The following is a 54,111-nucleotide window of genomic DNA, read 5'->3' on the forward strand; positions in this document are numbered from 1 at the left end:
CGACCGACGCATCGGCCTGCCGCAGCGCCAGCGCGAAGCGCTCGCGGTCGATCCGGAACAGCACGTCGCCGCGACGGACTTTCTGGTTATCCTTGACCAGCACCTCGGTGACGAAGCCGGAGACATCGGGCGCGACCTGGACCACATCGGCGCGCACGCGGCCGTCACGGGTCCAGGGCGATTCCATATAATAGACCCACAGCTCGCGCCCGACCGCGAGCGCGAGGACGACGGCAATGACGGTCAGCGCGAGGCGGCTGAGCCAGGCAAGATTGCCCTTCATGAGAGGTACTCCGAGAGATAGACGACGCCGCCGAGAAGGCAGACGAAAATCGCGAAATCGAACAGCGCGCGGTGCCAGACCAGCCGGTAGAGGTCGAAGCGCTGCATCAGCCGGCGCAAGATCGCGCTGAGCACGTAGGCGACGATGATCCACAGCAGCAGCGCCGGCACCAGCACGCCATAGATGTCGATCACATATCTCATGCCGCAACACTCTCTGCGCGCGGCCGATAGGCCGGCGCGTCGGGGAACAGGCCGCGGCGGATACCGACGAGGCCGATCAGGGCGTCCTCGCGCGCGCTGTCATTGGGGTCCTTCACCGCCTGGGCGAGCGCCCTGTCGACGCTGGTCAGCAGCTCCGCCGGCATGCCATGACCCGCATAGCCGCGGCAGGCCATGGCGAGCCGATCGAGCATGTCGTCGATGACGGCGATGGTGGATGCCGCCAGCCCATAGCGGGCGCGGCGGAGGTCGATGATGTTGATGCCGATGCGGAGCTGCACCAGGCTGTCGGCATCGCGGCGGTCGCTCTCCGAGAGGAAGGCGATGCGCTGCACCAGCAGCCCGAGCCTGTGCAGCATCAGCCCCGCGAACTCCGCGCGGTCGCGCTTGCCCCGCCGCTCCGCCGCGACCGCGATGGTCTTCCAGCCGGACAGCACCAGGCGATTGGCGATCCATTCCGCCCCCACCCCGCGTGCGATCCGCGTCACCAGCTCGGCGATGACGACGCCGACGAAGAAGGCGACGGCGGAATTGGCGTAGGAGGCGAAATCCGCGTTGTAGGTCGATTGCAGCGCCAGCAGCGTCGCGGTGTTGGCCGCCAGCGCCATGCCGGTGCCCGCCGTCGCCGGCCGGCTGATCAGGAAGCCATAGAGCAGGAAGGTCGGCGCCAGCGCCACCACCAGGACCTCGAGATGCGAGATCGCGGGCACGAGCGCGAACAGATAGATCGCAACCACCACGATGGCGACCAGCGACCACAGGCCGAAACTGCGGATGAAACGCGCGGGCTCGTCCTGCGCGGCGAAGAACGAACACGCCACCGCCGCCATCATCGGGGCCGATGCGCCATCCGGCCAGCCGGTGCCGATCCAGAATGCGCAGCAGATCAGGATGGCAATGGCGGCACCGGCCGCCGACCACAGCGCAAGGCCGCGATCCCGGTGGCGCACGGGCGCAGCACCCGCCTCGGAATGGAAGGCAAGCTCGACGGTCGCGACGTTGCGGCTGTCGGCGATCGCCTCGGCGAGCTCACGGCAATCGCGCGAGAGGTCGACGAGCTCACGCAGCCGCGACAGCAGGCTGGTGACGATGATCCGCTCCCAGTCGGCGCTGTCGTCGAGCAATGCCTGGCGCTCGGCGATCATGGTGCGGATACGCTCCGCCGGCTGCCGCTTCCTGACGTCGCTCACGATCCATTGCGAGAGGTCCTCCAGCAGCCGCATCAGCTCCGGCTGGCGGCGCAAGGCCTCCTCCCCCAGTGCCGCCAACCGGTCCTCGAGCGAGGCGATCACCGGCAGCAGCATCAGCATGCGCAGCCGGATTTCGCCGAGACCCTTGACGGCGTTGCGGTCGGTCAGCCGGTCATAGGCAAGGTGGGTGGAGAGCGTGTCGATCTCGACGATGTCGGTCGCGAGCTTGAGCCGCTTGCCGCGGCGAAATTCGCCGGTGCCCTCGCGCAGCAGCACCGCCTGGCTGAGACGGCGCGCGTCCAGCAGCCAGGCCTCGACGCGATGGGCGACCGCGGGCGCGACGCTGCGCGGAAAGACGATGGTGGAAACGAGGCTGGCGCAGATGATGCCGAGCGAAATCTCCTCGAGCCTTGCCACCGCGGTGTCGAAGATGGCGCCGGGCTCGGACACCGAGGGGAAGCCGATCAGCGCCACCGTGTAGCCGGCGAGCATGAAGACATAGCTGCGCGGCGTGCCGTCGAGCAGCGATAGATAAAGGCAAAGTCCGACCCACAGCGCGATGGCAAGACACAGCAGTTCCGGCGCGTCGACCAGGTTCGGCACCAGCACCACCGTCATGACGGCGCCGACCAGCGTGCCCATCACGCGGAAGAAGGCCTTCGAGCTGGTTGCGCCCGCAAGCGGCTGCGAGGTGATGTAGACGGTCGCCATCGCCCAATACGGCCGCGGCAGGTCCATCGCGAGCGCGATGACGAGCGCCAGCATCGACGCCGCGAACGTCTTCAACGCAAAAATGAGGTCCGCATGGCGGACCAGGAACGGCTCGTCTGCGCGCATGGCTATTTCGTCTCGGGACCAGTCTTGACGTCGTGCAGGCGACTGGCTCGCTGTTCGATGCGCTGAAGAGTCTCGAATGTTATCGCAAGTTCCTCGGGCCCGATATCCCTCAACAGGCTCGCCCGAACACGCCGCAAGATCCGGTTGGTCTCCTCGACCTTGGCCGCACCCGCCTTGGTCAGATGGAGCGTTTTGGCACGGCGATCGGTCGGGTCTTCCCGGCGTTCGACCAGGCCCTCGGCCTGAAGCAGGTCGATCAGGCGCACCAGCGACGGCCCCTCGATGCCGAGCTCGTCGGCGAGCACGCCCTGTCTGACATTCTCGCCCTGACGCGACAGCACCAGCAGCGGGATCGCGGTCGCGTAGGACAGGCCGTGGTCGGACAGCGCCTGATCCGACTCGCGCCGCCAGATCCGGCCGAGACGGGTGACGAGCCGGCCGATTTCGGCGTGGATATGGGCCTGCGACGGAGCCATGCAAATTAGATAGGACACGAACTATTAGTTTGCAACTATATATCCCGGCATCACGGCGGTGATCACGCAGAAGCGAACGAGGACGGGCGCGATGGGACCGGGTTCCCCGGCACATGCAGCGGAGAGGATGGCCGGCCACAGCGCGCTGACGCTGGTGCCGACCTTCGTCGTCGTGGCCGTGGACGCCACCGGGATGGGGATCATCCTGCCGTTGCTGCCGTTCTATTCGCAGCGGCTCGGCGCCACGCCGTTCCTGCTTGGCGCGCTGATCTCGGCCTATGCCGTCTGCCAGCTCATCGCCGGTCCCGTGGTCGGAATGCTCTCGGACCGCTACGGGCGGCGGAAAGTGCTGGTCGTCAGCCAGATCGGGACGTTCACCGGATTCGTCCTGCTCGCTCTCGCCGGCAATCTGACGCTCGTATTCGTGGCGCGGATCATCGACGGCCTGACCTCCGGCAACATCTCGGTCGCGCATGCCTATGCGGCCGAGCACAGCGCGCCCGCGACGCGCAAGCAGGCGCTCGGCATGACCAGCGGAGCGATCGGAACCGGGCTCCTGCTCGGCCCCGCGCTCTCGAGCTTCCTCGTGCATTACGGCCAGACCGCACCGGTGTGGGCCGCCGCCGCGCTGTCCCTGATCAGCATCCTCGCGACGATCGCCCTGCTCCCGCCGGATCATCCGGCGTCCGAGCCACGCTCCCGGCATCGCATCCCTGAGCCGACGCTGGCTCGAAGCCTGCTCGGCCGACACTACGCCTGGCGCCTGCTCGGCCTGCTCATCGTGTTCTTCTTCGTCAACGCGATGTTCCTGTCGCAGATCGGCCTGTTCCTGTCGGCCCGGTTCTCCTGGGCCGGCCATGCCTTCGGCGCGCGCGAGCTCGGCTGGGTGTTCGCCTATGCCGGCTTCATCAACATGGTGGTCCAGGGCCTGCTGATCACGCGCATCAGCCTGATCGCCTCCGACCGCAGTATCGTGATGGCGGCGTTCGCCTGCATGGGACTCGGATTTGCAGGTCTTGCGTCCCGCGACAATGTCGGCCTGCTCGCGGTCAATCTGACGCTGATCATCGCCGGCACCATGTTCGCGCGGAGCACGCTGACGGCTGAGTTGTCGCGAAGTACCGCGATCAACCGCCAGGGCATGATCATGGGCCTCAACCAGTCGCTGATGTCAGGCGCGAATATCGGCGCCCCGCTGGTGAGCGGCGCGCTGATCGGTCATCGGCTGTTCGTCCCTTGGGCGCTTGTCATGGCGGTGGTCGCGGCAATCGGCGCGGCGCTGGCCGGGCAGCTGCTGGACACGCCGCGGACGCGCTAGCGTCCCCTCGCCTCACTTCACCAGATAAACGTCCGGATCGGCGCTTGAGCTAGGATTCTTGAAGGCGGCGCGCAGGGCCGGCGACATCGGGACATTGTAGTTGATGCCGTTTGGCGGCGTCGGTGCTTCCAGCCACTTCCGGTAGAGCACCTCGATCTCCGGGCTTGCATAGAGCTCGGCCGTGGCGCGATCGGCCAGCGCCTTGAACGGTGCATCCTCCCGCCGCAGCATGATCCCGAAGGGCTCGGCCTTCGCGAAGGTCTCCTCGCTGATCATGAACAGGCCCGGCTCCTTCGAGCGCGCAATGGCGACCGCAAGCTGGACGTCGTCGAGCGCATAGGCCTGTGCACGGTCGGTCTCGAGCAGCAGGAACGCTTCGGCCTGGTCCACCGCCGGCATGATCCTGATGCCGAGGTTGCGCTCGGTATTGACCTTGGCGAGCTGGTTCAAATTGACCGAGCCTGCCACGGCCGTGACGGCCTTCCCCTTGAGGTCGTCGATGGTGTTGATCTTGGCGGCCTTCTTGGCGGCAAAGCGCGTCGCGCTGAGGAAGTGCGTGTTGGTGAAGGCGATCTGCTTCTGGCGGTCGGCATTGTTGGTGGTCGCCGAGCAATGCAGGTCGAGCGTGCCGTTGACCATCAGCGGGATGCGGTTCGACGAGGTCACGGCGACATAGTCCACGGCAATGTCGGGCATCGCGAGCTGCTTCTTCACGGCGTCGACGATCCTGAGGCAGATGTCCATGGCAAAGCCGACCGGCTTCTGGTTGCCGTCGAGATAGCTGAACGGGACCGAGGCTTCCTGATAGCCCAGCGCGATCTTTTTCGTCTCCTTCACCTTCTGGAGCGTACCCGTGAGGTCCTGGGCTGAGGCTGCGCCGGCAAGACATGTCACGGCCAGAAGAACGGTGGGAAGACGCATCGGGAGGCTCCTCTTGGGGTCATCGACTGCAGCCGAGACCTATGGCGGAGCTGATAGCCTACATAGGCGCCCGGCGCCAGACGAGGCAGAGTTTAGCAGCTATCGCCTTTTTCTATACTTCCCGGTCGCGGGCCGGCGCTTCATTGACAGGTGAGCTGCTGCTCGAACCAGCCGCCCAGCCGATCCGACAGGGACGGCCACATCCGCTGGAAGCTGCCGAGCCTGCCGACATTGCTGCGGTACATCGCCCGCAATTCGTCCTCGATGGCCGGCAGGTCGACGCCCACGCAGACCCCCTCCCGCGCGATCGTCCTGCCGGCGACAACGACCTCCTTCACAAGAGACGCATTGCCGCGCGCGAACAGCAGCGCCATGGGATCGACCGGCATGATCCGGTCCCGATCCAGCCGGTCGAGATCGATCACGACATAGTCGGCCGGATTGCCGGCGACGAGCTCGCCGGTGCCGGGCGCGCCGGTGGCGCGGCGCCCGTTGCGGACGGCGAGCGAAAACATCTCGGCCGGCGTCCATGTCGCCTTGAAACCAAGACCGCCATGGGCGAGTTGCACCAGCCGCATCTCGCGCAGGATGTCATCGTCCTCGTCCAGCGCCAGCCCGTCGACGCCCACAGTGATGGCGCAGCCGCATCCGTGCGCGGCGGCGATCGGCGCGAGCCCGGAGCGCAGATGCATGTTCGAGCTGAAATTGGTGACGATGCGTGCACCGGAGGCCGCGATCATCTCGAGCTCGTCCGGGCTGGCGTGGATGCAATGCGCCAGCGTCAGTCGCTCGGAGAGGAAGCCGATGTCGCGCAGCCATCGCACCATGTCGGGAAAGTTCCGGTCGGCCCAGGCGCGCTGGTACACCGTCTCCAGCAGATGCATGTGGATGCGGCGACCGGTCCGCGCCGAGTTCTCGGCCACCGCCTCCAGCAGCGGCTTCGAGCACCATTGCACGCCGGCGGGGCCGAGCTGCACATCGACCATCGGCCCGGCGATGGAAGCGGCAATCGCGTCGGTCAGCTCGATATAGGCCTTGGGCGGCATCGGCGCGCGGACGAAGAGGTCTTCGATGGTCTTGCGGTCATCGCCGGACAGCCCTGAAAGCGCCGGCTCGGCATCGCCGTAGACGATCGGATTCTGGTCGCGCACGGCCATCGCAAACGCGATGCGGATGCCGACGTCGGATGCCGCTCTCGCAACGGCCTTGGCTTCATCGAGAAGAGGCATTGTCCCACTCGGGCGGGTGTAGTGCACCATCATGGCGGCACAGCCTGCCTTGGCCGAACGCGCCAGTGCAGAGGCCGCGGTCAGATAGGGATCGACCGGCGTGCCGAGCGCGGTGCGCAGGATCCAGCTTTCCAGGGGCATGCCGACCGCGCCGAAGGACGACGCGGTGGCACGGGCGTGGTCATGGGCGTTGACGAAGGCTGGAATGACGAAGGAGCGAGGCCCCTGCCCCGCTCCTTCCGAGATATCGGTGATGACACCGCCGTCGTGCCGCAGCACGACGTTGTCGCTGGTGCCGCGATCAGGGCCACGGAACAGGCTGGTTGCCGAAATCTCCGTGGCCATGACCGTCTCTCCGAGATCAATTGGCAGTATACACCAACTCCCGCTCGGCGCGCGGCGGCAGGAACTCACGCGAGAACACTTCCGCTGGTGTCGGCGCGCGGGCGAGCTGATAGCCCTCGACCACGATACCGATGGCGCGCGTCATGCGGTCGTCCTTGACGTCGCCGATGCCGATCTCCTTCATCTCCGGCGAGACGATCAGCTTCTCGAAGGAATATTGCAGCCGGCGCTTCTCGACGCCGACGTCGATCAGATTGTCGTAGTTCAGCGCCGCCTTCATGCCGGCATTCTGGTCCTTGGCGACCGCGATCGCGCCCTTGTTGATGGCACGCACGAGGCCAGCGACGGCCTTCGGGTTCGACGCGATCAGCTTCTTGGAGACCATCACGCCGTTGGAATAGAGGTCGAGGCCGTACTCACCGAACGAGAACCATTTGAAGTCCTTGTCCGGGTCCTGGCGGTTGAGCACCAGGTTGAAATAGCTGGTGATGTTGAAGACGAGCGCGGCGTCGATGTCGCCCTTGATCAGCATTGGCTCCTGCAGGTTCGGCGCCATGTTGGAGATCTTGATCTTCTCGCCGTCGAGCCCGTTCTTGCGCGTGAACACCGGCAGCAGCCGCGTCGTCGGCGTGCCCTGCGCGCCGCCGAGGGTGTGGCCCTCGAAATCCTTGATTGTGTTGATGCCGCTGGTCTTCTTGGCGACGATCGCGAAGGGAGGCTGGTTCCACATCATGTAGACCATGACGGGTGCCTCCTGCGGCTTGGTCGAAGCGTTCTGGATGATGGCATTGACGTCGCCGAAGCCGGCGTCATAGGCGCCGGACATCACGCGCGTGACGGTGGCGCCGGAGCCCTCGCCCTGGTCGATGACGACGTTGAGGCCTTCCTCTTTGAAATAGCCGTTGTCCTTGGCATAGAAGAACGCGGCGTCGCTGCCTTGCGTCTTCCAGCCCAGCGTGAACTTGATCGTGGTTTCCTGGGCCATCGCGGCGCCCGTGGACAGGGCCAATCCCAGCAGCGCGGCAATTGCTTTTCTCAACATCGAGATCTCCTCAGCTTCGTTGCGTGACGGTTGGAAAAATCAGGTGGCGATCACGTCGTTCTTGCGCGTGGCCCAGCCGGTGACCTGCCCTTCGATCAGCGAGAACACGACGTAGAGGGCGACGCCGAGGCCGGCGAGCACGAACAGGCCGGCGAACACCAGCGGCACGTTGAAATTGGAGGACGCGGTCATCATGACGTTGCCGATGCCGCGGTTGGAGGCAACGGTCTCCGACAGCACCGCGCCGACGAAGGCGTAGGAGATCGCAACCTTCAGCGAGGCGAAGAAGAACGGCATGGTCCGGGGCAGACCGACGTTCCAGAGAATGTCGAACTTGCTGGCGCCGAGCGCCTTCAGCACGTCCTCGAGCTCTGGCTCGGTGGTCGCAAGGCCGGTGGCGATGTTGACGACGATCGGGAAGAAGCAGATCGACAGCGCAGTCAGCACCGCCGGCACCGTGCCCGAGCCGAACCACAGCACGAAGATCGGCACCACCGCGACCTTGGGGATCGAGGAGAAGCCGATCAGCAGCGGATAGCAGGTGTCATAAGCGGTCTTGGAGACCCCTATGATCGCGCCGAGGGCGACACCGAGCGCGACGCCGAGGACGAAGCCGAACATCGTGGTGGCGAGCGTCTGCACGATGTGCGGCCACAGCACCGGAAAGCGCTGCACCAGCGTCACGAACACCTGCGAGGGTCGCGGCAGCACCAGGTCGGACATGCCCGTCATCAGGCAGAACAATTCCCAGGCGACGAAGAACAGCACGATCAGGCCCGCCGACCACGCCTTCTGCCTGATATCGATCCCGAACATCAGCCTGCCCCCTGTTGGCTAGCGCTGCGCGCATCCTCGATGAAGGCGCGCAGCTTCTGGTTCAGCGCGACGAAATCCGGCTCGAACGTCATGGCCACGGTGCGCGGTCGCGCGAACTCGACACGGCTGTCGTCGAGGATGCGGCCGGGACGCGCGCTCATCACGCAGATGCGGCTGGCGAGGAAGCCGGCCTCGCGCAGATCGTGGGTGACCAGCAGCACCGTCGGTTTGTGCGTCATCCAGAGGTTCTGGAGGATCGCCCACAGCTCCTCGCGGGTGAACTGGTCGAGCGCGCCGAAGGGCTCGTCCAGCAGCAGCATGCGCGGCTCATGGATCAGCGCGCGGCAGAGATTGGCGCGCTGGAGCATGCCGCCGGAGAGCTGCCAGGGATAGCGGCTGCCAAACCCCTTGAGACCGACCTGCTCCAGCAGCGCGTTGGCCTTGTCGCGGAATTCGGTCTTGCGCAGCTTGCGGAAGTTCGAGCGGAACGGCTCGACGATCTTCAGCGGCAGCATGATGTTCCGCTCGATCGTCATCCACGGCAGCATGGTCGGATTCTGGAACGCCATCCCGACGCGCAGCGCCCGCGCCGCCACCTCGCGGCCGCCGACGATGACGACACCGCTGGTCGGCTGCACCAGGCCGCTGACGAGACGCAGGATGGTCGATTTGCCGCATCCGGACGGGCCGACCAGCGCGACAAACTCGCCGTCGGCGATCCGAAGGCTGGTCTTCGACAGAGCGGGCACCGCCCGGTCGCCGCGCCCGAAGGTCACGGACGCCTCGGACAGCTCGATGGCGGTGACGGCGGCGCCTTCCGGAACAGGCTGGCCGTCAAACTGGTCATTGGGTTGCATGCGCATCACAGCCAAAGTGCATGCAAGCTGGATGCCAGCCGCCGGCCCTAGCAAAATCAACGATCTGGCCGATCCCGGCGCCGGACGGTCGGATTCGATTTAGGCAATCCAGACGCCAAACTGCATGCAATTGGTGCGCTGAACTGGCGCGCGCCTGTGCTAAGGAGAGCCGTCACCCCCTACAGGATTCGCCGATGGCGGCGCGCGCAACCAGCAAGACTTCCGAATCGTCCGACAAGGTCAGCGTGATCTGCCGCGCGCTCAGGCGCGCCATCATCGAGCAGGCGCTCGAGCCCGGCGCAAAGCTGCCCGAGGACTCGCTCGGCGAGCGTTTCGGCGTCAGCCGGACCATTGCGCGTCACGCCTTGGGGCAGCTTGCCGCCGAGGGCCTCGTCGAGCTCCGCCGCAACCGGATCGCGGTGGTGGCGACGCCGAGCTGGCAGGAGGCGCGCGATGCCTTCGACATCCGCATCGAGCTGGAACGGCTCGTGGTAAGGCAGCTCGCGGGCAAGCTGACCAAGGCCCAGATCGCCGAGCTGAATGCCCATGTCGACGCCGAGGATCGGTCGCGCGGCGGCACGGATGCGGTCTCGATCCGGCTCGCCACCGAATTCCACATCCTGCTGGCGCAGATGACGAACAGCCCGATCCTGGTGCGCTATGTCAGCGAGGTCGCCTATCGCTGCTGCCTGACGTTGTCGCTCTACAGCCGGCCGCATTCCACCGAATGCGCCATCAACGAGCACCGCGCGATCATCTCGGCGCTTGCCAAGGGCGACGAGGCCAAGGTGATGGACTTGATGCACCATCACCTGGATTCCGTGGCCAATCGCGCGCTGGTGGCTCCCACCCCGCAACGCGGCCGCGATCTGCTTGATATCCTCGCGCCCTATGCGGACGAAGTGACCAGCGACCGCGTCGTCAAGCTGCCGAAGGTCGCGCGGAGAGGCTAGGCTTCGATCCCGCGCTGGACGAGAATGCGCTCGGCGCTGTCGTTCCAGACATCCATCTTCACGATCTGCCCGCCCTTCACGACGAAGCGGTCGACATAGCGGTTGCCCTCGAACGGCGTGCCGTCCATCCACTCGCCATAGAGCGTGCCGACGCTGTAGACGACGGTCTCGTCCGCGCCGGGGCAGACGTCGAACCGGTCCATCTTCTTCTTCACCCAGCGATAGCGCTTCGCATTGAAGCCGGTCGGCCCGCGCGGATGATCGAATTCGCGCCCGCCGGTGAAAGTGATCACCGTGCCCGGCTTCATGTAGGCTGCTGCGGCGTCGGGATCGGGTATCATCGACGCCGTGAGATAGGCCTCCACGATCTCGGCATCGGTCATCGGGCGTTCGGCTTTTGCAGGGGCGGACATGGCGGGTTCTCCGGAGTGCCGGCATTCTACAATTCAGGCCTCAAAGTGCATGCACATTTTTTGAACAGTTTGGCTATAGAATTGCACACAATCTGGAGCTGCCTGTTCCCCCGGCTTCCGCTAAGCTAGCACACCTGAATCTGACGCCATGACCACCCAAGCCGCCTTTGACCTGATCTTCCGCAACGCGCTGTTGCGGTCATCCGCCGCACCCGTCGATATCGGCGTGACGGGCGGCCGTATCGCCGCGATTGCTCCCAGGCTCGCCTGCGAGGGCGTCGAGATCGACCTCGGCGGGCACCTCGCCCTGCCCGGCTTCGTCGACACCCACATCCATCTCGACAAGGCCTGCCTGCTCGGCCGCTGCGGGCACAATCATGGCAGCGTCTCGGAAGCCATTCGGGCCGTGGCCGGGATGAAGAAGGATTTTACCGTCGAGGACGTCTACGCGCGCGGCGCCCGCGTGCTCGAACGCGCCATCGTGCACGGCACGACGCGGATGCGCACCCACGTCGAGATCGACCCGCGCATCGGCCTGCGCGGCTTCGAGGCGGTGAAGGCGCTCAAGCACGATCATGCCTGGGCGATCGACCTCGAGCTCTGCGTCTTCCCGCAGGAGGGCCTGACCAACGACCCCGGCGCCGAGCAGCTACTGATCCAGGCGCTGCACGACGGCGGCGAGGCCATCGGCGGCTGTCCCTATATGGACACCGACCCGAATGCGCATCTGGAACGCATCTTCGATCTCGCGCAGGAGTTCGACATCGACGTCGACCTGCATCTCGACTTCGACCTCGATCCGTCCTGGTGGCATCTCGACGAGGTCTGCCGCCAGACCGAGCGGCGCAACTACGGGGGCCGCGTCGCGATCGGCCATGCCACAAAGCTGTCGGCCCTGCCGCCGGAGCGGCTGAAAGCCGCGACGGCGCAGCTGGCGAGATCAGGCGTTGCCGTCACCGTGCTGCCCGCGACCGACCTTTACCTGATGGGACGCGAGGCCACCCACAATGCGCCGCGGGGGCTGACGCTCGCCCACAAGCTCGCGGGCGACGGCGTGCTGTGCTCGGTCGCGACCAACAACGTGCTCAATCCCTTCACGCCGTTCGGCGATGCCTCGCTGCTGCGGATGGCGAACTTCTACGCCAATGTCGCGCATGCCGCGGTCAGCGATTTCGACACCTGCCTCGATCTGGTGACCGAGTTGCCGGCGCGGTTGATGAACCTCGGTGACTACGGCATCACGGTCGGCAATCCCGCCGACCTGATCGTGCTCGACACCCAGGACAGCCGCTTTGCCATCGCCGAGCTGCCCGACGTGATGATGGGATTCAAGGGAGGCCGGCAGACGTTTGAACGGAAGCGGCCCACGCTGCTCCGCCCCGAACGCTGAACGCCCTTGACGTCCCGGCATCTTGCGCCTTGCGCGCAGGTCGCGCGACACTCATCCCGATCCATCACGGAGGAACCAAAATGGCCTTCGACACCACCTTCCTCAACGCGCGTTTCGACGGCGGCGCCCGCCATCATATCGCGGTCAAGGACGGCCGCATCGCCGCGATCGCTCCGATCGACCAGCCGCCGGCTGGGGCCGAGACCATCGACCTCGACAACGCCCTCGTCGTTCCCGGCTTCGTCGAAGGCCATATTCATCTCGACACCAGCTTCTATGGCGACGTCTGGCGGCCGCACAAGCCGTGCACCGACGGCTTCAACGTGCATGAGCGCGTCGCCTTCCAGGCCCAGAACATGGCCGAGGCGGCGCCGATGGACGTGCGCGCGCGCAACCAGCTCGATCTCTGCATCGGGCACGGCACCACGCAGATGCGCAGCCACGTCATGGTGGACGGCTCGGTCGGTCTGAAATCGCTCGAGACGATCCTGCGCGTGCGGGACGAATACAAGGGCTTGATCGACATCCAGCTCGTCGCCTTCCCCCAGAGCGGCATCCTGGCGAGCCCGGGCACGCCACAATTGCTGGACGAGGCCATCGGGCTCGGCGCCAATCTCGTCGGCGGGCTCGATCCGGCGAGCTTCGACCGCGACGTCGAAAAGCATCTCGACGTCGTGTTCGGCGTCGCCAGCAAGCACGGCGTCGACGTCGACATCCATCTGCACGACATGGGCACGCTCGGCGCCTTCGAGATCGAGCAGATCGCGGCACGCACCCGTGCGCTCGGCATGGAAGGCCATGTCGCCATCAGCCACGCCTACGGGCTCGGCGATATTCCGGCGGACTACCTCAAGAAGATCGCCGACAACCTGGCCCGGTCCGGCGTGGCGATCATGACCAACGCACCGGGCGCCCGGCCCTTCCCGCCGATCCTCGCGCTGCGCAAGGCCGGCGTCACCGTGTTCAGCGGCAACGACAACATCCGCGATTCCTGGTGGCCGTACGGCGACGGCGACATGCTGCGGCGGGCGACCATGCTCGGCTATCGCTCCGGCTTCAACATCGACGAGGAACTGCGTGCCGCGTTCGACGTCGTCACGGAGGCCGGCGCCAGGGCGCTGCGACTCGAAGGTTACGGCCTGCGCGTCGGCGCCAAGGCCGATTTCGTCACGCTGCAGGCGGCGCACGTTCCCGAAGCCGTGGTTGCGGTGCCGCAGGGCCGCGCCGTTTACAAGGCAGGTATGCTTGTCGCTTCTAACGGTACGATTGTCGGGAAACGCCGCTGATCGCAGGGCCTTCGAGGCGGTTTTTCCGCCGATTTCCCCCAAAATCCGAGTCCGGTAGAATCCCGGACCGTAACCCAACGCATTGTGAGAACGCCCGCGCTGACCGTACTTGGACATGCGCACTGATCATCTGCGTTCTTTTGGGGAAGTTATGGATATGTTCAGCGCATTCAGCAGCATTGATTACCGTTCGATCCGGGCCAGCACGCCCGCCGAAGCGGCCGTGAAGCGATTGAACGGCATCGGCGAAGTGCTCTCCAGCCTCGATCTCTCGGCGATCCACACGCAGGACGAGATGGCCCGCGCTTTGTGGACACTCGACACCGCCGACAAGTGCATTCGCATGATCCTGACCGAGTTCGGGACCGAGCGCACCAGGGACGTCGTCCGCGAGGCCGCGAGCCTGACCGATTTGATCGAGCAAGCCCGCGACGAAGTCTCCAGCCATCGCGACGGCGGCTAGCCTCTGAGCTGAGCAGCCGCGCGGGGTCTACCGCTTGATCTTCGCCAGGATGCGATCAGCCTCGGTGCGCCAGTCGGCGCTGCGAGCGAACGCCTGCGTTCCCTTTGTCCCGAACAGGCCCTCGTCGGCGAGATCGGCGACCCAGGCCTGACGCTCGGCCGTGCCCTGCGCGGACCAAGGCGTCAGCCCCGCCTCGCGCACGGTCTCTGCGACCTCGCGCACTTCCTCCGCGCGCCGGCGGCCGTGCTCGATCACGCGCTGGAAGCAATAGGCGCCCTGCTTCTCCCAATCGATGGCGGGGAATGTCTCGGCGAGTGACGCCAGCACGGCGTCTTCGACACCATAGGCGCGCGCGGTCGTAAAACTCTCGATGACCATGGCCTCGAGGCCCTTGATCATGATGCTGCGGCACATCTTCACCGCCGAGGAGACGCCCAGCTTGTCGCTGGCGACCTTGGCCGCAAAACCAATCGCATTCAGGAGTGGCTCCAGCTCCCTTGCGCCGGCGCCTCCGAGCAACAGCGGCACCTTGATCCGATACGGCGGCACCGACGTCATCACCGCGCCCTCGACATAGCGCCCGGCCGCGCCGTCGATCAGCGCCGCGGCGCGCTGCTTGGCACCGGGTGAGGCCGAGTTGAAGTCGAGGAACCAGGTGCCCTGGTTGAGCGCGGCTGCGCAGGCCTTCGCGACCGGCACGGCCTGGCTCGCAGTCACCGCGGAGATGATGAAGTCGGATTTCGCCGTCAGCTCGGCGTGGGAGGCCGCAAGCGTCACGCCGTGCCTTGCGGCATGCTCCTGCAGCGGTGCGCCCTGCTCGCCACCGAGCTTGATGTCATAGGCTGCGACCTTGATGTCCTGCCGGCGCAGATCCTCGGCCAGGATCCGGCCGACCTCGCCATAGCCGACCAGCCCTATCTGCCATCGCTTCGGATCAGCCATCAGTTCAATCCTCGTGTCGTGGGGTCGAACAGCTCCTCGACCGCATAGCGGCGCGGGATCAGCGCCTGCTGGAAGGCGTAGTCGACGATCAGCTCGAGCGGCTTTCTGTTGGCTTCGATCCCGAACGGCAGGAGATCGGGTGTTGCCGCCGGCCCCACCTGCTCCTTGTTCCGCTTGAGCAGATCATAGACGCCGGCAACGACATCGGGACGCGATTTCGCGAGGCTCTCGGTCACGACCACGAGATGATTGACCGGGACGACGCCGCGCCGCGCATACCATTTTGCGGCCTCCGCGGCCGGATCGGGGAAGACCGGCTTCAGCTTGGGATTATCAGAGGTCTCGCCGAGAACGGCATCGAGCTCGCCATCGAGCAGCATCTGCAGCACCTTCTTGTCCTTCGGCGCGCGCTCGGTGGTGTCGACATATTCGGCGACGTGCGGGTCCTCGAACGTCACCCATTTGATCTTGCCGAGATTGACGCCGTAATCGTTGGCCAAAATGCCCCTGATCCAGGCGCCGGTCGTCGTCGTGAACGAGCGGATGCCGACGCGCTTGCCTTCGAGATCGGACGGGCCGAGCGTTCCGTGTGCGGGATTGTAGAGCGCGTAGGAATGCTGGAAGCGGCCGAGCATGGTCGCCGGCAGCAGCACCAGCGGCTTGCCATGGGCTTTCGCCATCAGATAGGTGACGATCGCCATCTCGCAGACGTCGAACGCCTGCTCGCGCACCATCGGCTTGAACGCCGTGTTGGTCGGCGTGTACTCGATGAAGTCGAGGTCGAAGAGGTCGGAGCGGAGCGCGCCGCTCTTCACCGCCTGGACATGGGGATGACTGCCGACAACGGCCTTCAGCTTCAGACGATCCATCGGTGCGCTCCGCGACTTGCTTCAGACGTCCTCGGGATTGTCGACATAAACGAGCCCGGCCTTCGCCAGGGCCTCGCGCATGCTGTACATGTCGAGGCCCAGCTCGCCCGAGGCTAGCCGCTTGCGCTTGCCGCCCTCGTCCGCGTTGCGCTTCTTCGCCTTCTCGGCGACCTCCGCGGCATAACGCTTCGGCACCACGACGACGCCGTCGTCATCGGCGACGATGATGTCGCCGGGATCGACGTTGACGCCGGCACACACCACGGGGATGTTGACCGAGCCGAGCGTAGCCTTCACCGTTCCCTTGGCTGAGACCGCGCGCGACCACACCGGGAAATTCATCTCGTGCAGCGCTTTGACGTCGCGGCAGCCGGCATCGATGATCAGCCCCTGCACGCCGCGCGCCTGCAGCGAGGTCGCGAGCAACTCGCCGAACATGCCGTCGGTGTTGTCGGTGGTGCAACCGACGACGAGGATGTCGCCCTTCTTGCACTGCTCGACAGCGACATGGATCATCCAGTTGTCGCCCGGCTGGGCCAACACGGTGACGGCGGGACCGGCAATCGACGCACCCGCCCAGACCGGACGCAGATATGGCTTCATCAGGCCGATGCGACCATAGGCCTCGTGCACGGTCGAGACGCCGTACTCCGCCATCCCCGCGGGATCGGCTCGCTTGATGTTGCGAACGACGACGGGCTTCATGCCAGTTCCTCCGCGACGGTCGGGAACAGGCGCTGATAGGCCTCGCCATAGGTCATGGGCACGCCGGTGTTGCGGCTGCCCTGGATGCCGCGGTTGAGCGCCACGCGCTCGTAATAACCCCAGAGATGCTTTTGCGCGGCGAGGATCTGGAACGCCTCGTACTTCTCCTTCCAGACCTCGTCGATCTTGAGCAACAGGTCCGGCTTGTAGTTGCACTGCTCGGGCTGGTGCGGCTCGAACAGGAACACCGGAGGTGCGGAATATTTATACTGCGCGCCGGGTTTGTGGCCCATCGCCTGCGCCACAACGCGGGTCTCCTGCGCGAAATGCGCCGCGTTCGGATGGTCGAAATTGTAGGGGTCTTCCAGCGCGTGGGTCAGCACGAAGCTCGGGTTGAGCTCGCGGTAGATGTCGACCATGCGGTCGAAATGCGCTTCCGTCAGCTTGAGCGGATAGTCGCCGCAATCGAAGAACTCGATCTCGGCACCGAGCAGCTTGGCCGCCCGCTCCGCCTCGTCCTTGCGGCCGGCCTTGACCGATTCCAGCGTTGCGCCCTTCTCTTTCCAGGCGAACTGGCTCTCGCCGCGCTCGCCGAAGGACATGCAGACGATCTTCATGCGATAGCCTTTCTTCGCATGCAGCGCGATGGCGCCGCCGGCGCGCCAGACGAAATCGCCGGGATGGGCGGTGACGACAAGACCTGTTTTCATGGGAGCACTCCCCTCTTTCGTTCGTAAACATCATAAGCCGCCCGCCTCACGCCGGCAGCAGGTTCATTTCAAGCGACGGCGGCCGCAGCTTCCTCGCCGTCAAGCACGCGCCTCAACCGCTCGCCGTCGAGCGCGCCTTCCCATTTGGCGATCGCGATGGTCGCGACCGTGTTCCCGATCAGATTGGTCGGCGTCAGCCCCTGCGACATCAGGCGATGGATGCCGAGCACCAGCGCGACGCTCGTCACCGGAATGGTGCCGGTGGCCGACAGCGTCGCCGCGAGCACGACGAAGGCGGCGCCTGCGATCCCCGCCGCGCCCTTGGAGGTCACCAGCAGGATCAGCAAAAGCTCGATCTGCTCGGCGAGCCCGAACGGCGTGTTGGTCGCCTGCGCCAGAAACACCGAGGCAGCGGCAAGGTAGAGGCAAGTACCGTCGAGATTGAAGGAGTAGCCGGTCGGGATCACCAGCCCGACCACGCTCTTTTCGCAGCCGGCCTTCTCCAACTTGGTCAGCATCCGCGGCAGCACCGTCTCCGACGAGGTCGTGGCGATGCAGATCAAGAGCTCTTCCCAGATGTAGCGGATCAGCTTGAGCAGCGAGAATCCGCAGAGCCGCGCGACGGGGCCGAGCGCAATGACAACGAAGACGACGCAGGTCAGATAGAAGCCGCCCAGGAGCTTGCCGAGCGAGGCCAGCGATCCCACGCCGAACTTGCCGACCGTAAAGGCAATCGCGCCGAACGCGCCGATCGGTGCCGCCCACATCACGAAGCCGACGACGGCAAACACCATCCTGGCGGCGATGTCGATCAGATGCACCAGTGGCGCGGCCCTCTCGCCGAGCTGCACCAGCGCAAAGCCGCACAGCACGGAGATGAACAGCACCTGGAGGATGTTGCCTTCCGCAAAGGCGCCGATGAACGTCGCGGGCACGATGTTCATCAGGAACGGCACGAAGCCGATGGCGCCGGTCTGCTTGACGTAAGGCTCGATCGCGCTGGCATTGATGCTGGCGGGATCGATGTTCATGCCGACGCCGGGCCGGAGCAGGTTCACCGCGATGAGACCGATGATCAGCGCGATCGTGGTCATGATCTCGAAATAGATGATCGCCTTCACCGCAACGCGCCCGACCCGCGCCATGTCGGCCATGTGCGCAATGCCGTGCACGACGGTGCAGAAGATGATCGGCGCGATCAGCATCCGGATCGCCCTGATGAAGGCATCCCCGAGCGGCTGCATCCTGGCGCCGGCCTCGGGATTGACGATCCCAAGCGCGATGCCGGCCGCCATGGCGATGAGCACCTGGATCCAGAGCTCCTTCCACCAGGCGCGGCCGCGCGGCTTGTCGATCGCCATCGCCGTCATCGGTCGAACTCGAACAGGCGCGCGGGATTGTCGACCAGGATCTTCTGCTGGAACTCCGGCTCCGGCGCGAACAGCGGGATCAGATCGACGAGGTCGCCGTCACTCGGCATCACCTTGACGTTGGGATGCGGCCAATCGGTGCCCCAGATGACGCGGTCGGGCGCGGTCTCCACGATCTTTCGCGCGAACGGCACGGCATCGGTGAACGGCGGGCCGGCAGAAGAGACGCGCTCGGAGCCGCAGATCTTGACCCAGCACTTCTCGTCGCGCTGCATCAGCTCGATCAGGATTTTGAACGGCAGCTGATCGAGCCCTTCGGACGCCTTTACGCGACCCATATGGTCGATGGTGTAGCTGAGTGGCAGCCTGGTCAGCATGTCCGCATATTCAGGCAAATCGATCGCGTCGAAATGCAGATCGATGTGCCAGCCGAGCGGTGTGACCATCGCGATGATGCGGTCGAACACGCGCTTGTCGGGAACGCCGCCGAGATGGCGGACGAAATTGAAGCGACAGCCGCGGAAGCCGCCCTCGTGCAGCACGCGGAGTTCCCGCTCGGTGATGCTGTCGTCGATGTTGGCGACCGCGCGATAGGCCCCGTTACTCTGCGCGATCGCATCGAGCGCCACTGTGTTGTCGGTGCCGTGCACGCTGGCATTGACGATGACGGCCCGCTCCACGCCGAGCTTGGCATGCAGCTTACGAAAATCCTCAAGCGGCGCATCGGGCGGCGTGTAGGAACGGTCAGGCGCATAAGGATATTTCGCGCCTGGCCCAAAGATATGGCAATGCGCGTCGCAGGACAGTCTTGGAAGCTTGAACTTCGGCGTGCGCGTGTTCGGATCGGGCGGCGGAATGGTCGGCGTGTACAACATCGTCATCACTTCAACCGCCGAACGAGAGTGCTTCTTCAGGCCTTGCTGGTGACAGCCGGCCGCCGGCGCGCTGGCGCGGCCTGGTCCAGCGCCGGCGCCTGGAACGCGGCGACGGTGGCCTGCACCAATTGCTCGATCGCGCCCGCGGCATCGCTGCCGTCAGCCTCGCCGCGCGACAGGCGCGAGACGCGGTCCGGCGTCACCAGTGAATAATAGAGTGCGCCGAGCAGGAAATGGCTGCGCCAGACGATATCGGTGCGCGGAATATGCGGCAGGCTCTCGTGGATCGCGTCGATGAAGGCGTGGCTGGTGTCGTCGAAGGTCTGCGCGATGATTTTTCGCGCGACCTCGTTGCCCTCGGCCGACATCACCGCGCGCAGCCGCGTGAAGCGCGCCCCGCCGCCGGCGAGATCGCTGCCCGAGGTGAAGGCCGGCACGACATAGGCGCGCACGATCGCCTCCAGCCGGTCCTGCAGATCGCGCACGCGTTTTGCGGCAGCCAGCAGCTCGGAGCGGCGCAGGTTCATGGGACCGCAGTGCCGCCGGTAGATTTCCAGCAGCAGGCCGTCCTTGGTCTTGAAATGATAGGTCACGCTGCCGGGATTGGCCCCGGCGGCCTGCGCGATGTCGCGCACCGACACGGCATTGAAGCCGTTGGTGGCGAACAGCTCCTCGGCCGCGGCGAGGATCGCCTCGCGCATGTTCGGCTTGCGGGCCGTTTCCTTGCTGGTGGGCTTGCGTACCATGTGATTTGTACTATCGTACAAAAGATCAGGTCTCGTCAACAAAAACCATGGGTATCGCCCCGGACGGCTTCGAGACCGCCATCCGCGCGCAAACGACCTCTAGGAGTGCTGGGAATGCTGGGTTTGAACAAGACAATCGCCGGCTTGATGCTGGGCGCCGGCCTGCTGCTGGCGGGTAGCCCCGCGCAGGCGGCCGACAATTATCCGAGCAAGCCGGTGCACATTCTGGTGCCCTACGCCGCCGGCGGCGCGGTCGACGTCCTCGCCCGCACGCTCGCCCAGGCGCTGGCCAAGACCTGGGGCCAGCAGCCCGTGGTCGACAACCGTCCGGGCGCCGGCGGCATCGTCGCCTCGCAGGCGCTGACCCAGGCCGCGCCCGACGGGTACACGCTGATCCTGGTCGCCAGCGGCCATCCGCTCAACCAGTTCATCTATCCGAGCGTGCCCTACGACACCTTCAAGGATTTCACCGCGATCACCGAGGTCGCCTCCTCGCCGCTCGCGATCGTGGTGGCCAAGGACAGCCCCTACAAGACGCTCGGCGATCTCCTGGCCGCCGCCAAGAAGGAGCCCGACAAGCTCTCCTATGGCATGTCCGGCAACGGCACGTCGGCGCATCTGGCCGGCGAGCTCTTGAAGCACATGTCCGGCACGAAGATCGTCGCGATCCCCTACAAGGGCGGCGCGCCGGCGCTCACGGCCGTGATCGCCGGTGAGATCCCGCTCAGCATCAATCCGCTGGCGGAGGCGATCGGCCAGCTCGAAGGCGGCCCGGTGCGCGCGCTCGCGGTGACCTCGGCCGAGCGCTCCAAGGCACTGCCGAATGTTCCGACGGTCGCCGAGTCCGGCGTGCCCGGCTACGACGTCTCGGTCTGGTGGGGTGTATTGGGCCCTGCAAGGATGCCGCCGGAGATCGTGGCGAAGCTCGAGACCGATCTGAAGGCGGCGCTCCAGGATCCGAACGTGCTGTCCACGCTCGGCAAGATCGGCGCAGCCCCGGTCGGCTCCTCCGCCAAGGAGTTTGACGCCTACATGCACGCCGAGGCGACCAAATGGGAGCCGGTGCTGAAGGCCGCCAACATCAAGGCGCAGTGAGGTCTCCGATGAGAACCGTTTCTGGACGCCTCGCGCGCACCGCCCTGCTCGGTGCTGCGATCATCGGCCTTCTCAGTGCGCCCGCGCGAGCCGACGGCGAAGCAAAGCTGCTGGCGCCGAGCGGCACCTTGCGCGTCGGCATCTATCCGGGCAGTCCGACCTCGATGGTGACGGATGCGAGCGGCAAGCCGCACGGCCTCGCCTACGATCTTGGCGGTGAGCTCGCCAAGCGGCTCGGCGTCGGCGTCGACTATGTCCGCTTCCAGCGCGTCGCCGACATCGTCACCGCGATCCACGACGGCCAGGTCGATTTCACCGTGACCAACGCCACACCGGCCCGCGCCAATGACGTCAGCTTCAGCCAGCCGGTGCTCTCGATCGAGCTCGGCTATCTCGTCCCCGCGAACTCGCCGCTCGCCAAAGTCGAGGACATCGACAGACCGGGCGTGAAGATCGGCGTCACCAAGGGCTCGACCTCGGAGCGGACGCTGCCGGCGAAATTCAAGAACGCGACCATCGTTCCCGCCGAGAGTGTCAAGGTCGCCATCGCCATGTTCGGCCGGGGCGAGATCGATCTCTACGCCACCAACAAGCCGACGTTGTTCGAGATGTCCGACCAGATGCCGGGCGCGAAAATCCTCGACGGCAATTGGGGGCTGGAGCACATGGCGATCGCGGTCCCCAAAGGACGCGAGGATGCGCTCCCCTTGCTCAACCGCTTCGTGACGGAGGAGCAGTCCTCCGGCGCGCTGGACACGATCCAGCAGCAGGCAGGCCTCCGCGGCGCGAGCAAGGCGACGCGCGAGTAGGCCCCGAAAACCTGCGAACGATTGGCGATCTCAGATCGCCAATCGCGCGGACTCCATTTGCTGCAAATCAACGCAACAATATGGACAAAGCGTCATTTGTCTTCGGCGCTGCGTTGGGCAACCAAAGCCTGGCATCGCCGGAGACAGAGAATGAGCAAACCTTTGTTGTTGACACTTCATCGCTGGATCACGCTGGTCTTTGCACTTCCCCTGTTCGCGGTCATCGCCACCGGACTGATCCTGTCTTTCGAGCCGCTGGTGCAAGTCAGTGGCACCAAGGGTCCTGCCATCGATCCCGGACGCATCATCGCGCTGGTGAAGACGTACGATCCGGACGGCAAGGCGCGCGGAGTTTCGATCAATGCGGCTGGTCAGCGGATGACGCTGCAGGGCTCCGGCACCCCGGCGATCGACCTCGTGACCGGCGCACCTGCCGCTACCGGCTCCGGCCTCAGCGATCTTTTCCTGTGGGCGCGCATCACGCACGAACGGCTGCTTGGCCAAGCGTGGCTGGTGACAAGCTCGACCGTCGCCATGGTCACGCTGATGGTGCTCGGCATCGTCATGGGACTGCCGCGGCTGCGCAACACGCTCTCCGGATGGCACAAGGGCACAGCCTGGTTCGCGCTGCCCCTGATCCTGCTCAGCCCGTTGACCGGCCTGTGCATGGCGTTCGGCCTGACGTTTCAGAACGGAGCCGCTCCGGCCGGCGCTGGGCGTCCGATTGCCCTTCTCGAAGCTGTTCGCATGGTCGCGGACCAGCACGATCTCACTCAAGTAATCTCGATCGGCACGCGCGGCGGCCGCATCATGGCGCGACTCTACGACGGCGGCGAGCTGCGCGCCTACGCCGTCAATTCGAGCGGTGTCACGCCGCTGCCCCGCAACTGGCCGCGCCTGATCCATGAAGGAAACTGGTCGGCCCGGATCGCGTCGCCCCTCAATGTGATCACCTCGCTCGCGCTTCTGACGCTGCTGACGACAGGCCTGCTGATCTGGGGGCGGCGGAAGCTGCGCAAGCCGCGCCCGCGCGCCGGCAGGCAAGCCGCCGTCGCCGGAGCTGCCTAGCCCCCTGCCCCGCTCAGTTGCGTGCGCTCGCCCGCATCTTCTCCGGCGGCACGATGCCCCGCACGAGATCGGCATCGTCATTGCCCGAAGGGATCAGGATCGCACGTTCGCGCGGCAGGGCTTCCGGCATCTCGTCGCGAATGAAGGCGACGAGCTTCTCCCGGATCTCGCAGCGCAAGTCCCAGGACTGCGGCGCATTCCGGGCGCTGACCAGTGCGCGGAGCTCGATGGTGCGTGAATCGGCGTCGATCACCTGGAGATTGACCACCGCGCCGTCCCATAGTTTCGACTGCTTCACCGCCTCCTCCAGCCAGCGCCGGATCCGCGGCACGTCAGCGCGATAGTCGACATGGAGCGCGATCACGCCGATCAGGGATGCCGTGTCGCGGGTCCAGTTCTGGAACGGCTTTTCGATGAAGTAGGACAGCGGGACCACCATGCGGCGCCAGTCCCACAGCCGGATCACCACATAGGTGGAGGCGATGTCCTCGACCCAGCCCCACTCGTTCTCGATGATCACGGCATCCTCGATCCGGATCGGTTGGGTGATTGCGATCTGCAGGCCCGCGATGAGGTTGCTGAGCAGCGGACGGGCGGCAAGACCGACGATGATACCGGCGGCACCTGCGGAGGCGAACAGGCTGACGCCGTATTGCCTCACCGAGTCGAACGTCATCAGCGCGGTCGAGACCGTGATGATGACGATGATGATGTCGGTGACGCGCTTGAACACGCGCACCTGCGTGACATGCTTGCGCGCGATGAGATTTTCGCTGACGTCGCGAAAGTTCTGCAAGTAGCGCGCCGCGCTCATGTCGACGACCCGGATCGAGATCCAGCCGATCAGGGCGATGAAGGCGACGACGAACAGGCTCGTCAGCGGCGTGCGGAAGGCATCGCTCAGCGGCGCAAGCGGCAGCACCAGCGCGACGGCGGCGAGACACAGCGCCAGTTGAGCCGGCCCGGACGTGCGCTCGATGAACACGCCCAGGAGAGGAAGCCGGGTTCCGAAGGCGCGATTGAGCAGCCAGACCGCGAGCCGATAGAAAGTCAGGGCGAGCAGGATCGCCGCTGCGACCAGGCCGAGACCAATGAACCATGTTGGAATCCACCCGAACATCCCGTCGATGTCGGCCATGAGGGCCTGCCAATTCATTCACGTTCCCGGATTGCATTTGCTGAAAGCGCTCAACGCCTCCCGGCCCGCTTCGCTCCCACACTCCGTGCAACGCAGCATTCCTCTGGTGCAACCGTGCCCGATTGCGCTATTCCTAGGCATCCATGACCAGACGAACCGGCAGCGCTGATCTTCCTCTCCACACCGGACGAGTTCCGCCGTGGCTGGCAAGCCGCATGGCTACGCTCGGTGCGATCGTCACGCAGGCGATCGTGCATCATTACGGCCGCGATGCGTTCATGCAGCGCCTGTCGCATCCGTTCTGGTTCCAGTCTTTCGGCGCGGTGATGGGGATGGACTGGCACTCCTCGGGAATCACCACCTCCGTGATCGGCGCGCTGAAGCGCGGGCTCGGCCCGCTCCAGGACGAGCTCGGCATCTATGTCTGCGGTGGCCGCGGCCAGCATTCGCGCAAGACGCCGGACGAGCTGCTGCAGCTCGGCGACCGCGTCGGCTTCGATGGCGTGAAGCTGACGCGTGCCAGCCGTCTCGTGGCCAAGGTCGACAGCGCAGCGGTGCAGGACGGCTTTGATCTCTATCTTCACGGCTTCTTCGTCACCACCGAGGGAAAATGGACGGTGGTGCAGCAGGGCATGAACGGCGACAAACGCCAGGCCCGTCGCTATCACTGGCATTCGGAAGCGCTGAAGAGCTTTGTCGATGCGCCGCACAGCGCGATCGACGGCCCGCAGCAAGGCGAGATCGTCAACCTCACCGACCATCGTGCCGACGTCTCGCGCACCGCGCAGCTCGAGCTCTTGAGCGATCTCGGTCCGGACCGCATCCTCACTGAATTCGAGCGGCTCACCGGCACCGCGTCCGAGCCTGCGCAGGCGATGCTGCCGCACCTGATCATGCCTGCCCATCACGATGTCAGGCCCAAGGATGTGTTCGCGCGGCGCCTTCACGGCACGCTGGCTGCGGCGGCCGAGCGCGGCCCGGTCGACTTTCCGGAATTGCTGCTGACGCCCGGCGTCGGCGCGCGCACCGTGCGCTCGCTGGCGATGGTGGCCGAGGTCGTGCACGGCGCGCCCTATCGCTTCACCGACCCCGCGCGCTTCTCGCTCGCCCATGGCGGCAAGGACCGGCATCCCTATCCCGTCCCGATCAAGGTCTACGACGAGACCATCCGCGTGCTGAAGGGCGCGATCCAGAACGCAAGGCTTGGCCGCGAGGAAGAGATGCAGGCGATCAGGCGTCTCGACGACCAGGCGCGGCGGCTCGAGCGCAGCGCGAGCGGTCCGTCCGTCGAAGCCTATATCGCCGGTGAACGCGCCGCTTCACCCGATCTCGACGGCCGCTCGGTGTTCGGCTGGGAGCGCGATCTGGTTTCTTCCAGGAAATCGACCGGCTCCTGAGCGCGTCGGCGCATCGCCTACTCTTCCGGCTCCTCGTCGTCCGTGAGCCGGTTGGCCGAGTGGTCCTGATATTGCTCGGTCTGGATGAACTTGCTGTCCATGCCTCTGATGTCGGAATGCTGCGCCTTGTCGCGGTTCGACAGGATCATGTTGTCGCCGATCTTGTCCTTGGGGATGTCCGTCAACGCTCCGTTACCCGCACCCTTGCCGTGCGCGCCTGAGCCGATATGCGTCTTGCCTCCGTGGGGCATGGATTGCTCCATCATCATTGTCCACATCGGGCCAACGCAGGCACCGCGGAGTTTGTTTCGCGGTTGCATCAGGGAACGATGAAGTTCCCGTTCAGCTTGCCAGCAGTTGCTCTTCCTCGCGCGGCTGCTGTCTTCCACCGGCATCGGCCACCACGGGCAGTTTCGCAATCATGCGAATCCCCGGCCGCTTGCGCCAGTGGATCTGCGAGGCATCAACGGCGAGGCCAAGCCGCGGCCAGCGCGTGAACAGGGCCTGCAGCGCGCTGGCAGCCTCGATGCGCGCGAGCTGGTGCCCGAGGCAGAAATGGATTCCCGTGCCAAACGACATGTGGCGGTTGGGCTTGCGCTCGAGATCGAGCCGCTCCGGCTGGTCGTGCACCGCCGGGTCCATGTTCGCCGCCGCGAGCATGACCATGACGCGGTCGCCCTTCTTCAGGCGCACGCCGTCCAACTCGACATCCCGCCGCACATAGCGCGGCTTCGAAAACTGAACCGGCGAGACGAACCGCAGGAACTCCTCGACGGCGAGCGAGGCGCGGCTCCAGTCCTCCTCCAGCCAGTCACGCAAGCCGGGGTTCTTTAGCAGCTCGTAGACCGACCCGCTGATCAGATGCGTCGTCGTCTCCGAGCCCGCCGCGAGCAGCAGAAACACCATCGCCACCATCTCGTCGGGCGTGATCTGGCCGCCCTCGCGCTCGACCTGCACCAGCTCCGCGATCAGCCCCTCGCCGCCCTGCTCGCGCGCGCGCTGCAACTGCCCCTGCAGATAGCGTCGCATCTTGCGCAGCGCGAACATCAGGCGGACGACGCTGACGATGCCGGTCAGCGAGGACATCGCGCTGGCCCAGGCAATGAACCGGGCGCGATCGGCCATGGGCAGGCCGAGCAGTTCGGAGATGACCGACAGCGGCAGGATGCGCGCATAGTGCTCGACGAGATCGGCCGGAGCTCCGCCCGCAAACAGCCCCGCGGCAAGGTCGTCGGCAATGGCGCGGATCCGCGGCTCCATCGCCACGATGGCACGGCGGCGGAAGGCCTCGTCCACGATGCCGCGCAGCCGCGTGTGGTCCGGCTCATCCATCGTCAGCATGTTGTTGGCGATGGTCGTGACGAGTTTGGGCATCCACCAGCGGATGCTCGCGACCTCGCCGCCTTCCTTGCGCAGCGTGAAGGTCGCACTGTCCTTCAGCACCTGCGCGGTGGCGTCGTGGGTCGTCGTGATCCAGACGTCGCCGACCAGCGGAAAGCGCGTCGCCACCACGGGGCCCTGCGCGCGCAGCGCCGCGATGGCCTTGGGTGGATCGCGGAAAAAAGCCTCGCTGGTGAAATCGAGGCGCGGGGTCATGGAATCACCGGCGGTTGTTGCGCCTCAACCAGATGGGATGCGGAGCAGCCGGCGCAAGGCCGGAACTCTCGTTCCGCCCCGGAGGACCTAGCCGCGTCCCGGCGAGCGGTGGCCGGTCTTGCGCTGCTGCTGGTTGGTATAGGAGTCCCAATGGCTCCAGCTGCCGTTGCTGAGGCTCTGCATGTCGGTGCCGAGTGGACGGCGCGTGCGCTTGTCGTGATCGGCGATGACGCGCTCGGATTGCGCGATCTTGCGCTTCAGTTCCGCGATCGTCTTCTGGGTCTGGCCGTTCCGCTTCGAGGACGCGATCTCGCCCATCGTGAAGCGCGCGGTCTCGAGCGCCTTCAGCTCGGCGCGGTTCTTCTTCAACTGAACCCGGTGCCAGGCGATGTTGCTGTCGCTGTCCGCAACCATGTGGGAACTCCCGCTGATTCGCTCCCACAAGTGTATCAAGCGCCGAATCGGCGCGGCAACGCCCGCCAGAGGGCGAAAATACGGTCTTATTGCGGGCTTACCGCTCGGCGAAGGCCTTCTCGACCACGAACTGGGCCGGTTCGCCGTGGTTGCCCTCGACGAAGCCGCGCTCGCCGAGCAGCACGCGGGTGTCCGCCACCAGCGCCGGGCTGCCGCAGATCATGACGCGGTCATGGGCGGCTTCCAGCATCGGAAGGCCGATATCGCTGAACAGCTTGCCCGAGGTGATGAGGTCGGTGATGCGGCCGCGGTTGCGGAAGGGATCGCGGGTCACCGTCGGGTAGTAGATCAGCTGGTTCTGGATGTACTCGCCGAGCAGCTCGTCCTTCGGCAGGTGCTCGGTGATCATCTCGCCATAGGCGAGCTCCTTCACGTGCCGGCAGCCGTGCAGCAGAACGACCTTCTCGAACCGCTCGTAGGTCTCGGGGTCCTTGATCACGCTCAGGAACGGGGCAAGGCCGGTGCCGGTGCCGATCAGGTAGAGGTTGCGGCCCTCTTCCAGATTGTCGATCACCAGCGTTCCGGTGGCCTTGCGGCTGACGATGATCTCGTCGCCTTCCTTCAGATGCTGGAGGCGCGAGGTCAGCGGACCGTCAGGCACCTTGATCGAGAAGAACTCCAGCGTCTCCTCGTAATTGGCGCTGGCGACGCTGTAGGCCCGCAGCAGCGGCTTCTCGCCGACCTTGAGCCCGATCATGGTGAACTCGCCGTTGCGGAAACGGAAGGTCGGGCTGCGGGTGGTCTTGAAGGAGAACAGCGTGTCGGTCCAGTGGTGGACGCTCAAAACGCTTTCCTGATTGAAATTGCTCATCTCACCTATCCGTGTCGCGTCAATGCGGTTCCGAGGCGGGCAGCTATGCGTCGTTTGTACACGATCATTCGTACACTAATGAATAATCCTGCTTGATCCCGCGGTCAAGGCTGCCCAAGATCGAAAGCGTTGCAGTTAGGAATAAGGAGCCCCTTCCATGGCGCATGACGCACCCCAGGCCACCGGACCCTCGAAGCTCGTGATCCGGAATATCGGCCTGATCCTGTCCGGCGCCCTGGAAAAGCCGATCCTGGACGGCGACACCATCGTCGCCGAGAACGGCAAGATCACCGCGATCGGCCGCTACAAGGACCTCAACACCGAAGGCGCGACCACCATCGTCGAGGCCAACGGCACCACGGTCGCGCCGGGCCTGATCGACAGCCACGTCCATCCCGTCGCGGGCGACTGGACGCCCCGCCAGAACCAGATCGGCTGGATCGACAGCAATCTGCATGGCGGCGTCACCACGATGATTTCCGCCGGCGAAGTGCACATGCCCGGCCGCCCGCGCGACGTCGTCGGGCTGAAGGCGATGGCCATCTTCGCCCAGCGCGCCTTCTGGAATTTGCGGCCCGGCGGCGTGAAGGTTCACGCCGGCGCGCCGGTGATCGAATGCGAGATGGTCGAGGAGGATTTCAAGGAGCTCGCGGCCGCCGGCGTCAAGCTGCTCGGCGAAGTGGGCCTCGGCGGCGTCAAGGACGGCCCCACCGCGCGCAAGATGGTCGGCTGGGCCCGCAAATACGGCATCCAGAGCACGATCCACACCGGCGGCCCCTCGATCCCCGGCTCCGGCCTGATCGACAAGGACGTCGTGCTGGAGGCCGACACCGACGTGGTCGGCCATATCAATGGCGGCCACACCGCGCTGCCCGACGATCAGATCCGCTGCATCTGTGAGGGGTGCAAGCGCGGGCTCGAGATCGTTCACAACGGCAATGAGCGTTCGGCCCTGTTCACGCTGCGCATCGCCCGGGAAATGGGTGACCTGCACCGGGTCATCCTCGGCACCGACGCGCCCGCCGGCTCGGGCGTGCAGCCGCTCGGCATTTTGCGCATGGTCTCGATGCTGTCCTCGCTCGGCGACCTGCCGGCCGAACTCGCCTTTTGCCTCGCCACGGGTAACACCGCGCGGATGCGGCAGCTCGACTGCGGTCTCATTGAAGTCGGCCGCTCCGCCGATTTCGTCGTCATGGACAAGGCCCAGCACTCGCCCGGCAAGAACATCCTGGAGAGCGTCCAGCTCGGCGACCTCCCCGGCATCGGCATGACCATCATCGACGGCATCGTGCGCACCCAGCGCAGCCGCAACACGCCGCCGGCCGGCCGCGTGCCGGAAATCGTGGCGAAGTGACGCAGCCTCCAAGGCTTTGAACAAGACTGCTGCCTGCTGCGTCTAACGCAGGCAGCCCTCGGCGGCGGCAGTTCATTGCTGGACCATCGAGGGCGACATGAAAAGCTCATCGCGAATAGCGGCCGGCGTTGCCGGCGCGGTGGTGGGTTATGTCGCGACCTTCGTGCTGTTCTCCCTGTTCGATTTCGGCAACCGGGCGGACCCGATCACGTCGGGTCTGCTGGGATTGTTCGTCTACGCCCCCACGGGTGCAATCGCAGGCGCGGTGCTCGTCAGCTGGCTGGTGACGCGTTCGGGGAAGGATCCGAGCAATGACGGCGTTGCGCGCAACACCCTGAAGTCGCTCGGCGTCGTCGGCCTGCTCTGCATCGCCGCTGTTGGCACCTACCTGGCCGTCGCGTACATGACGGCCACGCCCTGGCTCAACCGCAACGGCGCCAATCCCCTGCTCGTGTTCGAGGTGCGCTTTCCGGCCGGGGTTAAGGTGCCGGCGTCATCGCAAGGCATCACCATCGAATTGCAGACTGACCTCAACACCATGCCGGGTGAAGTGAACCCGGCCGGCTTCTATCGCGACGGCGACCAGGCCGTCATCGCCGGCGAGGTCGAGCTGGCGTTTCGCACCTCGCACCGGCAGCTGGCCGTCACCATCCAGGGCCAACCGGGTCGGATCTATCCGATCGATCTGACGGCCCGCGCGCCGCATACACCCGAGTTCGGAACGTGGCGGCGGCTCAACGACGGCAGCGAGATCCGTTACCGCGCCAAATGGCCGGGCAAGCCGTAAGGGATCAGCGCTTCCTGGCAATCTCACATCGCACATAGGTCTGGCGCTTGGCCTGCCCGACCGGGCCATTGTCCATCACCAGCCTGCCGTCCGCGGCGATGGACACGCGGGGATTGGAGTGAAACTTCTCGCCCTCGCCTTCGCAGGCGAGCTTCATCTTCCAGCCGAGCTTGCCGTCGGCCGTGATCTCGCCGGCGCGGCAGCGCGTCTCGTACCAGTACAGGCGGTTGCCGCCTTCGATGCTCATGCGATTGGGGCTGTCGTCGTTGCGGCAATCCTTCTTGGTCGAGGCCCAGAAGCCCTCGTAAGGCTGCGCGGCAAAGGCGGGAGCGCATGTGCCCGCCAGCAACGCACCAAGGCTCAAGACCACCGCAAACCGCGTCGCCGCTCTCATGACGAAAACCTCGATGAACCCTTCATCGAGGTTAGTCGCCGGTCCCCGCAGCTTGTTCAACTGCCGTAGGATGGGCAAAGGCGCGCAACGCCGTGCCCACGCGGTTTTCCTGATTGAGAAAGAACGGTGGGCAAAGCGACTTGTCCGCCGTAGCTCGAAGAGCAAAGGCGGAAGCGTGCCCATCATAGAGAAGTGGTGGGCACGGCGCTGCGCGCCTCTGCCCACCCTACAGCACCTTCTTCACCGCAGCTTGTTCAGCAGCGCCATCAGCGTCTCGCGCTCCCTGGCGTCGAGCGGCGCCAGCGTCTCGCGGGTGATCGCCAGCGCGTTGGGCGCGAGCTTTTCAGCGAGCTGTTGCCCCGCCCGGGTCAGGCTGACCAGCAGGCGGCGGCCGTCCTCGGGATCCTGGCTCGTCTCGGTCAGCCCGCGCGCCGTCAGGCGGTCGATCACGCCCTTGATGGTCGCGACATCCATCGCCGTCAGCCGGCCGAGCTGGTTCTGCGAGCATGGCCCGGTCTCGGCGAGCTTCGACAGCGCCGCCCATTGCGTCGGTGTCAGATTGGTGCCGATGTCACGGGAGAATATCGAGCTGTGACGCTGCCAGACCTGGCGCAGGATGAAGCCGACCTGCTCGTCGAGCACGTAAGGCGGTTTTGCCGGTTTGACGCTCTTCTTGACTGCTGAGCTTCTCGCCATCCGTCCGCTGCCTCTTCCCTTTGCCTTCACAACGACAGATGCGCGTCGCGGATGTCCGGACGCGCGTCGAGCTCGGCCATGGTCCCGCCGAAGCAGATGCGGCCGCGCTCGATGATGTAGGCGCGGTCGGAGATGAGCCGCGCAAAGTGCAGATTCTGCTCGGAGACGACGATGCTGACGCCTTCCGTCTTCATGGTCAGGATGGCGTCGACCATCTGCTCCACGATCTTCGGCGACAGGCCCTCCGAGGGCTCGTCCAGCAGCACCAGCGACGGATTGCCCATCAGCGTGCGCGCGATCGTCAGCATCTGCTGCTCGCCGCCGCTCATGCGACCGCCCGGCCGGTTCTTCATCTCCCCGAGATTTGGAAACAGCGCGAACAGCTTTTCACGCGTCCAGTACGGTGCGTTCGGACGCTTTGGCTGCTTGCCGACCTCGAGGTTTTCCTCGACGGTCAGGTCGGTGAAGATACGCCGCTCCTCCGGCACATAGCCGAGCCCTTCGCGCACGATCTCGTGCGTCGGCTTCGCCGAGACGTCCTTGCACTCGAACATGATACGGCCGGTTCGCTGCGCGACGAGGCCGACGATCGAGCGGAACGTCGTCGACTTGCCGGCGCCGTTGCGCCCGAGCAGCGCCACCACCTCGCCCTCGCCGACCTCGAAGCCGATGTCGAACAGGATATGCGCCGGGCCATAATGGCTGTTGAGGTCCTGCACCGTGAGCTTCATGCCGATGCTCCCTCGCGATGCCCGCCGTCGTAAAGCAGCCCCTCGCCCAGATAAATCGCCTGCACCTGCGGATTGCCGCGCACCTCGGCCGGCGAGCCCTCCGCGATCAGCGTGCCGCGGTTGAGCACGATGATGCGGTCGGCGTGCTCGAAGACCACATCCATGTCGTGCTCGGTGAAGAGCACGCCGATCGCCTTTTCCTTGGCGATCTGAGCCGTGAGCCGCATCAGCTCAACGCGTTCGCGCGGCGCCATGCCGGCGGTCGGCTCGTCCATCAGCAGCAGTTTCGGCTGGTTGGCGAGCGCCACCGCAAGCTCGAGCCGCTTGAGGTCGCCATAGGCAAGCTCGCCGCAGGGCCGATCCGCATAGCCACCCATGCCGACCAACTCGAGCAGACGGCCCGCCTCGCCACGATCGAAGTGCGGGGCCGAGCCGAACAGATTGAACAGCTTCTTTCCGTGCGAGATCAGCGCAACCTGCACATTCTCGCGCACGGTCATGGTCGCGAAGGTCGCGGTGATCTGGAAGGTCCGCCCGACGCCCATCCGCCAGATCTCGCGCGGCTTCTTGCCGGTGGTCTCCTCGCCGAGCAGGCGGACGTGGCCGCTGTCGGGCCTGTTCTGGCCGTTGAGCATGTCGAAGCAGGTGCTCTTGCCCGCGCCGTTTGGCCCGATCAGCGCCAGGATCTCGCCCGCGCGCAGCGAGAACGAGACGCCGCGCACGGCGTGGATGCCGCCATAGGATTTGGTCAGGCCTTCGACCGCGAGAAGTGTGGGTGCGACGCTCATTCGGCGGACTCGATCGGCTTGGCGAGCAAGGGGGATCCCGGCGGCGACGACTTCCTGCGGCGCTGCGCCAGCATCTCCAGCATGCCGACGATGCCCTTGGGGAAGACGACGACGATCAGCACGATGAAGCCGCCGAGCACGAGCTTTGACAGATCGGTCTGGCTGACCAGCCAGATGTTGAGCGCCTTGTAGACGATGGCACCGATCACAGCACCGGACACCGTCTCGACGCCGCCGAGCAGCACCATGACCAGCGCATCGACCGACAGCGAGATGCCGAGATTGTCGGGGAAGACGCTGCCCTTGAGGTACGCGAACAGCGCACCGCCGATGCCGGCGGTGGTGCCCGCTATCACGAAGGCGGTCCACTGGATGCGCTTGGCATCGATGCCGATCGCTTCGCTGCGCAGCAGCGAGTCGCGCGTGGCTCGCAGCGCGTAGCCGAACGGCGAGAACACCATGACGCGCAGCGCGACGGTGACGAGCGCGGCGACGCCGAGCGCCAGCCAGTAGAAGTTCGACGGGCTCGCCGCCCATTTTTCCGGCCAGACGCCGAGGATGCCGTTGTCGCCGCCGGTGACACTCACCCACTGGAACGCGATCGACCAGACGATCTGCGCAAAGGCGAGCGTCAGCATGGCGAAATAGACGCCCGAGAGCTGCACCGCGAAGAAGCCGAACACGGCGGCGCCCATGCAGCCGAGCAGCGGCCCCAGCAACAGGCACACGATCATCGGCAGCCCCGCCATCTTGGCGAGGAAGGCGACGCCGTAGGCCCCGAGGCCGAAATAGGCGGCGTGGCCGAAGGATGCGAGGCCGCCGACCGACATCAGGAAGTGCAGGGAGACCGCGAAGATCACGAAGATCGCGATTTCCGAGCCGACGGTCAGCGCGTAATTGCCCGCGAACAGCGGCAGCGTCGCCGCGAGGAGGAGCGCGGCCAGCGAGGCGAGCCGCTCGTTCGAGGTCAGCGGACGCCAGGGATTGACGGTGAGACCCGGCGTCTTGCGCGCCGCCGCCTCCGGCTTGCCGAACAGGCCCCAGGGGCGGACGATCAGCACCACCGCCATCACCAGGAAGACCAGGATGATCGAGATCTTCGGGAAGATCAGGATGCCGAAGGCGTTCAGCTCGGAGACCAGGACGGCCGCGACGAAGGCGCCGACGATGCTGCCGAGGCCGCCGATCACCACGACGACGAACACCTCCACGATGATGCGCAAATCCATCGCATGATGCACGGCATCGCGGGGGATCTGCAGCGCGCCGCCAAGGGCGGCGAGGAAGACGCCGACCGCGAACACCGACGTGAACAGCCATTTCTGGTTCACGCCGAGCGCCGCGACCATGTCGCGGTCCTGCGTCGCGGCGCGCACCAGCACGCCCCAGCGCGTGCGCTGGAACAAGAGCCAGAGAATGCCGAGCACGACCGGGCCCAGCACGATCAGGAACAGGTCGTAGCTCGGGATGTTCTGGCCGAAGAAATCGATCGCGCCCTTGAAGCCCGGGGCGCGGCGGCCGACGAGATCGTCCGGGCCCCAGATCAGCACGACGAGGTCCTCGACCATCAGCGTCAGGCCGAAGGTCGCGAGCAGCTGGAACAGCTCGGGCGCGTGATAGATGCGGCGGAGCAGCACCATCTCGACCAGCACGCCGATCAGCGCCACCGCGAGCGCAGCCAGCACGATGCTGCCCCAGAAGCCGAACGCCCCCGACAGGCGCTCCGTCAGCGTGAAGGCGATGTAGGCGCCGATCATGTAGAAGGCGCCATGCGCGAAATTCACGATCCGCGTCACGCCGAAGATGATCGACAGGCCCGACGCCACCAGGAACAGCGACGCTGCGCTGGCGAGACCGGTCAGAAACTGTACGACGTAAAAGGCCATCGGCGGTCCGGGTTGGTTGAAGACGTCGGGTGGGTTAGCCCTGCAGATGCGCAGAGCGCGTCTGCTCGGCGTAACCCACCTGTTCTCGTTCTGCGGATACTGAAAGTGGTGGGTTACGCCTTCGGCTAACCCACCCTACGGCAGCGGAGTTCAATCCTTCGGCCGCAGCTTCTCGACTTCGGCGTCGCTCGGCAGATAGTCCGAACCCTTCTTGTAAGAAGAGTCCACCATCACGCCCTTGCCGTCCTTCAGCGCGGTCTTGCCGACATAGGCGCCGAGCGTCGACTGGTGATCGATCTTGCGGAAGGTGATCTCGCCGAACGGCGACGGCATCGACAGCCCCTCCGCTGCGGCAATCAGCTTCTCCGGATCGGTCGAGCCGGCCTTGGCGAGAATGGCGGCGGCCGCCTTGATGGTCTGGTAGCCGACGATCGAGCCGAGGCGCGGATAGTCGTTGTACTTGGCCTGGTAGGCCTTCAGGAACGCATCATGCTCGGGCGTCTTGATCGAGTACCAGGGATAGCCGGTGACGATCCAGCCCTCGGGCGTCTCGTCCTTGAGCGGATCGAGATATTCGGGCTCGCCGGTCAGGAAGGAGACGACCTCGCGGCCCTTGAACAGGCCACGGGTGTTGCCTTCGCGCACGAGCTTGACGAGGTCGGCGCCGAAGGTGACGTTGAGGATCGCCTCGGGATTGGCGGCGGCAACCGCCTGCACCACGGGACCTGCGTCGATCTTGCCCTGCGGCGGCCACTGCTCGTCCACCCACTGGATGTCGGGACGCTTCTCCGACATCAGCTTCTTGAACACCTGCACCGCCGACTGGCCGTATTCATAGTTCGGCGCGATCGTCGCCCAGCGCTTGGCCGGGAGCTTGGCGGCCGCCTCGACCAGCATCGCCGCCTGCATGTAGTTGGAGGGGCGCAGGCGGAACGTATATTTGTTGCCCTTCGACCAGGTGACGGCGTCGGTCAGCGGCTCGGCCGCGAGGAAGAACACCTTCTTCTGGTTGGCGAAGTCGCTGACGGCGAGACCGATGTTCGACAGGAACGTGCCGGTGAGCATCGCCACGCCCTCGCTCGAGACGAGCTCGTTGGCCGCGGTCTGCGCATCCGCCGGCTTGCCGCCGTCGTCCTTGGAGACGACGACCAGCTTCTTGCCGTTGATGCCGCCGGCCGCGTTGATCTCCTCCACCGCGAGCTGCCAGCCCTTGCGATAGGGCTCCGTGAACGCCGGCAGCAGCGAATAGCTGTTGATCTCGCCGATCTTGATATCCTGCGCCATGGCCGAATGAGCCATGCCGCCCGCCAGGAGCGCGAAGGCCGCGCCGACGAAGTAATTTCTTGCTCGCATCCCAACCTCCAGTTTTGAACTCTTTGTCTCGACCACGACCTTGCCGGAGAGATTGTGCCCGCCCCTCCGACCCATTCCTTATTTCAAGCCGTCTTCACCCTTGATCTCCGCAACCGTCAATCCGCCGACGCGCGGAAGCGGACGGCCGCTGTCGGTGACGGCGACTGCGACCATGATCTCGTTGGCGCGCGGCGCGTCGTTGATCTGCACTTCCATGCCGTCGAAATGGCTGCGCACGAAGGCTGCGTCCTTATGCCCCAAGGGAATGTCGAGCGTCGTGCCCGGCCCGCTGCGCTTCTTGGACGATGGGATCAGCGCCGCGCCCTTGGTCAGAACCTTGCGCACCGGGGCGCCCATCTTGGGATGAAGGATCGCGGCGGCATGCTCCAGCTCACCGTTCTCGCCGACGGCCGCGGCCTTGCCGTAGCTGTGCGCCTTGGAACCGTCGATCCCGAGCGCCGCCACCGCGCGCTTTGCCAGCAAGTCACCGAGTTCCTCGCCGATCGCGATCAGCGGCGAGAGATCCTCGACGTATTTTCCGGCGAATGGATTTTCGATCACGGCGATCGCGGCGGCACGCCGGGTCGGCGGCGAGACCTGGCGGCCCATCTCCATCTGCGTCTCTTCGACGACGGTGACGATCTTGCGGATGATCGCGCTCATGCTTCGCTTCCCTGTTCAGGCACCGACCGCGTTCTCCAGCACGAGCGGGCGCGTTCGCTGCTCTTCCATATCCTTGGCTCCGATGACAAGCATATCACCACAAAGCCTGAGCACAGCACCCTCGATCAATCCGCGATCGAACAATTGCCGTGCACATTCCGCGCCAGATTCCAGCGCATCCGCGATCTCATTCCGCGACAATTCACCGACGCCGCGGGTGACCAGACGCGCGCCGAGATCGCTATCGGGCTGAATTTCGCTCGCAGCGGTTCGGATAATGGCGGGATGCCCGGGCAGATCGACGGCATTGGCGATCACGGTCGCGGCTGCATCGGCCTGCGACGCCGTCGCCGCGAGCACCGTCACTGCATCGGCAATGCCGAGCGAAAAGCTGCGGCCGTGCCGTCCGCTGGTCGCGATGCCGCGCACCGGATCCTCCGCATCGACCCGCATGGCTCGCATCACGCCGTCGCGATCGGGCCGATCCATCAGGCCGACCGAGAAATGCTCGCCTCTGCCGAGATGAAGCGCGATATCGCCGCCATTGTTGACATAGACCCGATCGAGCGTCGCGGCGCCGAGCATCGCGCCGAGAATTTCCTCGGCCACGCTCCCGGCCACAGCGGCCATCGGCGTGATGAAGCCATCAGCGGCATAGGGCGCGACAGCGGCGTGCATGCGCCGCGCCACCACGCCCTTCAGCGACGTCCGTGTGCCGGCAGCCGTCCGCAGCTCCGGCAATTCCGCGCAGAGCTCGTCGAGCAGCCCGGTGAAACGCTGCGCCGCGGCTTCATAGGCCGCACGCACCTCGCCTGCCGCTCCCCTCGCCTCGACGATCAGATCGATCGGTCCATCCTGCAAATGCAGCCGCCGGCCATCAGACAGCAATGCGATTTGCGGGAGCCGGGTCATGCCCGCGGTCCTGGAATCGGGTTCTGCCAGGGCAACTGGCGGACATCCTCACCGTTCTGCACCTCGGAGAGCGGCTTCACATAGTCCATGTGCCCGCCGAGCGCGGCATAGTCGGTCAGCTTCATCGTGAACTCGATCGGCGCGACCAGCGCGGGCGTCGGCACATAGCCGAACGCGCCCGCCGGCATCTGCGTGACGTCGACCATGTAGGTGATGCCGCCGCCCGGCCAGACATAGACCGGCGCTCCGCCGCTGGTGACGCGCGTCAGCGCGTCCTTCACCGAGCGCGTCAGCCGCACCGGATTGTCGGTGACGCCGGCGCGCAGCGATCCGCCGGCCCCGGCCATGAACAGCACCGTGCACAGCGCCGGCTCGCAGTTTTCCTGGATGCGCTCGACCGAGAATTTCAGATCGGCGGGCATCTCGGTCTCGACCGGATTCAGGGTCTCGTCGAGCACGTAATAGGACGAATGCTCGCCGGTGGTGGAGACCATCAGCATGGTCAGGCCGGCCTTCGCCTCCTTCTTGTCGAAGGGGCCGAGAATCGCCAGGGGATCGGAGATGTTGGTGCCGCCCCAGCCGGTGCCGGGATCGGCGACCTGGAAATAGCGGCCGGGCGTCGAGCGGCGCCCCTTCATCTTGATGCCGGTGTCGGCGATGTCGAGCAGCTTGCCGGCCTGGTGCTCCGAGAGCACGCCGGTGATGTGGTCGTCGACCACGACGACCTCGTCGACCTTGCCGTGCCATTGCTTGGCGAACATGCCGATCGTCGCCGAGCCGCAGCCGACGCGCATGCGCTCCTCCTTGACGCCGTTGACGATCGGCGGCTGGCCGGCCTGCACCACCACGGTCGCGCCACCGTCGATGGTCAGCTCCACCGCCTTGCAATTGGCGAGGTCCATCAACGTGTCGCAGGTGACGCGCCCCTCCTTCTTGGAGCCGCCGGTGAGGTGATGCACGCCGCCGAGCGACAGCATCTGCGAGCCGTATTCGCTGGTGGTGACGTGGCCGACCGCCTCGCCCTGCGCGCGCACGGTGGCGGTCTCGGGCCCCAGATAACGGTCGGTGTCGATCTTCACCTTGATGCCGCAATAGGAGAAGATGCCCTCGGTGACCACGGTCACCATGTCGATGCCGTCGACCTCCGCGGAAACGATGAACGGCGCCGGCTTGTAGTCGGGATAGGTCGTGCCCGCGCCGATCGCGGTGACGAAGGTCGAGGGCTCGTGGACGATCTTGCCGTCCCAGTCTTCGGTGCGGTTGAACGGAACGAGCTTGCCGCCGTGCGAGACGGTGCGCTCCAGAATCACATGCGGATCGACGCGGACGAGCTTGCCGTCGTGGTTGGCATAGCGGTCGCAGGCGCCCGCCGCGCCCGGCTTGATGTAGCACATCACCGGACAGGCATCGCAGCGGATCTTGTCGGTGGCAGCGCTTGTTGTTTCCATCACCATGTCGAAAGCCAGCGGAGACGTCGTTATCATTCGTATACGAACGATGTTGCGCGCGGTCCCCCGCGGCTGTCAAGCACCGGTGCAGCGCAAAAGAAGCCGCTGCCGCACAAATCCTCATTTGCCTATCGGACCTGTCCACAAACAAGGCAGGCGCGCTGCAGTGCGGCATGCACGGCTTGCACGTTTGTGTACAAACGGTATCGTCGCGACCGAGATTTTGCGACGGCATAGTCCAGCGCTTGAAACTAGGGACTTGGGAACAGGGATGACCCAAACACCGATCCGCCTCACCGTGAACGGCAGGATCCACGAGATCACCGCGGCGCGCGATACGCCGCTGCTCTACGTGCTGCGCAACGATCTCGCGCTCAACGGCCCCAAATACGGCTGCGGGCTCGGCGAATGCGGCACCTGCACTGTCCTGATCGACGGCGCGGCGGCGCGCGCCTGCGTGATTCCGGTCGGCGGCTGCGCCGGGCGCGACATCGTGACGCTCGAAGGGCTCGGCACCCGCGACAAGCCTGACGTGGTGCAGCAGGCCTTCATCGACGAGCAGGCCGCGCAATGCGGCTATTGCCTCAACGGCATGATCATGACCACCAAGGCGCTGCTCGCGATCAACCCGCGCCCGACCGAGCCCGAAGCGCTCGCCGCGCTGCGCTACAACCTCTGCCGCTGCGGCACCCATGTCGAGATCCTGCGCGCCGTGATGCGCGCCTCCGGCCAGCTCACCGAGGCCGCAGATTGATGGCCTCCCCTGTTTCGAACGGAGCTGAGCGCCCATCGGGTTGGCTCGTCGTCGCCCGCAGCGTGGACGAGGTCACGTCCGAAACCTTCGTCCGCATCACCGCGGACGGCTCGGTCACGGCCTATAACGGCCATGTCGATCTCGGCACCGGCATCCGCACCGCCCTCGGCCAGATCGTCGCCGAAGAGCTCGACGTCTCCTTTGCGCGCGTCGTCGTCGTGCTCGGCGACACCGCCGTGGTGCCGAACCAGGGTGCGACGATCGCGAGCGAGACGATCCAGATCACCGCCGTTCCCCTGCGCAAGGCCGCCGCGCAAGCGCGGCAGTTTTTGATCGCGCGCGCGGCCGAGCGGCTGGAGCTGCCGGTTGCCGATCTCAAGGTCGAGGACGGCCTCGTGCGCGGACACGACAACCGCAGCGTCAGCTATGGCGAGTTGATCGGCGGCGAGGAGATACGGCTCGAGCTTGCCGACGATGTCGCGGTCAAGCCCGTCGGCGACTACACCATCGTCGGCCAGTCGACGCCGCGCGTCGACCTGCCGGCCAAGGCCACGGGCGAACTGACCTTCGTGCACGATATCCGCGTGCCCGGCATGCTGCACGGCCGCGTGGTGCGGCCGCCCTATGCCGGCGTCGATGCCGGCCCGTTCGTCGGCACCAGCCTCATCGCCGTCGACGAATCCTCTGTGCGCGACATTCCCGGCATCATAGCCGTGGTGCGCCTCGGTGATTTCGTCGGCGTGGTCGCCGAGCGCGAGGAAAGTGCGATCCGCGCGGCGGAGCAGCTCAAGGTGAGCTGGAAGCCGACGCCCACCCTCACCGACCTCGCCGACGTCGAGGCCGCGCTGCGCGCCAACCCGTCGACGCCGCGCACGCTGATCGACAAGGGCGATGTCGATGCGGCGATATCGGGCGCGGCCAAGCCGATGCAGCGCACTTATGTGTGGCCGTACCAGATGCACGGCTCGATCGGCCCGTCCTGCGCGGTCGCCGATTTTCAGGACGGCAATATCCGCGTCTGGTCGGGCACGCAGAATCCCCACGTGCTGCGCAGCGATCTGGCGCTGCTGATCGAGCGTCCCGAGAGCGAGGTCGACGTCATCCGCCTCGAGGCCGCCGGCTGCTACGGCCGCAACTGCGCCGACGACGTCAGCGCGGACGCGCTGCTGCTCTCGCGCGCGGTCGGCCGGCCCGTGCGCGTGCAATTGACCCGCGAGCAGGAGCACGCCTGGGAGCCCAAGGGCACCGCGCAGCTCATCGACGTCAATGGTGGCCTCGACGCCGAAGGCGGCATCGCCGCTTACGATCTCGCAACGCGCTATCCCTCGAATGCCGCGCCGACGCTGGCGCTGCTGCTGACCGGCCGCATCGCGCCCGAGCCTGCCGTGCTGCAGATGGGTGATCGCACCGCGATCCCTCCTTACGACTACGACAACATGCGCGTCGTCGCCCACGACATGCCGCCGATCGTGCGCGCCTCCTGGTTCCGCGGCGTCTCGGCGCTGCCGAACACCTTTGCGCATGAATCCTATATCGACGAGGCCGCGACCGAGGCAGGTGTCGATCCGATCGAATATCGCCTGCGCTATCTCAAGGACCAGCGCGCCGTCGACCTCGTCAATGCGGTGGCCGAACGCGCCGGTTGGGCGCCGCGCCCGGTCCGCGAGGAGAAGGACGGCGATGTCGTGCACGGGCGCGGCTTTGCCTATGCGCTCTATGTCCACAGCAAGTTTCCCGGCTATGGCGCGGCGTGGTCGGCCTGGATCGCCGACGTCGCCGTGAACAAGGCGACCGGCGATGTCAGCGTCACCCGCGTCGTCGCTGGACAAGACTCCGGCCTGATGATCAATCCGGACGGCGTGCGCCACCAGATCCACGGCAACGTCATCCAGTCCACCAGCCGTGCGCTGATGGAGGAGGTCTCGTTCGAGCGCGGCACTGTGGCTGCGCGCGAATGGGGCGCCTATCCGATCATCCCCTTCCCCGACGTGCCCAAGATCGACGTGCTGATGCTGCCGCGGCCGGACCAGCCGCCGCTCGGCGTCGGCGAGTCCGCCTCGGTGCCGAGCGCGGCGGCGATCGCGAACGCGATCTTCGATGCCACCGGCGTTCGCTTTCGTGAGCCGCCGTTCACGCCGGAGCGCATCCTGAGGGGGCTGCACGGCGAGTCCTCTCCCGTGCCCCAAGCCCTGGCCGCGCCCGCCGCATCGCCTCCGTCCCGCATCTGGGAAAATCCCTTCGCCAAACGCGCCGGAGTCTTTGCGACAATCGCAGCCGTCTGCACTGCCGCGATCGGGATCGGCGCCGCACTGCTGCCGGGACGCGCCATCGCGCCGATCGCGCGGCCCGATGCGTCGGTCTATTCCGCGGCGACGATCGCCCGCGGCGCGCAGCTCGCCGCGCTCGGCAATTGCGCGGAGTGCCACACCAGCATCGGCGGCGTGCCCAATGCCGGCGGCCGCGCGCTGGAAACGCCGTTCGGCACGATCTACACGACCAACATCACGCCCGACGTCGAGACCGGGATCGGCGCCTGGTCCTATCCCGCCTTCGAGCGCGCGATGCGCGACGGCCTGCACCGCGACGGCCGCCAGCTCTACCCCGCCTTTCCCTACACGCACTTTGCCAAGACTGGCGATGCCGACATGCAGGCGCTCTACGCCTACCTGATGGCCCAGCCGGCGGTACGCGCGACGGCGCCCGCCAACACGCTCGCCTTCCCGTTCAATCTCCGCCCGCTGCTGGCGGGCTGGAATGCGCTGTTCCACCGGAGCAAAGAGTTCAAGCCCGATCCCGCAAAATCCGACGCGTGGAATCGCGGCGCCTATCTGGTCGAGAGCCTCGGCCATTGCAGCGGCTGCCACTCGCCGCGCAACGCGCTCGGCGCCGAGCAGCGCAATGCCTATCTCGCCGGCGGCTTTGCCGAAGGCTGGGAGGCGCCGCCGCTAAGCTCGCTCTCGCATGCGCCGATCCCCTGGAACGAGGACGAGCTGTTCGCGTACTTGCGCACAGGCCAGTCGCGCTATCACGGCGTCGCCACCGGCCCGATGGCACCTGTCGTCAGGGACCTCAAGGCGCTACCCGACCAGGACATCCGCGCGATGGCGGTCTATCTCAACTCGTTCAACGACGCCGCAGCCGATGCTCAGGCACAGGATGCGCTGGCCGCAAAGCTGGAAAGCGCAACGCAAGTCACCGTTGCCTCCTCGACCGGCGCGCGGCTCTATCAGGGCGCCTGCGCGGTCTGCCACGAGGTCGGCGGCCTGCCGTTGTTCGGCAGCCGGCCCTCGCTCGCGCTCAACAGCAATCTGCACAGCGCGACGTCGGACAATCTCGTGCAGGTGATATTGCACGGCATCACCGAGCCGGTGTCGAGCGACCTCGGCTACATGCCCGCGTTCAGAAACGGCATGAGCGATGCGCAGGTCGAAGAGCTCGTCAGCTTCCTGCGCCAGCAGTTCGCGCCGGACAAGCCGGCCTGGACCGGCATCCGCGAGACGATCGCGCGGGTGCGCAGCTCAAACCATTAGGTGTCATTCCGGGGCGACGCGAAGCGGCGAGCCCGGAATGACGCTGAATGGAACGCCAGAGCCGCAACGCTACCCGTGCTTCTTCACTTCCACCGGCGGCGTGCCATGGGTGTGGAAGGACTCGATCGTCTTGAGGCCCCAGGCCTGGCCCTTCTTGCGCTCTTCCTCGGTCCACACGATCGGCTTCCAGTCCGGCGCGAGGATGAGCCGCGCGCCGGCATTGGCGACCTCGACGCGGTTGCCGCCGGGCTCGTAGACGTAGAGGAAGAAGGTCTGCTGGATCGCGTGCTTGTGCGGGCCGGTCTCGATGTGCACCCCGTTCTCCAGGAAGATGTCGGCGGCGCGAAGGATCTCCTCGCGGCTGTCGAGCGCGTAGGTGACGTGATGGAAACGGCCGGGCGTGCCGGAATGGTCGAGCGAATAGGCGAAGTCGTAGCTCTTGTTCGACATGGTCAGCCACATCGCAGCTTCCCGGCCGTCGTTGAGCACGATCTGCTCGGTGAGGCGGCAGCCGAGATAATTCTCGAAGAACTCGCGGTTGGCCTTGATGTCGACGGCGAGGCAGTTGAGGTGATCGAGCCGGCGCACGTTGACGCCGCGCGCGGGAAAGCGCTGCGCCTGGTTCTTCAGCGCAGGCTTCAGCTCCGGCGGCGCCTGATACCATTCGGTCTCGTAATAGAGCTCGACGATGTGGCCGTCGGGGTCGCGGCAGCGGAAGGTCGGCCCCTGCCCCATGTCGCCGTCGATCCAGCCGATGTCGAAGCCGGAGCCCTTCAACGCGGCAACACGTCGCTCGAGCGCCTGCTGGCTGCGCGCGCGCAGCGCCATGTGCTCCATGCCTGAGGTCTTCGAGGCCGTGAGCTTGAGCGAATAGCGCTCGTAATCATCCCAGCCGCGCAAATAGACCGACTCGCCCTTTTGCCCGCTGACGGTCATGCCCATCACGTCGACGAAGAATTTCAGGCTCTCGTCGGGCTTCGGCGTCAGCAGTTCCATATGGCCGAGATGGGCGAGATCGAGGATCGGTTCGGGCTGCATGATGTCCTCCAGGGCGTGGCCGCGTTCCGCCTGACGGCGCGGCACAGACGCAGGGCAACGCCGCGCGCCTCCGCGCGGCCGGCGATTTCATTTGTACTAATGTACAAATGATTAGGTCCCGTCAACAAATCAACCACCATCTGTGACTTCTTGTGACGTCCGGCCGGACCGAGGGCACTGCTGCAGACGGATGGCAGCCTCCCCGAATGGTAAAATCTTCCTTAAGCCACCTCGCCCCAATCAGCCTTGAAATGCAGCATTTCCCGGCCGCTTCCCTCCAAAAGTATACATTGTCGACAAGGCTCCGGACCGAATTACCGCGGATTTAACGGAGCAGGCGCGTCCAGCGTTTAACCGTTTGTGCAGCGACCGCCGCATAGGGTGGAACAAATTCCTCGCTCTTGCCGGGTTCATTCATCGTGACATCTTTTGGACGCGTGATTTCGGTTCGCGGATCGCTCGCCCGGGTCGGGCTTCTGGCAGCCAGCCAGCTGTCGATCTCGGAAGTTCGGGCCACCGTCGGCCGTTTCGTCAGCATTCGCTGCGCCAGCTCGGTCATCGTTGCGATGATCACCGAGGTCTCCTGCGAGAACCTCGCGGGCACGGACAACTACATCGCCATCGCCTCGGTCGACCTGCTCGGCGAGATCCTCAACGCCGCCGACAAGGCCAAATTCCAGCGCGGCGTCACCAACTATCCGACGATCGGCGACGCGGTCGAGTTGATCACCAGCCAGGAGCTGCGCACGATCTACGCGCCGACCGGGTCGGACCAGATCAATGTCGGCTTCCTCCAGCAGGACCGCTCCGTCATCGCCTATGTCGACGTCGAGGAAATGCTGTCCAAGCATTTCGCCGTGCTCGGCTCGACCGGCGTCGGCAAATCGACCGGCGTGTCGCTGCTGCTCAACGAAATCCTGAAGGCGCGGCCGAACCTGCGCATCTTCCTGCTCGACGTCCACAACGAATATGGCCGCTGCTTCGGCGACCGCGCGCTGGTGCTGAACCCGCGGAACCTGAAGCTGCCGTTCTGGCTGTTCAACTTCGAGGAAATCGTCGACGTGCTGTTCGGCGGCCGCGCCGGCGTGCCCGAGGAGCTCGACGTCCTTGCGGAAGTGATCCCGCTCGCCAAGGGCATCTACACCCAATATCAGAACTCCGATCGCCTCGGCCTGAAGCGCATCGATCCCAAGCAGATCGGCTTCACCGTCGACACGCCGGTGCCGTACCGCCTGGTCGACCTGATCTCGCTGATCGACGAGCGCATGGGCAAGCTGGAAAACCGCTCCTCGCGCATCATCTACCACAAGCTGATCTCGCGCATCGACGCCGTGCGCAACGATCCGCGCTACGCCTTCATGTTCGACAACGCCAATGTCGGCGGCGACACCATGGCCGAGGTCATCAGCCATCTGTTCCGCCTGCCCGCCAACGGCAAGCCGATGACGGTGATGCAGCTCGCCGGCTTCCCGGCCGAGGTCATCGACTCCGTCGTGTCCGTTCTTTGCCGCATGGCGTTCGATTTCGGCCTGTGGAGCGACGGCGTCTCCCCGATGCTGTTCGTCTGCGAGGAAGCGCACCGTTACGCCTCCGCCGACCGCAATGTCGGCTTCGGCCCGACCCGCAAGGCGGTGTCGCGCATCGCCAAGGAAGGCCGCAAATACGGCGTCTATCTCGGCCTCATCACGCAGCGCCCCGCGGAGCTCGACGCCACCATCATCTCCCAGTGCAACACGCTGTTCACGATGCGTCTTGCCAACGACCGCGACCAGGCGCTGCTGCGCGCCGCGGTGTCGGATGCGGCCGCGAACCTGTTGTCCTTCGTGCCCTCGCTCGGCACCCGTGAGGTGCTGGCGTTCGGCGAAGGCGTCGCTCTGCCGACGCGCCTGCGCTTCAAGGAGGTGCCGCCGCACCAATTGCCGCGCGGCGAAGCCACCATCAGCAGCGTGCCGTCCCTGACCTCCGGCCACGACATGCATTTCGTCGGCGCGGTGCTCGAGCGCTGGCGCGGCGCCACCTCGCAGCGCGACGTGCCGAACGACCCGGTGTTCGCGGCACCCGCCGCAAAGACGATGTCCAGCCTCGAAGCCCCGATGCTGCAGCCGTCGATGGGCCTCGATCCCGACCGCTTCTCGCTGTTGAAGAAGCCGCTGCGGTAGCACAGCTCTCGTGTCCCGGACGCGCTGCAGCGCATAGCGCTGCTGCGCAGAGCCGGGACCCAGGCCGCACATACCGCCCCCTCGGAAACATGGGCCCCGGCTCAGCAGCGCACCGCACCGGACGATGCTTCGCATCGCCGGGAGCGCCTGCGCAGCGCCCGGGGCACGGCACGTCATGACGCCTCTGGAGCGTCTTGCCCGCATCGACTATGGTTGCCGGCCTGAAAGCCGGAACCCATGCACATGACAAAAACCGCCGCGCAACGCTTCCCCGCTCCCGCCCTCGATTCGCTCCCCGACGACATCCGCACGCGCCTTCTCGGCGTGCAGGAGAAGAGCGGCTTCGTGCCCAACGTGTTCCTCACGCTGGCCTACCGCCCGGACGAATTCCGCGCCTTCTTCGCCTACCACGACGCGCTGATGGAGAAGGACGGCGGCCTGACCAAGGCCGAGCGCGAGATGATCGTGGTGGCGACCTCGGCCGCCAACCAGTGCCAGTATTGCGTGATCGCGCATGGCGCGATCCTGCGCATCCGTGCCAAGAACCCGCTGATCGCCGACCAGATCGCGGTGAACTACCGCAAGGCCGACATCACGCCGCGCCAGAAGGCGATGCTCGACTTCGCGATGAAGGTCTCGGCCGACGCGCAGCGCGTCTCGGAAGAGGATTTCGCCGCGCTCCAGCCCCACGGCTTCAGCGACGACGACATCTGGGACATCGCCGCCATCTCCGCTTTCTTCGCCCTGTCGAACCGCCTCGCGAACTTCACGGGGATGCGGCCGAACGAGGAATTCTATCTGATGGGACGCCTGCCGAAGAAATGAGCGACACGGTGGCTGACGAGCGATGACCGCGCTGGACTGGCCCGAGATCATTCTGCGCCTCGGCGTCGCCACGCTCGCCGGCTGCGCCATCGGCCTCAATCGTGACCTGCACGGCAAGCCGATCGGGCTGAAGACGCTCGGCATTGTCGGGCTCTCGACCGCGACCGTCGTGCTGCTGGCCGTGCAGTTCGCCGAGGCCGGCAAGATCACCGATGCGGCGAGCCGCGTCATCCAGGGCATCCTCACCGGCATCGGCTTCCTCGGTGCCGGCGTCATCGTCCACGAGAGCGACAGGTTTCGCGTGCGCGGCCTGACCAGCGCCGCCTGCACCTTTCTCGCCGCCTGCCTCGGCATCGCCTGCGGCGTCGGCCAGTGGCCAATCGTCGCCACGGCGCTGACACTGGCCTTCCTGATCCTCACCGTCGGCAACCGCACCGAGCACTGGCTGCACCGGATGCTCGGTGGCAGGCATGGGACGCACGAAGCCGATGCGCCCCCGCAGCGCGGCCCTCCGGACTGAGCTAGAACCGGAGCCGGCGCGCCCACAGCGGCTTCAGCGCTTCGAGCACGATCAGCACCAGCAGCCCCGCGCCGAGCGTGACCAAGAGATCATCGGCATGCAGCGGACCGAAGCGGAACAGGCTGGACGCCGGCGGCCAGAGCAACGTGGTGGCCAGCACGGCGGCAACGACCGCAAAGATCCAGGCCAACGCAGGGTTCGGGCGGAAGAAGGCCGATGCGAACGAGGTGCTGAAGGACCGGTTGACCAGCACCAGCGCGACGAAGCAGATCACAAGGCTCACGAAGGTGAGTGCCCTCGCCTCGTCGGCGGCAAGGCCGGAGCGAAGCGCGCCGGCGAATATGGCTGCGGTCAGCGCAAATGTGAGCGCACCCTGGAGAACGCTCCAGCCGACCAGAGCGAACGAGAACAGTTCGGCATCGGCGCGCCGCGGCGGGCGCTTCATCGCGTCGCGCTCCTCCCGCTCCGCCTCGAACACCAGCGAGCACACGGGATCGATGATCAGCTCCAGAAACGCGATGTGCACCGGGCTGAAGATCAGCGGCAGGCCGAACACCAGCGGCAGCAGCGCAAGCCCCGCGATCGGGACATGAACGGCGAAGATGAAGGCCATCGCTTTCCGCAGATTGTCGTAGATGCGGCGCCCGAGGCGAATGGCCGCCACGATCGAGCCGAAATCGTCGTCGAGCAGCACGATCGACGACGCCTCGCGCGCGACGTCGGTGCCGCGCCCTCCCATCGCAATGCCGATGTGCGCGGCCTTGAGCGAAGGCGCGTCGTTGACGCCGTCGCCGGTCATCGCGACGATTTCACCGTCGGCCTTCATCGCCTGGACGATGCGCAGCTTCTGTTCCGGCAGGACGCGCGCGAACACATTCACGTGCCGGGCACGTGCCGCGAGCGCCGTATCGTCCGCCAGCCCGACCTGATCGCCGGTCATGACGTCCTGGACGTCGAGCCCGGCCTGGCTCGCAATCGCAACCGCCGTTGCCGGATAGTCGCCGGTGATCATGACGACGCGAATCCCGGCCGCGCGGCATTCGCGAACCGCTTCCGGGACATGGGGCCGCAGCGGATCGGCAAGCCCGACGAGGCCGACAAGGCGAAACGCGAACGCCTGCTGTGACTGCGGGAGCGAATTGTCATCGCAGATGACAGTCGCGACGCCCAATACGCGAAGTCCGTCCTTCGCCATCGCGCCGGCGGCATCCCGCACCAGCTGCTGATCGGCATCGTTCAACCTGCACAGGCGCGCGACGGCCTCGGGAGCGCCCTTGGCGCAGGCGACGAGATCCGCCTGGCCGGCCATCCGCCAGACCTGCGTCATGGCCAGCAGGTCGGGACGCAGACCGTAGGTGCGGACGAGTGACCGCTCGCCGCCCAACGTGTCGCCGTCGCCCAAGGTCTCACGCGCAAACAGATGCAACGCCTTCTCCATCGGATCGAACGGTTCCGGCGAACTCGCGAGAGCACCGCAGCGCGCCAGCTCGGTAAATTCGGGTCCGGCATGATCCTGTCCGGCCGGATGCAGGCGCGCCCCGTCGAGCAGGCGCAATTCCGCGACCGACATCTGGTTCTGTGTCAGCGTTCCGGTCTTGTCGGTGCACAGTACGGTCGCCGAGCCGAGAACCTCGATGGCGGCAGCGCGCCGCGTCAAGACGCGCGCCTGCGATATCCGCCACGCCCCCATCGCCATGAAGACGGTGAGCACGACGCCGAATTCTTCCGGGAGCATCGACATGCCGATGGCGACGCCCGCGAGCAGCGCCTGCAGCCAATCGCCGCGCGAGAGGCCGTATAGCGCGACGGCGGCAAGGCTGACCACGGCGCCGCCGAGGAAGCAGAGCCGCACCAGCCTGGCTGTCTGCTGCTGCAGCCGCGGCGGCTCGGCCTGCAGGCCACGCAGCGACAGCCCGATCTTCCCGATCTCGCTGCGCGGACCGGTGGCTTCGACCAGCGCCAGCCCCTCGCCGCGCACGACGAGCGAGCCGGAATAGACGAAGGGCTGGTCCTCGCCGCCGGGCCGGTGATCGGCCGCGGCAATCCCGTCGGCGGCCTGCTTGCGAACCGGCACGGACTCGCCGGTCAACAGGGACTCGTCGATTTGCAGATCGCGCGCGTCGACGAGCGCGGCGTCGGCGGGAACGCGGTCGCCCTCGCCGAGCACGAGGAGATCGCCGCGCACGACCTCGCGGCCTGGAATTCTACGACGCGCGCCGTCGCGCACCACCAGCGCACGCGGGCTGGTCAGGTCGCGCAAGGCATCCAGCACGCGCTCGGTGCGGGTCTCCTGCACCACCGTGATCACGATGGACATCGCCCCGAAGGCCAGGAGGATCAGCGCCTCCTTAAGATCGCCGAGTACGAGGTAGATCAGCCCGCCGCCAAGCAGGAGCAGGAGCATCGGCTCGCGCAGCACCTCGCACGCGATGCGCAGCGGGCTGCGCCGTTCGGGCCGGGGCAGCTCGTTGGCGCCGTCCTCGGCCAGCCGCGCTTTCGCGTCGGCCTCGCTCAGTCCGGCCGGCTTCGTCTTCGCCGCGCCGCTCACGTCTTGCGCCGCAGGCTCCAGAGGCTTCCGGCAAGCAGGACGGCGGTCACCAGCAGGATGGCGACGAAGGTCTGGATGACGGTGAAGTTGAGCGCATCGCGCGCCACGAACAGCGCGGTGATGGCTCCGGCGAGAACGAACAGGATGCGAAGGATCAGGCTCATGGGGGTCTCCAGGTCGGCATGATCCGGAAGCCCATTTGCCTGCGCGGGAGCGCAGCGCCGGTCAGCAATCATGCGTGCAAACCCTAGCGGTCGCCGCCCGCGTCCATTTTGCGATACGTCAAGGCCCGTCTGCGCCGCTCTGCCGCAGGCTCGAGCCGGCCACGCACGCGCCGGCGCCGCAGATGGGATCGGGCGAGCCGCCTAGGCTTTTTCGACCTCGAGCGTGATCGACACTTTCAGGAACGGCGCGCCATCCTCGCTGACGTCGATGACGACGCGCTGCGCGCTGCCCGCGACGAAGGCATCACGGGCGATGGAGGCGCCGGTCATGAGCGCCTCCTTGCGCGCCTCGCTCTCGTTCGCGAGATCCTGGCCGTTTTCGTCGGGAATCACCCGGCCGTTCTCGTGAACGTCGAAATGGAATCGCGGCATCGGGCGCCCTCAAAGCATTGGCGACTGATGCAGGTAACGGCCGTCGAAATCCGCCAGTTCCAAAAGTTTCCGCTCGTCGAGCACCGTGACCCGGCCGCGCTGCAGCTCGACGATGCCTTCCTGCCGCAATTGCCTGATGACGCGGTTGGCGTGCACCGCCGTGATCCCCAGCGCCTCACCGATCTGTTCCTGGGTCAGCGGCATGTCGAAGCTGTTCCCTTCAGCACGCCCGATCAGCTTGAGCCGCTCGCGCAGCTCGACCATGACATGGGCGAGGCGCGCCGGCGCCGGGCGCTGGCCGACGTTGACGATCCATTCGCGAAACATTGCCGCGTCGATCAGCGTGTCTCGCCAGAACATCTCGGCGATACCAGGACTGCGCCGATGCAGCTTCTGCAACGTCTCGTGGCTGATGAAGCCGAGCGTCGACGGCGTCAGCGTCGACAGCTCGTGATCCATCACGTGCAGGAACAGGCTCATCAGGTCCGGAATCTCGCCGGGAATATGGATGGAGAGGATCTGACGCTTGCCGCTCGCGATCGTCTTGGAACGCACGCAGAAACCGTCGGCGATCAGGCAGCAATCGGTCGCCCGCTCGCCGTCGCGCACCACCGGCGTCTCGGCGGGGAATTGCCGCACCACGATCGGGAGCGCTTCGATCTCCTTGACGTCGTCATCCGTGATTCCCGAGGAAATGCGCAGCCGTTTGACGAGCGCCGCGCGGATCGCGTCGCTGGGCACTGGAAAGCTCCTTACTGCTTGTTCTTGAACCGCACGGCGCACCGCCGTCGCAATGAAACCCGCGATCCGCTCGCCCGGTTCCAACAAAAGTTAAGGACGCCGCTTGACGGCACATGGTTGTCTTGGCGCCTGAAAGGGCAATTCATGACCAAGAAGCGCAACCGCACGCGTCCGGCCCTGTCGCTCCAGGAGCGCCTCGACAAGTTTACGAGGGACGCCCGTGCCGCCGCCAGGAAGTTGCCGCCGGGCGCCGAGCGCCACGCGATGCTGCAGAAGGTGCGCGACGGCGAAGCCGCCGCCGAGATGGAGCGCGTTCTCTCCTCGCCCGGCCCGCACGATCCCAAATGATCTTGCAGCCCAAGTGATCGCCGCGGCTTGCGGCCGCGAAACGTCCTGCCGCTACTGCTTCGCCATCAGATCGAGCGCCGGAGCGAAGCGCTCGGCGAATGTCAGCGTCTTGGCGTGGTGAACCGCGGCGAACGATGCCGAGATTCCTGCTGAGGCGACGGCGAGCACGGCAATTGCGAAAACCATACGGCGCATTTCTGCCTCCTGTGTAGGCTCGATACCCACACAATTGGGACGTCTCTGTTTCAGGACGGTTTCGTCGGCGCGGAAAATGATTTCGCTCAAGCGGCTGTGATGAGCTTCGGCTCGCGGGACCGCATGCCATCACCAACTAACAGATATCGCCGCTGTCTTGCCGCGGGCGCGTGCCGAACCGGGAATTTTGCGCACGCGATCGCGATCCTGAATCGCAAGGCTGCCGCGACGAACGGCAGTAAAGGAGTCGAGGAACACTCACATGGACGTCGTCATTCAGAAACTCAACGGACTATGGCACCTCATCGTCGGATCGTACCGGATCCGGACGCCCTTCCTGGCGACGCAGGATCGCGCGCTGGTCGTGAATTACGCCCGCCGCGCCTACCCCGGCGCCAAGATCTACCAGCGCGATTGACGTGACCGTCTGCGCCTAATCATCGTCCGCCGGCCCGCACCAGCCGGGCAGATAGACGGCATCCTTGCTTTTGGCCGCGGACATGGCCCTCTCCAGCGCCTTGTCGAAATCGCTGTCCACCGCCTTGCGCGACAGCTTCCGGCGCAGGAAGTCCGCCCACAGGAACTCCGAGAACGGCGTGGTGTCCTTGGCGAAGCCGCCCATGCGGCGGAGCTCGCCGGCAAGGCTGCGGAACGGATCGTCCCTGAGATCGGCAACCGATTTCGGCAGGTCGCGGAACGGCCGCCGCTCGCCCTTGGCGTCGTAAGGGTAGACCCAGCGCTTGTTGTCCATCACGCCCCAGAACGCCTCGCGCTCGACCATCCTGAGGTCGCCGACCACGGTCACCAGCACCTCCTTGATGCCCTCGTCGTGCAGGGCGCGGCCGAGATGATGATGGTCGATGACGTAATAGCGATCGTCGGGCCCGTGCACGACGGGGATCATGTGGGTGCCGAGCAGATCGGATTGCTTCTTCTTGCCGTGCTCGCGCCAGCGCTTGCGCTTCGCCTTGACCTCGCGCATGCCGACCGTCATCTGCGTCGGCCGGAGCGACAGGATCGGCACCGGATGCACTCTCGGTTCGCGCGCGTTGGTCGTGGTCATGGTCGAAAGCCCCTTGCATGGATGCAGCCGGCGGGTCCGGTTCCCCTGATTACCATGGGCTGTGCGGCGGCAAAATGCGCTCAGTGCGGATGTCGAGATCACAAGACGATGTTCAGGGGCGGCGCAGTGCGCGCGTC

The 54,111-nt window shown here is 65.9% G+C and carries 57 protein-coding genes (1 of these 57 cut by a window edge); 18 read left to right on the top strand and 39 right to left on the bottom strand.

Annotated elements, in window-relative coordinates; translation table 11 throughout:
- The 4 genes in view from JQ617_RS20255 to JQ617_RS20270 are tightly spaced (at most 2 nt apart) and all read right to left on the bottom strand, a layout consistent with a single transcriptional unit that may run on beyond the window.
- Positions 1-283 carry the 5' end (the start) of an efflux RND transporter periplasmic adaptor subunit gene (locus tag JQ617_RS20255; RefSeq protein WP_212027831.1) on the bottom strand. It extends 584 nt beyond the left edge of the window, so 283 of the gene's 867 nt are visible here — the first part of the coding sequence; the start codon lies at positions 281-283; its stop codon lies beyond the left edge, outside the window.
- Entirely contained in the window at positions 280-486 is a 207-nt protein-coding gene (locus JQ617_RS20260) for a DUF1656 domain-containing protein (protein ID WP_212027832.1), read from the bottom strand. Before JQ617_RS20260 ends, JQ617_RS20255 begins: the two co-directional genes overlap by 4 nt.
- The gene (locus JQ617_RS20265; protein ID WP_212027833.1) at positions 483-2,531 is read right to left on the bottom strand and encodes an FUSC family protein; all 2,049 of its coding nucleotides are present in this window, start codon (positions 2,529-2,531) and stop codon (positions 483-485) included. The genes JQ617_RS20260 and JQ617_RS20265 overlap by 4 nt, the downstream gene beginning before the upstream one ends.
- Positions 2,532-2,533: 2 nt before the next feature.
- Positions 2,534-3,007 carry a MarR family winged helix-turn-helix transcriptional regulator gene (locus JQ617_RS20270; protein WP_212027834.1) on the bottom strand — a complete coding sequence of 158 codons (474 nt, stop codon included), beginning with the start codon at positions 3,005-3,007 and terminating at the stop codon, positions 2,534-2,536.
- Positions 3,008-3,134: 127 nt separating this feature from the next.
- Here JQ617_RS20270 and JQ617_RS20275 point away from each other — a divergent pair, with 127 nt between their 5' ends.
- Positions 3,135-4,325 carry an MFS transporter gene (locus JQ617_RS20275; protein ID WP_249157272.1) on the top strand — a complete coding sequence of 397 codons (1,191 nt, stop codon included), beginning with the start codon at positions 3,135-3,137 and terminating at the stop codon, positions 4,323-4,325.
- A gap of 12 nt (positions 4,326-4,337) precedes the next feature.
- On the opposite strand, the gene JQ617_RS20280 is transcribed toward JQ617_RS20275, so the two are convergent.
- From JQ617_RS20280 to JQ617_RS20300, 5 genes are all read right to left on the bottom strand, one after another.
- Positions 4,338-5,246 (bottom strand): amino acid ABC transporter substrate-binding protein, encoded by a 909-nt coding sequence (locus tag JQ617_RS20280; RefSeq protein WP_212027836.1) that lies wholly within the window; start codon positions 5,244-5,246, stop codon positions 4,338-4,340.
- A gap of 140 nt (positions 5,247-5,386) precedes the next feature.
- Complete coding sequence (locus JQ617_RS20285; RefSeq protein ID WP_212027837.1) at positions 5,387-6,820, bottom strand: amidohydrolase family protein; 1,434 nt, start codon at positions 6,818-6,820, stop codon at positions 5,387-5,389.
- 16 nt (positions 6,821-6,836) lie between these two features.
- Positions 6,837-7,862, bottom strand: coding sequence for an ABC transporter substrate-binding protein (locus JQ617_RS20290; RefSeq protein ID WP_212027838.1), 1,026 nt, complete (start codon positions 7,860-7,862; stop codon positions 6,837-6,839).
- A 39-nt stretch (positions 7,863-7,901) separates the two neighbouring features.
- Positions 7,902-8,678 carry an ABC transporter permease gene (locus JQ617_RS20295; protein WP_063684542.1) on the bottom strand — a complete coding sequence of 259 codons (777 nt, stop codon included), beginning with the start codon at positions 8,676-8,678 and terminating at the stop codon, positions 7,902-7,904.
- Positions 8,678-9,535, bottom strand: coding sequence for an ABC transporter ATP-binding protein (locus tag JQ617_RS20300; RefSeq protein WP_249157274.1), 858 nt, complete (start codon positions 9,533-9,535; stop codon positions 8,678-8,680). Before JQ617_RS20300 ends, JQ617_RS20295 begins: the two co-directional genes overlap by 1 nt.
- Positions 9,536-9,729: 194 nt before the next feature.
- Here JQ617_RS20300 and JQ617_RS20305 point away from each other — a divergent pair, with 194 nt between their 5' ends.
- The gene (locus JQ617_RS20305) at positions 9,730-10,488 is read left to right on the top strand and encodes a GntR family transcriptional regulator (protein WP_212027840.1); all 759 of its coding nucleotides are present in this window, start codon (positions 9,730-9,732) and stop codon (positions 10,486-10,488) included.
- Here JQ617_RS20305 and JQ617_RS20310 read toward each other — a convergent pair.
- Positions 10,485-10,901 carry a nuclear transport factor 2-like protein gene (locus JQ617_RS20310; protein ID WP_063684544.1) on the bottom strand — a complete coding sequence of 139 codons (417 nt, stop codon included), beginning with the start codon at positions 10,899-10,901 and terminating at the stop codon, positions 10,485-10,487. The genes JQ617_RS20305 and JQ617_RS20310 overlap by 4 nt on opposite strands.
- A 148-nt stretch (positions 10,902-11,049) precedes the next feature.
- Here JQ617_RS20310 and JQ617_RS20315 point away from each other — a divergent pair, with 148 nt between their 5' ends.
- The 3 genes from JQ617_RS20315 (at position 11,050) to JQ617_RS20325 (ending at position 14,040) form a co-directional block, all read left to right on the top strand.
- Positions 11,050-12,291: an amidohydrolase family protein gene (locus JQ617_RS20315; protein ID WP_212027841.1), complete on the top strand. Its 1,242-nt coding sequence runs from the start codon at positions 11,050-11,052 to the stop codon at positions 12,289-12,291.
- 80 nt (positions 12,292-12,371) lie between these two features.
- The gene (locus JQ617_RS20320; RefSeq protein WP_212027842.1) at positions 12,372-13,577 is read left to right on the top strand and encodes an amidohydrolase family protein; all 1,206 of its coding nucleotides are present in this window, start codon (positions 12,372-12,374) and stop codon (positions 13,575-13,577) included.
- Between the two features lie 157 nt (positions 13,578-13,734).
- Positions 13,735-14,040 carry a hypothetical protein gene (locus tag JQ617_RS20325; RefSeq protein WP_063684922.1) on the top strand — a complete coding sequence of 102 codons (306 nt, stop codon included), beginning with the start codon at positions 13,735-13,737 and terminating at the stop codon, positions 14,038-14,040.
- Positions 14,041-14,067: 27 nt separating this feature from the next.
- Here JQ617_RS20325 and JQ617_RS20330 read toward each other — a convergent pair whose 3' ends face one another.
- The 7 genes from JQ617_RS20330 to JQ617_RS20360 all read right to left on the bottom strand — a co-directional run bounded on the left by JQ617_RS20330 (position 14,068) and on the right by JQ617_RS20360 (position 20,257).
- Positions 14,068-14,982 (bottom strand): DUF1932 domain-containing protein, encoded by a 915-nt coding sequence (locus JQ617_RS20330; protein ID WP_502754886.1) that lies wholly within the window; start codon positions 14,980-14,982, stop codon positions 14,068-14,070.
- Complete coding sequence (locus tag JQ617_RS20335) at positions 14,982-15,851, bottom strand: substrate-binding domain-containing protein (RefSeq protein WP_212027843.1); 870 nt, start codon at positions 15,849-15,851, stop codon at positions 14,982-14,984. Before JQ617_RS20335 ends, JQ617_RS20330 begins: the two co-directional genes overlap by 1 nt.
- A 21-nt stretch (positions 15,852-15,872) precedes the next feature.
- On the bottom strand, positions 15,873-16,556 hold the full coding sequence (locus JQ617_RS20340; RefSeq protein WP_063684549.1) for a 4-carboxy-4-hydroxy-2-oxoadipate aldolase/oxaloacetate decarboxylase: 684 nt from the start codon (positions 16,554-16,556) through the stop codon (positions 15,873-15,875).
- The gene (locus JQ617_RS20345; RefSeq protein ID WP_011086622.1) at positions 16,553-17,266 is read right to left on the bottom strand and encodes a PIG-L deacetylase family protein; all 714 of its coding nucleotides are present in this window, start codon (positions 17,264-17,266) and stop codon (positions 16,553-16,555) included. The genes JQ617_RS20340 and JQ617_RS20345 overlap by 4 nt, the downstream gene beginning before the upstream one ends.
- A 68-nt stretch (positions 17,267-17,334) precedes the next feature.
- Positions 17,335-18,636 carry a C4-dicarboxylate transporter DctA gene (dctA, locus tag JQ617_RS20350; protein WP_212027844.1) on the bottom strand — a complete coding sequence of 434 codons (1,302 nt, stop codon included), beginning with the start codon at positions 18,634-18,636 and terminating at the stop codon, positions 17,335-17,337.
- Positions 18,633-19,517 carry an amidohydrolase family protein gene (locus JQ617_RS20355; protein ID WP_212027845.1) on the bottom strand — a complete coding sequence of 295 codons (885 nt, stop codon included), beginning with the start codon at positions 19,515-19,517 and terminating at the stop codon, positions 18,633-18,635. The genes dctA and JQ617_RS20355 overlap by 4 nt, the downstream gene beginning before the upstream one ends.
- Before the next feature lie 29 nt (positions 19,518-19,546).
- A complete protein-coding gene (locus JQ617_RS20360) occupies positions 19,547-20,257 on the bottom strand; it encodes a TetR/AcrR family transcriptional regulator (protein ID WP_063684553.1) in 711 nt (236 codons plus the stop codon).
- Between the two features lie 114 nt (positions 20,258-20,371).
- Here JQ617_RS20360 and JQ617_RS20365 point away from each other — a divergent pair, with 114 nt between their 5' ends.
- The 3 genes from JQ617_RS20365 to JQ617_RS20375 all read left to right on the top strand — a co-directional run bounded on the left by JQ617_RS20365 (position 20,372) and on the right by JQ617_RS20375 (position 23,229).
- The gene (locus JQ617_RS20365) at positions 20,372-21,352 is read left to right on the top strand and encodes a tripartite tricarboxylate transporter substrate binding protein (protein ID WP_212027846.1); all 981 of its coding nucleotides are present in this window, start codon (positions 20,372-20,374) and stop codon (positions 21,350-21,352) included.
- 8 nt (positions 21,353-21,360) lie between these two features.
- Positions 21,361-22,161 (top strand): ABC transporter substrate-binding protein, encoded by an 801-nt coding sequence (locus tag JQ617_RS20370; RefSeq protein WP_212027847.1) that lies wholly within the window; start codon positions 21,361-21,363, stop codon positions 22,159-22,161.
- 150 nt (positions 22,162-22,311) lie between these two features.
- Positions 22,312-23,229, top strand: a complete 918-nt coding sequence (locus JQ617_RS20375; RefSeq protein ID WP_212027899.1) for a PepSY domain-containing protein — start codon at positions 22,312-22,314, stop codon at positions 23,227-23,229.
- Positions 23,230-23,242: 13 nt separating this feature from the next.
- Here JQ617_RS20375 and JQ617_RS20380 read toward each other — a convergent pair whose 3' ends face one another.
- The gene (locus JQ617_RS20380) at positions 23,243-24,385 is read right to left on the bottom strand and encodes a mechanosensitive ion channel family protein (protein ID WP_212027848.1); all 1,143 of its coding nucleotides are present in this window, start codon (positions 24,383-24,385) and stop codon (positions 23,243-23,245) included.
- Between the two features lie 125 nt (positions 24,386-24,510).
- Between JQ617_RS20380 and JQ617_RS20385 the strand changes: the two genes are divergently transcribed.
- On the top strand, positions 24,511-25,764 hold the full coding sequence (locus tag JQ617_RS20385; RefSeq protein ID WP_212027849.1) for a DUF763 domain-containing protein: 1,254 nt from the start codon (positions 24,511-24,513) through the stop codon (positions 25,762-25,764).
- Between the two features lie 17 nt (positions 25,765-25,781).
- On the opposite strand, the gene JQ617_RS20390 is transcribed toward JQ617_RS20385, so the two are convergent.
- From JQ617_RS20390 to JQ617_RS20405, 4 genes are all read right to left on the bottom strand, one after another.
- Positions 25,782-26,015 (bottom strand): hypothetical protein, encoded by a 234-nt coding sequence (locus tag JQ617_RS20390; RefSeq protein ID WP_212027850.1) that lies wholly within the window; start codon positions 26,013-26,015, stop codon positions 25,782-25,784.
- A gap of 91 nt (positions 26,016-26,106) precedes the next feature.
- Positions 26,107-27,360, bottom strand: a complete 1,254-nt coding sequence (locus JQ617_RS20395) for a cytochrome P450 family protein (protein WP_212027851.1) — start codon at positions 27,358-27,360, stop codon at positions 26,107-26,109.
- An 87-nt stretch (positions 27,361-27,447) separates the two neighbouring features.
- Positions 27,448-27,774 carry a hypothetical protein gene (locus JQ617_RS20400; protein ID WP_212027852.1) on the bottom strand — a complete coding sequence of 109 codons (327 nt, stop codon included), beginning with the start codon at positions 27,772-27,774 and terminating at the stop codon, positions 27,448-27,450.
- 97 nt (positions 27,775-27,871) lie between these two features.
- Positions 27,872-28,645 carry a ferredoxin--NADP reductase gene (locus JQ617_RS20405; protein ID WP_063684561.1) on the bottom strand — a complete coding sequence of 258 codons (774 nt, stop codon included), beginning with the start codon at positions 28,643-28,645 and terminating at the stop codon, positions 27,872-27,874.
- A 157-nt stretch (positions 28,646-28,802) separates the two neighbouring features.
- On the opposite strand from JQ617_RS20405, the gene JQ617_RS20410 reads away from it, so the two are divergent.
- Together JQ617_RS20410 and JQ617_RS20415 are read left to right on the top strand one after the other, a co-directional pair.
- On the top strand, positions 28,803-29,999 hold the full coding sequence (locus JQ617_RS20410; protein WP_063684562.1) for an amidohydrolase family protein: 1,197 nt from the start codon (positions 28,803-28,805) through the stop codon (positions 29,997-29,999).
- A 97-nt stretch (positions 30,000-30,096) separates the two neighbouring features.
- On the top strand, positions 30,097-30,786 hold the full coding sequence (locus JQ617_RS20415; protein ID WP_212027853.1) for a hypothetical protein: 690 nt from the start codon (positions 30,097-30,099) through the stop codon (positions 30,784-30,786).
- A 4-nt stretch (positions 30,787-30,790) separates the two neighbouring features.
- On the opposite strand, the gene JQ617_RS20420 is transcribed toward JQ617_RS20415, so the two are convergent.
- The 9 genes from JQ617_RS20420 to JQ617_RS20460 form a co-directional block, all read right to left on the bottom strand.
- A complete protein-coding gene (locus tag JQ617_RS20420; RefSeq protein WP_212027854.1) occupies positions 30,791-31,180 on the bottom strand; it encodes a hypothetical protein in 390 nt (129 codons plus the stop codon).
- 240 nt (positions 31,181-31,420) lie between these two features.
- Positions 31,421-31,876: a MarR family winged helix-turn-helix transcriptional regulator gene (locus JQ617_RS20425; protein WP_063684565.1), complete on the bottom strand. Its 456-nt coding sequence runs from the start codon at positions 31,874-31,876 to the stop codon at positions 31,421-31,423.
- A gap of 26 nt (positions 31,877-31,902) precedes the next feature.
- On the bottom strand, positions 31,903-32,607 hold the full coding sequence (locus JQ617_RS20430; protein ID WP_212027855.1) for an ABC transporter ATP-binding protein: 705 nt from the start codon (positions 32,605-32,607) through the stop codon (positions 31,903-31,905).
- The gene (locus JQ617_RS20435) at positions 32,604-33,395 is read right to left on the bottom strand and encodes an ABC transporter ATP-binding protein (protein WP_212027856.1); all 792 of its coding nucleotides are present in this window, start codon (positions 33,393-33,395) and stop codon (positions 32,604-32,606) included. The genes JQ617_RS20430 and JQ617_RS20435 overlap by 4 nt, the downstream gene beginning before the upstream one ends.
- Positions 33,392-35,281, bottom strand: a complete 1,890-nt coding sequence (locus JQ617_RS20440; protein WP_212027857.1) for an ABC transporter permease — start codon at positions 35,279-35,281, stop codon at positions 33,392-33,394. Before JQ617_RS20440 ends, JQ617_RS20435 begins: the two co-directional genes overlap by 4 nt.
- A gap of 150 nt (positions 35,282-35,431) precedes the next feature.
- Positions 35,432-36,634 (bottom strand): ABC transporter substrate-binding protein, encoded by a 1,203-nt coding sequence (locus tag JQ617_RS20445; RefSeq protein ID WP_212027858.1) that lies wholly within the window; start codon positions 36,632-36,634, stop codon positions 35,432-35,434.
- 78 nt (positions 36,635-36,712) lie between these two features.
- A complete protein-coding gene (locus JQ617_RS20450; protein ID WP_212027859.1) occupies positions 36,713-37,297 on the bottom strand; it encodes an amino acid synthesis family protein in 585 nt (194 codons plus the stop codon).
- A gap of 15 nt (positions 37,298-37,312) precedes the next feature.
- A complete protein-coding gene (locus JQ617_RS20455) occupies positions 37,313-38,209 on the bottom strand; it encodes a UPF0280 family protein (protein WP_212027860.1) in 897 nt (298 codons plus the stop codon).
- Entirely contained in the window at positions 38,206-39,663 is a 1,458-nt protein-coding gene (locus JQ617_RS20460) for a 6-hydroxynicotinate reductase (RefSeq protein WP_212027861.1), read from the bottom strand. Before JQ617_RS20460 ends, JQ617_RS20455 begins: the two co-directional genes overlap by 4 nt.
- A 265-nt stretch (positions 39,664-39,928) precedes the next feature.
- Here JQ617_RS20460 and JQ617_RS20465 point away from each other — a divergent pair, with 265 nt between their 5' ends.
- Positions 39,929-40,411, top strand: coding sequence for a (2Fe-2S)-binding protein (locus JQ617_RS20465; protein ID WP_212027862.1), 483 nt, complete (start codon positions 39,929-39,931; stop codon positions 40,409-40,411).
- Positions 40,411-43,941 (top strand): molybdopterin cofactor-binding domain-containing protein, encoded by a 3,531-nt coding sequence (locus JQ617_RS20470; protein ID WP_212027863.1) that lies wholly within the window; start codon positions 40,411-40,413, stop codon positions 43,939-43,941. The genes JQ617_RS20465 and JQ617_RS20470 overlap by 1 nt, the downstream gene beginning before the upstream one ends.
- Before the next feature lie 69 nt (positions 43,942-44,010).
- Here JQ617_RS20470 and JQ617_RS20475 read toward each other — a convergent pair whose 3' ends face one another.
- Positions 44,011-44,979: a catechol 2,3-dioxygenase gene (locus JQ617_RS20475; RefSeq protein ID WP_145658547.1), complete on the bottom strand. Its 969-nt coding sequence runs from the start codon at positions 44,977-44,979 to the stop codon at positions 44,011-44,013.
- Between the two features lie 325 nt (positions 44,980-45,304).
- The gene (locus tag JQ617_RS40010; protein ID WP_249157278.1) at positions 45,305-45,553 is read right to left on the bottom strand and encodes a hypothetical protein; all 249 of its coding nucleotides are present in this window, start codon (positions 45,551-45,553) and stop codon (positions 45,305-45,307) included.
- Here JQ617_RS40010 and JQ617_RS20480 point away from each other — a divergent pair.
- The 3 genes from JQ617_RS20480 to JQ617_RS20490 all read left to right on the top strand — a co-directional run bounded on the left by JQ617_RS20480 (position 45,546) and on the right by JQ617_RS20490 (position 48,483).
- Positions 45,546-47,138, top strand: a complete 1,593-nt coding sequence (locus JQ617_RS20480) for an ATP-binding protein (protein ID WP_249157279.1) — start codon at positions 45,546-45,548, stop codon at positions 47,136-47,138. The two genes, JQ617_RS40010 and JQ617_RS20480, sit on opposite strands and share 8 nt — an antisense overlap.
- 243 nt (positions 47,139-47,381) lie before the next feature.
- Positions 47,382-47,963, top strand: coding sequence for a peroxidase-related enzyme (locus JQ617_RS20485; RefSeq protein WP_212027865.1), 582 nt, complete (start codon positions 47,382-47,384; stop codon positions 47,961-47,963).
- A gap of 22 nt (positions 47,964-47,985) precedes the next feature.
- Positions 47,986-48,483, top strand: coding sequence for an MgtC/SapB family protein (locus JQ617_RS20490; RefSeq protein WP_212027866.1), 498 nt, complete (start codon positions 47,986-47,988; stop codon positions 48,481-48,483).
- A gap of 1 nt (position 48,484) precedes the next feature.
- On the opposite strand, the gene JQ617_RS20495 is transcribed toward JQ617_RS20490, so the two are convergent.
- From JQ617_RS20495 to JQ617_RS20510, 4 genes are all read right to left on the bottom strand, one after another.
- Complete coding sequence (locus tag JQ617_RS20495; protein ID WP_212027867.1) at positions 48,485-51,031, bottom strand: cation-translocating P-type ATPase; 2,547 nt, start codon at positions 51,029-51,031, stop codon at positions 48,485-48,487.
- Positions 51,028-51,195: a hypothetical protein gene (locus JQ617_RS20500; RefSeq protein ID WP_167358228.1), complete on the bottom strand. Its 168-nt coding sequence runs from the start codon at positions 51,193-51,195 to the stop codon at positions 51,028-51,030. Before JQ617_RS20500 ends, JQ617_RS20495 begins: the two co-directional genes overlap by 4 nt.
- Before the next feature lie 201 nt (positions 51,196-51,396).
- A complete protein-coding gene (locus JQ617_RS20505; protein WP_212027868.1) occupies positions 51,397-51,627 on the bottom strand; it encodes a DUF6894 family protein in 231 nt (76 codons plus the stop codon).
- Between the two features lie 9 nt (positions 51,628-51,636).
- The gene (locus tag JQ617_RS20510) at positions 51,637-52,368 is read right to left on the bottom strand and encodes a Crp/Fnr family transcriptional regulator (RefSeq protein ID WP_063684580.1); all 732 of its coding nucleotides are present in this window, start codon (positions 52,366-52,368) and stop codon (positions 51,637-51,639) included.
- A 144-nt stretch (positions 52,369-52,512) separates the two neighbouring features.
- Between JQ617_RS20510 and JQ617_RS20515 the strand changes: the two genes are divergently transcribed.
- Positions 52,513-52,716 carry a hypothetical protein gene (locus JQ617_RS20515; RefSeq protein WP_145658537.1) on the top strand — a complete coding sequence of 68 codons (204 nt, stop codon included), beginning with the start codon at positions 52,513-52,515 and terminating at the stop codon, positions 52,714-52,716.
- 51 nt (positions 52,717-52,767) lie between these two features.
- On the opposite strand, the gene JQ617_RS20520 is transcribed toward JQ617_RS20515, so the two are convergent.
- Complete coding sequence (locus tag JQ617_RS20520; RefSeq protein WP_167358229.1) at positions 52,768-52,911, bottom strand: hypothetical protein; 144 nt, start codon at positions 52,909-52,911, stop codon at positions 52,768-52,770.
- 262 nt (positions 52,912-53,173) lie between these two features.
- On the opposite strand from JQ617_RS20520, the gene JQ617_RS20525 reads away from it, so the two are divergent.
- Positions 53,174-53,329 (top strand): hypothetical protein, encoded by a 156-nt coding sequence (locus JQ617_RS20525; RefSeq protein WP_167358230.1) that lies wholly within the window; start codon positions 53,174-53,176, stop codon positions 53,327-53,329.
- 15 nt (positions 53,330-53,344) lie between these two features.
- Here the strand turns inward: JQ617_RS20525 and JQ617_RS20530 are convergent, their stop codons facing one another.
- Positions 53,345-53,974 (bottom strand): ParB-like protein, encoded by a 630-nt coding sequence (locus tag JQ617_RS20530; RefSeq protein WP_212027869.1) that lies wholly within the window; start codon positions 53,972-53,974, stop codon positions 53,345-53,347.
- Positions 53,975-54,111: the final 137 nt, after the last annotated feature.

It is taken from the genome of Bradyrhizobium sp. KB893862 SZCCT0404 (genome assembly GCF_018130885.1).
GTDB lineage: Bacteria > Pseudomonadota > Alphaproteobacteria > Rhizobiales > Xanthobacteraceae > Bradyrhizobium > Bradyrhizobium stylosanthis.

What these genes read in the sequence shown, in the direction of transcription:
- JQ617_RS20515 (WP_145658537.1), top strand. Translation starts at nt 52,513, where the DNA reads ATGACCAAGAAGCGCAACCGCACGCGTCCGGCCCTGTCGCTCCAGGAG.
- JQ617_RS20385 (WP_212027849.1), top strand. Translation starts at nt 24,511, where the DNA reads ATGACCAGACGAACCGGCAGCGCTGATCTTCCTCTCCACACCGGACGA.
- JQ617_RS20375 (WP_212027899.1), top strand. Translation starts at nt 22,312, where the DNA reads ATGAGCAAACCTTTGTTGTTGACACTTCATCGCTGGATCACGCTGGTC.
- dctA (WP_212027844.1), bottom strand. Translation starts at nt 18,636, where the DNA reads ATGACGGCGATGGCGATCGACAAGCCGCGCGGCCGCGCCTGGTGGAAG.
- JQ617_RS20280 (WP_212027836.1), bottom strand. Translation starts at nt 5,246, where the DNA reads ATGCGTCTTCCCACCGTTCTTCTGGCCGTGACATGTCTTGCCGGCGCA.
- JQ617_RS20360 (WP_063684553.1), bottom strand. Translation starts at nt 20,257, where the DNA reads ATGGTACGCAAGCCCACCAGCAAGGAAACGGCCCGCAAGCCGAACATG.
- JQ617_RS20525 (WP_167358230.1), top strand. Translation starts at nt 53,174, where the DNA reads ATGGACGTCGTCATTCAGAAACTCAACGGACTATGGCACCTCATCGTC.
- JQ617_RS20285 (WP_212027837.1), bottom strand. Translation starts at nt 6,820, where the DNA reads ATGGCCACGGAGATTTCGGCAACCAGCCTGTTCCGTGGCCCTGATCGC.
- JQ617_RS20425 (WP_063684565.1), bottom strand. Translation starts at nt 31,876, where the DNA reads ATGGCGAGAAGCTCAGCAGTCAAGAAGAGCGTCAAACCGGCAAAACCG.
- JQ617_RS20485 (WP_212027865.1), top strand. Translation starts at nt 47,382, where the DNA reads ATGACAAAAACCGCCGCGCAACGCTTCCCCGCTCCCGCCCTCGATTCG.
- JQ617_RS20480 (WP_249157279.1), top strand. Translation starts at nt 45,546, where the DNA reads ATGATCACCGAGGTCTCCTGCGAGAACCTCGCGGGCACGGACAACTAC.
- JQ617_RS20335 (WP_212027843.1), bottom strand. Translation starts at nt 15,851, where the DNA reads ATGGATCGTCTGAAGCTGAAGGCCGTTGTCGGCAGTCATCCCCATGTC.
- JQ617_RS20435 (WP_212027856.1), bottom strand. Translation starts at nt 33,395, where the DNA reads ATGAGCGTCGCACCCACACTTCTCGCGGTCGAAGGCCTGACCAAATCC.
- JQ617_RS20300 (WP_249157274.1), bottom strand. Translation starts at nt 9,535, where the DNA reads ATGCAACCCAATGACCAGTTTGACGGCCAGCCTGTTCCGGAAGGCGCC.
- JQ617_RS20405 (WP_063684561.1), bottom strand. Translation starts at nt 28,645, where the DNA reads ATGAGCAATTTCAATCAGGAAAGCGTTTTGAGCGTCCACCACTGGACC.
- JQ617_RS20430 (WP_212027855.1), bottom strand. Translation starts at nt 32,607, where the DNA reads ATGAAGCTCACGGTGCAGGACCTCAACAGCCATTATGGCCCGGCGCAT.
- JQ617_RS20415 (WP_212027853.1), top strand. Translation starts at nt 30,097, where the DNA reads ATGAAAAGCTCATCGCGAATAGCGGCCGGCGTTGCCGGCGCGGTGGTG.
- JQ617_RS20465 (WP_212027862.1), top strand. Translation starts at nt 39,929, where the DNA reads ATGACCCAAACACCGATCCGCCTCACCGTGAACGGCAGGATCCACGAG.
- JQ617_RS20340 (WP_063684549.1), bottom strand. Translation starts at nt 16,556, where the DNA reads ATGAAGCCCGTCGTCGTTCGCAACATCAAGCGAGCCGATCCCGCGGGG.
- JQ617_RS20395 (WP_212027851.1), bottom strand. Translation starts at nt 27,360, where the DNA reads ATGACCCCGCGCCTCGATTTCACCAGCGAGGCTTTTTTCCGCGATCCA.
- JQ617_RS20315 (WP_212027841.1), top strand. Translation starts at nt 11,050, where the DNA reads ATGACCACCCAAGCCGCCTTTGACCTGATCTTCCGCAACGCGCTGTTG.
- JQ617_RS20400 (WP_212027852.1), bottom strand. Translation starts at nt 27,774, where the DNA reads ATGGTTGCGGACAGCGACAGCAACATCGCCTGGCACCGGGTTCAGTTG.
- JQ617_RS20455 (WP_212027860.1), bottom strand. Translation starts at nt 38,209, where the DNA reads ATGACCCGGCTCCCGCAAATCGCATTGCTGTCTGATGGCCGGCGGCTG.
- JQ617_RS20365 (WP_212027846.1), top strand. Translation starts at nt 20,372, where the DNA reads ATGCTGGGTTTGAACAAGACAATCGCCGGCTTGATGCTGGGCGCCGGC.
- JQ617_RS20310 (WP_063684544.1), bottom strand. Translation starts at nt 10,901, where the DNA reads ATGTCCGCCCCTGCAAAAGCCGAACGCCCGATGACCGATGCCGAGATC.
- JQ617_RS20270 (WP_212027834.1), bottom strand. Translation starts at nt 3,007, where the DNA reads ATGGCTCCGTCGCAGGCCCATATCCACGCCGAAATCGGCCGGCTCGTC.
- JQ617_RS20320 (WP_212027842.1), top strand. Translation starts at nt 12,372, where the DNA reads ATGGCCTTCGACACCACCTTCCTCAACGCGCGTTTCGACGGCGGCGCC.
- JQ617_RS20290 (WP_212027838.1), bottom strand. Translation starts at nt 7,862, where the DNA reads ATGTTGAGAAAAGCAATTGCCGCGCTGCTGGGATTGGCCCTGTCCACG.
- JQ617_RS20490 (WP_212027866.1), top strand. Translation starts at nt 47,986, where the DNA reads ATGACCGCGCTGGACTGGCCCGAGATCATTCTGCGCCTCGGCGTCGCC.
- JQ617_RS20345 (WP_011086622.1), bottom strand. Translation starts at nt 17,266, where the DNA reads ATGAAAACAGGTCTTGTCGTCACCGCCCATCCCGGCGATTTCGTCTGG.
- JQ617_RS20420 (WP_212027854.1), bottom strand. Translation starts at nt 31,180, where the DNA reads ATGAGAGCGGCGACGCGGTTTGCGGTGGTCTTGAGCCTTGGTGCGTTG.
- JQ617_RS20380 (WP_212027848.1), bottom strand. Translation starts at nt 24,385, where the DNA reads ATGAATTGGCAGGCCCTCATGGCCGACATCGACGGGATGTTCGGGTGG.
- JQ617_RS20520 (WP_167358229.1), bottom strand. Translation starts at nt 52,911, where the DNA reads ATGCGCCGTATGGTTTTCGCAATTGCCGTGCTCGCCGTCGCCTCAGCA.
- JQ617_RS20265 (WP_212027833.1), bottom strand. Translation starts at nt 2,531, where the DNA reads ATGCGCGCAGACGAGCCGTTCCTGGTCCGCCATGCGGACCTCATTTTT.
- JQ617_RS20470 (WP_212027863.1), top strand. Translation starts at nt 40,411, where the DNA reads ATGGCCTCCCCTGTTTCGAACGGAGCTGAGCGCCCATCGGGTTGGCTC.
- JQ617_RS20275 (WP_249157272.1), top strand. Translation starts at nt 3,135, where the DNA reads ATGGCCGGCCACAGCGCGCTGACGCTGGTGCCGACCTTCGTCGTCGTG.
- JQ617_RS20410 (WP_063684562.1), top strand. Translation starts at nt 28,803, where the DNA reads ATGGCGCATGACGCACCCCAGGCCACCGGACCCTCGAAGCTCGTGATC.
- JQ617_RS20530 (WP_212027869.1), bottom strand. Translation starts at nt 53,974, where the DNA reads ATGACCACGACCAACGCGCGCGAACCGAGAGTGCATCCGGTGCCGATC.
- JQ617_RS20445 (WP_212027858.1), bottom strand. Translation starts at nt 36,634, where the DNA reads ATGCGAGCAAGAAATTACTTCGTCGGCGCGGCCTTCGCGCTCCTGGCG.
- JQ617_RS20390 (WP_212027850.1), bottom strand. Translation starts at nt 26,015, where the DNA reads ATGCCCCACGGAGGCAAGACGCATATCGGCTCAGGCGCGCACGGCAAG.
- JQ617_RS20370 (WP_212027847.1), top strand. Translation starts at nt 21,361, where the DNA reads ATGAGAACCGTTTCTGGACGCCTCGCGCGCACCGCCCTGCTCGGTGCT.
- JQ617_RS20440 (WP_212027857.1), bottom strand. Translation starts at nt 35,281, where the DNA reads ATGGCCTTTTACGTCGTACAGTTTCTGACCGGTCTCGCCAGCGCAGCG.
- JQ617_RS20305 (WP_212027840.1), top strand. Translation starts at nt 9,730, where the DNA reads ATGGCGGCGCGCGCAACCAGCAAGACTTCCGAATCGTCCGACAAGGTC.
- JQ617_RS20475 (WP_145658547.1), bottom strand. Translation starts at nt 44,979, where the DNA reads ATGCAGCCCGAACCGATCCTCGATCTCGCCCATCTCGGCCATATGGAA.
- JQ617_RS20260 (WP_212027832.1), bottom strand. Translation starts at nt 486, where the DNA reads ATGAGATATGTGATCGACATCTATGGCGTGCTGGTGCCGGCGCTGCTG.
- JQ617_RS20500 (WP_167358228.1), bottom strand. Translation starts at nt 51,195, where the DNA reads ATGAGCCTGATCCTTCGCATCCTGTTCGTTCTCGCCGGAGCCATCACC.
- JQ617_RS20460 (WP_212027861.1), bottom strand. Translation starts at nt 39,663, where the DNA reads ATGGTGATGGAAACAACAAGCGCTGCCACCGACAAGATCCGCTGCGAT.
- JQ617_RS20295 (WP_063684542.1), bottom strand. Translation starts at nt 8,678, where the DNA reads ATGTTCGGGATCGATATCAGGCAGAAGGCGTGGTCGGCGGGCCTGATC.
- JQ617_RS20325 (WP_063684922.1), top strand. Translation starts at nt 13,735, where the DNA reads ATGTTCAGCGCATTCAGCAGCATTGATTACCGTTCGATCCGGGCCAGC.
- JQ617_RS20505 (WP_212027868.1), bottom strand. Translation starts at nt 51,627, where the DNA reads ATGCCGCGATTCCATTTCGACGTTCACGAGAACGGCCGGGTGATTCCC.
- JQ617_RS20330 (WP_502754886.1), bottom strand. Translation starts at nt 14,982, where the DNA reads ATGGCTGATCCGAAGCGATGGCAGATAGGGCTGGTCGGCTATGGCGAG.
- JQ617_RS20450 (WP_212027859.1), bottom strand. Translation starts at nt 37,297, where the DNA reads ATGAGCGCGATCATCCGCAAGATCGTCACCGTCGTCGAAGAGACGCAG.
- JQ617_RS20355 (WP_212027845.1), bottom strand. Translation starts at nt 19,517, where the DNA reads ATGACGATGTTGTACACGCCGACCATTCCGCCGCCCGATCCGAACACG.